The following is a 57,671-nucleotide window of genomic DNA, read 5'->3' on the forward strand; positions in this document are numbered from 1 at the left end:
CAGCAGCGCAGCAGCACGCCACAGCAGCGCGAACCCGATATCGGGGTTTAGCGTCGGGTCAGCACCTCGAGCGCTGCCGTGTTCAGAAACACCTTCGACCGCCCCGCCTTCTGTTCTTCGAGGATGCCGGCCTCGACCAGCTGCGACAGCCACATCGATGCTGTCTGCCGCTTCGCCAGTCCCGCATCGATCACGTCCGTGATGCGGACATACGGCTGAACGAACAGCAGCTCCGCCAGTTCGGCTGCTGGCGAGATGCCGGCTTCGCGGACACGGGCGGTGGTGGTGTCCTGGAGGGTGCGGAGGTCGTCGATAAGCAAGCTTGTGCTCCGGGCCGACTCAGTCACCGCGTTGACCATGAACAGGATCCACTGCTCCCACCCACCGTCCGCGGTGACCGCGCGCAGCAGCCGGTAATACTCCGCTTTCCTATCGACGATCGTCCCTGACAGATACAGCACCGGCAGTGACAACACCTTCTCTTGCAGCAACAACAAGATGTTGAGGATGCGGCCGATGCGGCCGTTGCCGTCGTAAAACGGGTGGATAGCTTCGAACTGGTAATGCGTCACCGCCATCAACACCAGCGGATCCAACCCGTGGTCCGAGTAGATGTAGCGTTCCCACGCCGAAAGGTGGCGTTGCAGCACGTCGAGGCCTTCGGGTGGGGTGTACGCGCGCGTGCCCGTGACCGGGTCGCCGATGTAGGTACCCGGTGTTGAGCGGAGCGTGGCCTGCCCACCCTGCAGGGTCGAGCACACCTCAACCGCAACCTTCTCCGACACCGGCCTATCCGCGATCAGGTCCACGCCGCGCCGCAGAGCATCGCGGTAGCGCAGCGCTTCCTTGGTTGCCGGCGTAGGCTCCGGATCGATGCTCCACTGAGCCCGGAACAGCTCATCGTTCGTGGTCACAATGTTTTCGATCTCTGTCGATGCCTGCGCCTCACGCAACGGGATAGTGGAGGTGATGATCTCCGGGTTCGGGATCAACCGGCATGCGGTGTTGAGGGCGGCCAGTTCGCTGCGGGCGTCGATAACAGCCTTGAGCACCTTTGCGGTCTCAAGCGTGTGCTGTGGTGGCAGCGGCGGCAGATCGTTGTACGGCTTCGCAGGGTCGAACGCCGCTGTGTTTCCGGTCATGTCGAAAGAATAAACATGTCCGCGCGACGTGTCGATTTTTTGTTGCAAAATCGACATGACGCACCCCGCGCGCGGTAGCGACAACCACAGCCCAAAAGGCGATATCGTCTTTTGCACCAATCACCGAGCTGCGACCTGGGGTTTTGCAGAGGCACCCCCTGCAAAAGGCGATATCGTCTTTTAGGCAGTCGCGTCTACACTTGCCCGGTTACCTACAGAAAGGGCACCCACGTGGATCTCATCCGCTTAACCGCGAGGTTTGGCAAACGATACGCGCCGACGATCGCGCTGGTGATCGTGCTGCAGCTGGTCACGACGCTGGCAACGCTGTACTTGCCGGATTTGAACGCGGACATCATCAATAACGGTGTCGCGCAGGCTGACGTGCCGTATATCTGGCGGGTTGGCCGCACGATGCTGGTGGTGGCGCTGGTGCAGGTCGTGGCGGCTATCGGGGCGACGTGGTTCGCATCCAAGGCCGCGATGAAAACGGGCCGCGACATCCGCGCGGCGGTGTACGAGCGCGTAACGGGCTTTGACCACGAGGACATGTCGCACTTCGGCACCGCCACCTTGGTCACGCGAGGCACGAACGACGTGCAGCAGGTGCAGATGACGTTCCTGCTGTTCATGAACTTCATGGTGGCGGCGCCGATCATGGCTATCGGCGGCATCATTATGGCGTTGCGGCAAGATGCGGGTATGTCGTGGCTGGTGGTCACGGCGGTGTTGGTGCTCACCGTGGTTGTCGGTATCACTGCGGCCCTGTTGATGCCGATGTTCCGCAAAATGCAGTCGAAGCTGGACAACATCAACGGTCTGCTGCGCGAACAGATCGCCGGCATCCGTGTGGTGCGTGCGTTCGGCCGCGAGGAGTTCGAGGCGCAGCGTTTCACGGAGGCGAACGAGGACATCTCCAGGCTGAGCCTGAACATCGGCCGGGTGTTTGTGACGATGTTCCCGGCGATCATGCTGATCCTGAACCTGGCCACGGCGGCGGTGTTGTGGTTCGGCGGGCATCGTGTCGACGACGGCCTGGTCGAAGTCGGTTCGCTTACCGCGTTTATGCAGTACCTGATGCAGATTCTCATGGCGGTGATGATGGGTGTATTCATGCTCATGATGCTGCCGCGCGCGATCGTGTGCGCCACCCGCATCGAAGAGGTGCTCCGGCATGAGGTGAAGGCGCCGGCGACGGTGGGGTCGTCGATAAGCAGTGGCGTCGTGCGCTTCGAGGATGTGTCGTACACCTACCCCGGCGCGGAAAAGCCGGTGCTGGAGGAGATTTCGTTTGAGGCGCGTCCGGGCACGACCACGGCAATCATCGGCGCGACCGGCAGCGGCAAAACCACGCTGGTGGGGCTGCTGCCGCGGTTGTATTCGCCCACGTCAGGGCGTGTGCTTATCGACGACACCCCGGTGACCACCATCCCCCGCCCCGATCTCGTGCGGGCGGTGGCGATGGTGCCGCAGAAACCGTGGCTGTTCTCGGGAACCGTGGCGTCGAACCTGCGCATGGGCAACCCTGAGGCGACCGATGAGGAGCTGTGGGCGGCGCTGCGGACCGCGCAGGCGTCGTTCGTGGAAGATCTGGACATGCCGATCTCCCAGGGAGGCACGAACGTTTCCGGTGGTCAGCGCCAGCGTCTGTGCATTGCGCGGATGCTGGTGGCGGATCCGAAGGTGTATGTGTTCGACGACTCGTTTAGCGCGCTGGATGCCACCACCGAGGCAAACCTGAACGCCGCGATGCGCGAGACGGTACAGGACCGGACGGTGATTGTGGTGGCGCAGAAGGTGGCGTCGATACGCAATGCGGATCAGATCCTGGTCATGGAGGCCGGGCGCATCGTCGCCCGCGGCACGCATGAAGAACTGCTGGCGCAGTCCGAGACCTACCGTCAGATCGAACGCAGCCAGGCGGAGGTGGACGCATGAGTGAGCACATGACCGAGTTGTCTGACGAGCAACTCGCCGAATACGAAGAGAAGATGGCCGGCGACGACTATTCCGGCAAGGCGCCGCGCAAGGCGAAGAACTTCTGGCCGTCCGCGAAACGCCTCCTTGGGCTGCTCGCCCCCTACAAGGCGGCGCTGACGGCGGTGTTTGTCATGAACGCCCTGTCCGTCGTGCTTGCCGTCTACGCCCCGCGTGTGATGGGTCGTGCCATGGACGTGATCTTCTCCGGCGTGGTGTCCAAGCAACTCCCGCCCGGCACCACCAAAGAACAAGCCGTCGAAGCGATGCGGGCGGCCGGCCAGGATCGGTTCGCGGACATGGCCGGCGCGATGGAACTGACCCCGGGCAGCGGCATCGACTTTGACCGTCTCCGCGACCTGATCGTGCTGGTCCTGGCGCTGTACTTGGCCTCTGCGGTGCTGATGTGGGCGCAGGGCGCGATCCTGAACAAACTATCCATCCGGGCGGTGTTCAGCCTGCGCGAACGGGTTGAAGCGAAGATCAACCGCCTGCCGTTGTCCTACTTTGATACCCGTCAGCGTGGCGACGTCATGTCGCGCACCACCAACGACGTAGACAACGTCCAGCAAGCCCTGCAGCAGTCGTTGTCCTCGCTGTTCAACGCGATGCTGAGCGTGGTGGGCATCCTGGTGATGATGTTCGCCATCTCCTGGCAACTGGCACTGGTCGCCCTGCTGGCGATCCCGCTGACCGGCCTGGCCATGGCGGTTGTAGGTACGCGCTCGCAGCAGCAGTTCACCACCCAGTGGAGGGCCACCGGCGACGTCAACGGACACGTGGAGGAATCCTTCTCCGGCCACGACGTGGCGGTCATCTTCGGCCGCACCGACCAACTGCGCGAACAGTTCGACGAACGCAACGAGGAACTCGCAGGTGCTGCCCAGAAGGCGCAGTTTTTGGCCAACTCGATGCACCCGATCATGCAGTTCGTCTCGTACCTGTCGTACGTGGCCATCGCGGTGCTCGGTGGTGTGAAGGTCGCCTCCGGCAGGCTCACGCTTGGCGATGCCACCGCGTTCATCCAGTACTCCCGCCAGTTCAACCAGCCGCTCGGCGAAATCGCCGGCATGATGCAGATGCTGCAATCCGGCGTCGCGTCCGCTGAGCGCGTCTTCGAACTGCTTGACGCGGAGGAGGAACCCGAAGACCAGGCCCCGGACCGCAAGGGCAAGCGCGTCGAAGGCCTGGTGGAGTTCGACGACGTCTCCTTTGGTTACGGGACGGATCGCAGCGACGCTCCCCCGCTCATCGAGCACCTGAACCTCCGCGTCGAGCCGGGCCAGACCGCCGCGATCGTCGGACCGACCGGCGCCGGCAAGACCACGCTGGTGAACCTGATCATGCGGTTCTACGACGTCGACGCGGGTGCGATCACCATCGACGGCACCGACATCCGCGACATGCCACGCGCCGAGCTGCGCAGCCAGATCGGCATGGTGCTGCAAGACGCCGTGCTGTTCAAGGGCACGATCATGGAAAACATCCGCTACGGCCGCCTCGACGCCACCGACGAGGAGGTCATCGCCGCTGCGAAGGCCACCTACGTGGACCGTTTCGTGCGCGCACTGCCAGAGGGGTACGCCACCATCGTCGACCAAGACGGCGGCTCCATCTCCGCAGGTGAGCGCCAACTGATCACCATCGCGCGCGCGTTCCTCTCCCAGCCCGCACTGCTGATTCTCGACGAAGCCACCTCCTCAGTGGACACCCGCACCGAGGTGCTGGTCCAGCAGGCGATGAACGCGCTGCGCTCCAACCGCACCTCGTTCGTCATCGCACACCGCTTGTCGACGATCCGCGGCGCCGACACCATCCTCGTCATGGAAAAGGGCGCCATTGTGGAGCAGGGCAGTCACGCTGAGCTCGTCGCAAAGCAAGGCGCGTATTGGAAACTGCACCAATCGCAATTCGGAGAGGACTAGGAAAGTTCTCCCAGCGTTCACCCAGACGTCACCTGGATTGAACCCCGCCCGTATACGGTCACTCGGGTGATCATGAACAGCAACGCAACGGGCGGGGGCATCGCGCTTAAGGAAGCAGCACCGGAAAACCCGGAGAACACCGCCACCCGGAAGGATGACGCTCCCAAGGATCCACTGGGCTTTTTGCCTCTCGACGGCGCCGCCAAGCAGGCCGCGAACTGGATCGCCGTAGCGCTCGGTGTTTGGCTGCTGCTCAACGGCGTGGGCATGATCGGCGACGGCTTCAAAATGGTTGCCGGCGACCAGGCCAAGGAACTGTTCTCGTTTGCCGAGAACCCGTTCGTCGGCCTTGCCATTGGTGTGGTGGCCACGGCGATTATTCAGTCGTCGTCGACCACTACCTCGATCGTGGTCGGCATGATCGCCGGCGGCCTGCCGCTGAGCATTGCGGTACCGATGCTCTTCGGCGCCAACATGGGTACCTCGGTGACCTCCACCCTGGTCGCGCTCGGCCTGGCGGGTAACAAGACCCAGTTCAAAAACGGTTTCTCCATGGCGACCGTGCACGACTTCTTCAACCTCATCGCCATCTTGATCTTCTTCCCGCTGGAGATCTTCACCGGGTTCCTGTCGCGCACCGCGTCGGCGATCGCGCCGTCGCTGAGTGGCCAGGGCGAAGGTGTCGTCGCCGGCGCCTTCGAGGCCATCGGCGACGGGCTGGACACCATCACCGAACCGCTCGTCGGCCTGGCCGGCAACCTGGTTGAACCGCTTGGGGATATGTGGGGCGGCATCGTCCTGTCCATCGTCGGCATCGCGCTGATTCTGTGGTCCATCCAGTTCATCGGCAACCTGCTCAACGCCCTGCTGGTGGGCAAGGCCCAAGAGATCCTCTACGCCGCGCTGGGCAAAAACTCGTTTGTTGGTCTGCTCTCCGGCGCCGTGATCACCACCCTGGTGCAGTCCTCCTCCACCACCACCGCGCTGACGGTGCCGCTGGCGGCCTCCGGCAAGTTCGAGGTCCGCACGCTGTTCCCGTTCGTGGTCGGCGCGAACATCGGCACCACCGTCACCGGCCTGATCGCCGCGTTCGCTGTCTCCGGCGCGGACGCCGAAGCCGCCATGGCAGGCGCGCTGGTGCACACCCTATTCAACGTGTGCGCCGCAGCCGTCATCCTTGGCGTCCCGTTCATGAGCAAACTGCCGCCGGCCGGTTCTGACTGGCTCGCCGGCCTCGCCGTAAAGAACAAGCTCTACGTCTTCCTCTGGATCGGCGGAGTGTTCTTCGCCATCCCGATCCTCGCCGTTTTCATCTCCAACGCGCTCACCTAAGGAGCAGCCACATGACCGACGCGAACCAGACACCAGACCTGTCGCCAATGGCACAGGAACTCATCCAGAACGAAGCCCCCGACAACGCCCTTGTGGCCCTGCTCAACGAGCTCGAGGAAACCGCCGCTGAACTTCGCGACGAGCTCGCCGCCCGCCACGCCACCAACCAAGCACTACTTAACGACGACACCGACGCCGACACCGACCACCACGCGTGCTACAAGAAGGTCAACCCGAACGTCACTCCGGAGCAGGAAGAAGAGTTGGAGAACTTCCCCGAGTACTGGGCCAACGCGAAGGGCTCCTGGTCGAGCTTGTTCAAACTGCTTCGCGAGTTCCGCGTCGAGATGCGAAAGGGCCACAACGATGCCAACGATGCGTAAAACCCTCACCGCCGCGCTCGCGGCCGCGACGGCGCTGACGCTGGGCGCTTGCGCCGGTTCCGGCTCTGGCACTGGCTCCGGTGCCGGCGAGGCGTTCACCATCACGGGCTCGTCGACAGTCGAGCCCATCACGCGCTACATGCTCAACCGCTACAACTTCGACGCCGAGCTTGAGGCGGTCGGTTCGACCGACGGCTTTGACAAGTTCTGCGCCGGTGACGCCGACATCAATGACGCCTCCGTCGCCATTCCCGGCAGCGAATCCTCCGTGGACTACCAGGCACAATGCGCCGAGGCCGGCGTGGACTTCTTCGAGTTGCCGATTGGTCTGGACGCGATCACCATCGTCAAACACGCCGACAACGACTGGGCCGCCGACCTCACCGTCGAGCAACTCCACGACATCTGGTCGAAAGAATCCACCGTCACCACCTGGTCCGACATCGACCCATCCTGGCCGAACGAGAAAATCAACCTCTACGGGCGCCCCACCGGCTCCGGCACCCTCGGCGTGTTCGAGGACATGGTGCTTGGCGACGACACCATCCGCGACGACTACCAATCCACCGACGACATCCAAGAACTGTCCACGTGGGTCTCCGAAGACGTCAACGGCCTGAGCTTCATGGGCATCGGCAACTACCTAGCCACCGAGGGCACGGTGCGCAACAAGATCGACAACGTACTCGTCGACGGCATCGCCCCCACCGCCGACGAAGCCAAGAGCGGCAACTACCCCCTGTCGCGCCCGCTGTTCATCTACGTCAACGCGGAATCGGCGAAGAAGGACAACGTCGGCGAGTTTGTCACCACCTACCTCGACAACGCCGAAGCCGTCATGCCGCGCGTGTACTTCTACCAACTGCCCGAGGAGGTCTACGACGCCACAAAGCAGCGCTTCGCCGACGGCACCACAGGTATCGACGAACAGTGGCACGCATTGAACTAACATCGCGTCCATGAGCACCCCCTACGGCAACTTCCGCATCGGCGACCAAGAGCGCATGGACGCCATGGACATCCTCGGCCGCGCGCTCGGCGAAGGCCGGTTGGACATGGCCGAGTTTGACAACCGGTGCCAAGCCGTCGCCGAGGCCCAAACGCAGCAGGACCTGCAGCCGATCTTGGGGGATTTGCCGACGGGCCGGGGGCGTGGGGTCGTCGATAAGCAAGTGTCCGACGATGCGGTCCTGTACAGCCAAGCCGAAATCATGCAGGCACGCCGCTCCGGGCGCCGCACCCGCGCCGGCGTGTTCTGGCTCGGCACCATCGGCTCCATCGGCCTGGTGAGCATCTTCGGAGCCGCGGGATCACCTGCGCTGTCGGGCCTGTCGATACTGCTCATCCCCACCCTGTTCATCCTGCTCTACGTAATGAAGGTTGGGCCCGACTCCTGGTACACCCCCAGCCTGCGCCAACTCGAACAACAGCGCCGCCAAGAAATCAAACGCCGACAACTCGAAATCGAAGCCGCCCAGGTCCACCAGCAGGCCCTCATGCGCGCGCAACGCAAAGACCAAATCAACCAAATGACCAACGACGCGCTCAACATCGCGCAAGACACCGTCAATCGCTTCCGCCGGAAGTAGACCCGGCCTACAGTGGTAACCCATGAGCGAGCCACTGAAACCGCACCGCCACTTCGACCAGGCGGAAAAACTCAAGAACGTCTTCTACGACATCCGCGGCCCCGTCACCGCCACCGCCGAGCAGATGGAACGTGACGGGCACACCATTTTGAAACTCAACACCGGCAACCCCGCCGTGTTCGGTTTCGAAGCGCCCGACGTGATCATGCGCGACATGATCGCCAACCTGCCCACCTCCCAGGGCTACACCACCTCCAAAGGCATCACCTCCGCCCGCCGCGCAGTGGTCACCCGCTACGAAATGATCGAAGACTTCCCGCACTTCGACATCGACGACGTCTACCTCGGCAACGGCGTGTCCGAACTGATCAGCATGGTCACCCAAGCCCTGCTCAACGACGGCGACGAAATCCTCATCCCCGCCCCCGACTACCCGCTGTGGACCGCCGCCTCCACGCTCGCCGGCGGCAACGTCGTCCACTACCGTTGCGACGAAGAGGACAACTGGAACCCATCCCTGGAAGACATTCGCTCGAAGATCACCGACCGCACCAAGGCGATCGTGGTCATCAACCCCAACAACCCCACCGGCGCCGTCTACTCCCGCGAGATCCTAGAAGGCATCGCCGACATCGCCCGCGAGCACGAGCTCATGGTCCTTGCCGACGAAATCTACGACCGCGTACTTTACGACGACGCCAAGCACATCTCCATGGCCGAAGTCGCCCCCGACCTCCTCTGCATCACCTTCAACGGCCTGTCCAAGGCGTACCGTGTCTGCGGGTACCGCGCCGGATGGATGGTCGTAACCGGCCCGCGCCGCCGCGCCAAGGGATTCATCGAAGGGCTTGATCTGTTGTCGGGTACCCGCCTGTGCGCCAACGTGCCCGGCCAACACGCCATCCAGGTCGCGTTGGGAGGCCGCCAGTCCATCTACGAACTCACCGGCGCCGGCGGCCGCCTACGCAAACAGCGCGACATCGCCGTCCGGAAATTGCGAGAGATCCCCGGCATCTCCGTCGTCGAACCCAAGGGTGCGTTGTACTGCTTCCCCAAAATCGACGCCGAAATGTACAACATCCACGACGACGAACGCTTCATGCTCGACCTCCTCAAATCCGAGAAGATCCTCATGGTCCAAGGCACCGGCTTCAACTACCCCACCCCCGACCACTTCCGCGTGGTCACCCTGCCGTGGGCGTCCCAGTTGGAAAACGCCATCGAGCGACTGGGCAACTTCCTGGCGGGCTACCACCAGCACTAGGGGTTGTTGGCGGTTGGCGGTTGGGCGCCGCTTTCCGAAAATAGTTCCCGGCCGGGGAACTATTTGGGGGCTTCGACCCTTTCTCGCCGGCATTCCCCCAGGTCGGCACGCCGTTGAGACAAAATAGTTCCCGGTTTCGCGCTGATGCCGGGAACTATTTTGCACGCCCGCCGGCTACGGGCGTTAAGGCGCGTTTCCTGACACATTCCACAAAATCTGTCAGGGCCAATTTCTGACCAGGCGCGATGCCGGTCGCTGACACATTCCGCCGCAATCTGTCAGCCGCGAGGGGTTGTGAGTGGCCGACACCTACCCCGACTTACAGCAGCACAAACCCCTTGACCCCAAACGGACGCTGCCATAGTATCGACGAGGAATTGTCCCCGAAGGAAGGAGTAGGCCGTGCTCATGTTCCGTGTTTCCGCCTAACACGAAACAGAAAGTTGAATGAGCATGCCTATTTCCCTAAATAACGTCTCCCTCGAGTGGCCTAACGGAACCTCCTGCTTCTCGGACTTGAATGCCATATTTTCAAGTCACTTGACCGGCTTGATCGGCGATAACGGTTCCGGAAAAACGACTCTGATCAGGATCATTCTCGGCGAGCTACAACCGAGCACTGGTTCGGTCGAACGCCCGTCGAAAGTCGCTTACCTACCTCAGGATCTTGGACTGCAACCGGACACTACGGTTTCGGACGTCTTTGGGGTTACCGAAATCATCGAGGCAATCAACGCCGTCGAAGGTGGCCAGTTCAATCCCGAATTGTTCGAGCTCATTGGTGACCGGTGGGATGCTGCTGAAGAGACTCAGGCTGTGTTGTCAGCTCACGGCCTCCCGCTCAACTTGGACAGGCCGCTGTCTACCATGTCCGGTGGAGAGGCTGTTCGTGTTGCACTAGCTGCGCTCATGTCTGACAACCCCGATTTCATCGTGATGGACGAGCCAACAAACAACCTCGATTCGGAAGCAAAAGCCCAGCTGATCCATTCTCTTTCCAAATCCACTGTTCCTGCAATTGTGGTGAGCCACGATCGCGACTTGTTGGATTCCGTGGACGAAATTGCAGAACTTCACGACGGGAAGCTACGTCTTTTCCCCGGCAACTACTCCGCCTACCGCGAAACTCTGGCCAGCGAACAGGACGCAGCGATGCGGGAGGTGCGGGACAAGAAGGCGGTTCACAGTAGGCAGGTTCGGGAGCGTGAGGCGATGCAAACTCGCATTGCCCGGGACGCTCGTCGCGGAAAGAAGTTCGCGGCTAACAAACGCAAACCTGGCATGGCGATGGGGCTGGACAAGGATCGGTCGGAGAAGACTGCTGCTCGGCGTGGTGCGGCTCATGCCGAGTCTGTGGAGTCGTCTCTCGCTGCGTATCGTCACGCACAAGACAAGGTTCGCGACGATCAACATGTGTTCATTGAGCTTCCCGGTACGGCGCTTCCGAACGGAACCCGTGTTATGGAAATCCCAGGGCTCACTGTTGTGGGCCCCGAGCGTGTCCGGATCACTGGGCCGAACGGCAGCGGAAAGACGACCCTGCTCAACTCTGTTGCAGACGGTAGCGCGGGGTATGTGATTAGGAATGTGGGGTACCTCCGGCAACGCATTGTTCTTGACCCCAACCGGTCAGTTTTGGAATTGGTCTCGGAGGCCAACGCGTCTGCTGACCCGCAGTATATTCGGGACCAACTCGCGCAACTGTTGTTTCAGAATGAGACTGTGCACGCGCCTATTGGAACGCTTTCGGGTGGTGAGCGTTTCCGCGTTGAGTTTGCCCGCGTTCTTCTTTCGTCGCCTGCTCCGCAGCTATTGCTTCTCGACGAGCCCACCAACAACATCGATATCTCAACCGTGAACTGGCTTGTCTCCGCTCTTGAGAGTTATGCAGGTGCGGTTCTTCTCGTCAGCCACGACGAAGACTTCTGTGAGCGTATGAACCTTGACAGGGAAGTTTCCATCGATGATCTGACCTGATGGCCCCTGCAGCTCCCGCAAAATAGTTCCCGGCCGGGGAACTTTTTGGGCGTTTGCACCCCACCGCGGCGGTGTTTCCCCAGGTCGGCATCCCGGCGGGGTAAGAAAGTTCCCGGTTTCGCACTGAACCCGGGAACTATTTTGCACGCCCGCCTGCTACGGGCGTTGAGGCCCCGTCCCTGACAGATTCCACAAAATCTGTCAGGGTCGATTTTTGACCAGGCACGATGCCGGTCACTGACACATTCCGCCGTACTTTGTCAGCCGCGAGAGGTTGTTAACGGCCCCGCCAGCAGACAGCAGCCGAACTACATCGGACGGAAGGTATCCGGCGAGGCGGCCTTCCAGTCGGCGGTCCAGGATGACGGCGGGTCTTCGAGCAGCTGGCCCGGCCGCAGCCATTCGTAGATGGAGGCGTAGGAGCGGGACTCGGTCGGGGAGATGTTGCGGCGCAGCATCTCGGGGGTGAGATCCGCCGGGTCGGTGACTCCCATGGAGGCCATGAGGCGCACGGCGGTGTTGACGGTGGTCTTGTGGTAGTTGTACACCGCCTGGGACTTGTCCTTGACCACAACGGCGCGGTTGCGGCGCGGGTCTTGGGTGGCGACGCCAGTGGGGCATTCGCCGGTGTGGCAGCGTTGTGCCTGGATGCAGCCGACGGCCATCATCATGGCGCGGGCGGAGTTGGTGTAGTCGGCGCCTTGGATCATGCGCATGACGATGTCGGAGCCGCCGGCGACTTTGCCGGACGCGCCGAGTTTGATTTGGTCGCGCAGGCCGGTGCCGACGAGTGCGTTGTGCACGGTCATCAAGCCGTGGGTCAGTGGCATGCCCATGTGGTCTTCGAAGTCGATGGGGGCGGCACCGGTGCCGCCTTCGGATCCGTCGACGACGATGAAGTCGGGTGCGGTGCCGACCTCGCGGATGGCCTTGCAAATGGCAAGTACTTCTCGACGACTCGACACGCACAACTTGAACCCCGCCGGTTTACCGCCGGACAGTTCGCGCATCTTCGCGATGAATTCGATGAGTTCGACAGGGGTGCTGAACACGCGGTGGGCTGCGGGGCTGATGCAGTCCTTGCCCATGGGCACGTCGCGGATTTCGGAGACTTCTTTGGTGATCTTGTCGGCTGGCAGCACGCCACCGATGCCCGGCTTGGCGCCCTGGCTGACTTTCAGTTCGACCATCTTGACCTGGTCGTCGGCGGCGCGGTCGCGGAACTTAGCGGGGTCGAAGTCGCCGTCGTGGGTGCGGGCGCCGAAGTAGCCGGTACCCATTTGCCAGACGAGGTCGCCGCCGAATTCCTTGTGGTAAGGGGAGACGCCGCCTTCGCCGGTGTTGTGGGCGAAGCCGCCCATGGCCGCACCCTTGTTCAGTGCGCGCACGGCGTTTTTGGACAGGGAGCCGAAGCTCATGGAGGACACGTTCAGCATGGAGATGGAGTACGGCTGGGTGCAGTCCTTGCCGCCGATGAGGGTGCGGGGCGGTTCGGAGGGTTCGTCGACAGGCGCGAGCGTATGTACGAGGTGTTCGTGGTTGGTGGCGTAGACGTCCTGGACGGTGCCGAAGGACGTTTCGCTTTGCATGCCCTTTGCGCGTTCGTAAATTGCGTTGCGCTGATCGCGGTTGAAGGGGCGGCCGTCCCAGTCGCGCTCGATGAAGTATTGGCGCAGTTCGGGGCCGATATCGGTGAGCAGGGTGCGCATGTGCCCGAGTACGGGGTAGTTGCGCAGGACCGGGTTTTTGGTCTGAGTGAGGTCGTGGATGGCCACGCCGCCCAACGCCGCTGCGACGCTGCCGAGGGCGACCTTGGCAAAGTTTCCTGACTTGTCCTTAGGCATGCGCCCCATCATGCCTTAATAATCTGTAGTTGTTGACAGGCACGCGGTTTCGTCGACTAGAGGGTGCGTCCGAGCGCCCGCATTTCCCATCCGGCATTGCGCCATTGTTGCACGTCCAGGACGTTTCGGGCGTCGATAAGCAATTGCTTTTCGACGACCCCAGCAACCCACTCCGGATCCATCTCCCTAAACTGCCCCCATTCGGTAGCCAGGATGGTCAGCTCCGCGCCGCGCAGCGCCTCTTCGAGCGTGTCGGCGTAGTCCAGGGTGGGGAAGACCTTGCGGGCGTTGTCCATCGCCTGCGGGTCGAAGACGGTGACGTTCGCGCCGGCCAGGGAGAGTTGGCCCGCCACGGCGAGGGCTGGCGAGTCGCGCACGTCGTCCGAGTTCGGCTTAAACGCTGCACCCAGCACCGTGATGTTGCGGCCGATCAGGCTGCCGAGCTCCTCGCGCGCCATGTCGACCACGCGCTGGCGGCGTCGCATGTTGATCGCATCCACCTCGCGCAGGAAGGTCAGCGCCTGGTCCGCGCCAACCTCGCCGGCGCGCGCCATGAACGCACGGATGTCCTTCGGCAGGCAACCCCCGCCGAAGCCGAGGCCGGCGCCGAGGAATTTGCGGCCGATGCGGTCGTCGTAACCAATCGCGTCTGCGAGTTGGGTCACGTCCGCGCCGACGATCTCGCAGACCTCGCTCACCGCGTTGATAAACGAGATCTTCGTGGCCAAAAACGCGTTCGCCGACACCTTCACCAACTCCGCCGTCTGCAAGTCGGTGACGATAAACGGGGTGCCGTTGGCCAGCGGCGTCGCATACACCTCGCGGGCGATTTCCTCCGCGTGGGAGTTCTCGCTGCGGTGTCCTAATACGATCCGGTCGGGCTCGATGGTGTCCTTGACGGCGTATCCCTCGCGCAGGAACTCCGGGTTCCAGGCGATCTCCACGGTCGCGCCGTCCTGGGTGAGGTTATCGGCGCGTTCCTGCAGCGCGGCTGCCGTGCCTACCGGGACCGTCGACTTGCCCAGGATCACGTGGTGGCCGTGCAGTTTGGGCACGAGGTCGTCTATAACCGCCTCGACATAGCGCGTATCCGCCGCATACGACCCGCGCTGCTGCGGCGTGCCCACCCCGATGAAGTGCACGTTGGCGAAGTTGGCGGCCTCGTCGTATTTCGTCGTAAAGCTGAGGCGACCTGCGTCGATGTTGCGCTCCAGCACTTCGGGAAGGCCCGGCTCGTAGAACGGCACCGTGGAGTTCTTCAGCGCCTCGATCTTGTGCTCGTCCACGTCGACGCCAAGCACCTCGTGGCCCAACTCCGCCATGCACGCCGCGTGCGTCGCGCCAAGATAACCAGTGCCGATCACAGTCAGTCGCATGGTGGCCATTATGCCGTGGCGGTGTTGGCACTGCAGGGTGAGCGCGGTGGTGGGGTTGATCGTCTAGTTCCCTCGGCAGGCTGCTAGACGATTCACACCTTATTGCAAACCATCTTCAACATGACCTGGGGAAACGCAGACAAGGCGGGCGGATCGTCTAGCAGTTCGGACCGTCTAGCTAGACGATGCACCACCAGCCCTACTGAAAGTTCAGGTACGCCTTCGACGGGGTCGGGCCGCGCTGGCCCTGGTACTTCGAGCCGAGCGCACCCGAGCCGTACGGAGTGTCAGCCGGGGAGGTCATCTTGAACAGCGCGAGCTGGCCGACCTTCATGCCAGGCCACAGCGTGATCGGCAGGTTGGCCACGTTAGACAGTTCCAGCGTGATGTGTCCGGAAAAGCCAGGGTCGATGAAGCCCGCGGTGGAGTGGGTCAGCAGACCCAGGCGGCCCAGCGAGGACTTGCCCTCGAGGCGACCGGCCAGATCCGCGGGCAGCGTGAAGCATTCCAGCGTGGAGGCGAGGACGAACTCGCCGGGGTGAAGGACGAAGGCGTCGTCGTCGGAAACCTCGACGAGCGTTGTCAGGTCCGGCATCTCCTGCTTCGGATCAATGTGCGTGTACTTCGAGTTATTAAAGACTCGGAAGAACTTATCCAGGCGCACGTCAACCGAACTCGGTTGGACCATCGACGGATCGAAGGGGTCGATGCCGAGGTGGCCGGAGTCAATGGATTCGCGAATGTCGTGATCTGAAAGCAGCACGACACAGAGTGTACTTCCCCACCCCTTGCCCGGTTTTTGGAGCCGGTTCCTGCAGTGCTAAAGTCGTAAAAGCTGCCGGCGTAGTTTAGTGGTAGAACATCAGCTTCCCAAGCTGAGAGTGCGGGTTCGATTCCCGTCGCCGGCTCCAAGGCACTGGTTATTTTTGGGGGCGAAATGGATCAGCGGACGGTCAAATTAGACTCGACGGATCACGGCGAGTTTGTCATCTACCAGACCGAGGACGGATTAACGGAAGTCCATCTGCGAGTTGTCGACAAATCAGTATGGATGACTCAAAGTGAAGTCGCAGATCTCTTTGATATATCTCCGGCAAGCGTGAGCATTCACCTCAAGAATATCTACGCCGAAAACGAGCTGAGCAGGGATCGAACTATTAAAGAAATTCAAATAGTTCGATCTGAAGGAGATCGCGATGTTTCGCGAACACTCAAACATTACAATCTGGATGCGATTGTTGCTGTCGGCTACCGAGTTAAAGGACCAAGAGGAAATCAGTTCCGACGCTGGGCCAGTGAAATACTCCAGGAGTATTTGAGAAAAGGTTTCGTCCTCAACGACGAAAAGCTCAAAGACCCCCGCGGAACCGATTATTTCGACGAGCTACTCGCGCGAATCCGGGATATTCGATCCTCCGAAGCTCGCCTCTACCTCAAACTACGAGACATTGTCGCGCTTGCTACGGACTACAACAAAGATAGTCCCAAAACACGCGGGATTTTCAGCTGGATTCAGGACAAACTCCATTACGCAGTTACCGGTCAAACTGCTTCAGAAATCATTGCGACACGTTGCGACCCCGGAGCCGACAACCTGGGGTTATCCACTTTCAAGGGGAAAGTGGTACGGAAAGGTGATGTAACCACCGCAAAAAACTATCTAACAAATTCCGAGCTCACCACACTCAACCTGCTAGTTTCCCAGTTTTTGGAATATGCAGACCTCCAGACTCGTATGAGAAGCCCTATCTACATGAAGGATTGGTTGGAGAAGACCGATTCGTTTATTGAATTCAATGGCTTCGAGCCGTTGAAGGATCGCGGAAGAATCTCGCGCGAAGAGGCCAACAGACTAGCCAAAGAACGCTACGAGCTATTTAATGCTGGTCGGGAATCCGACAATCTAGCCGAAGCTGACGCAAAACTGGTCGAGACCATGAAGCAGATTGACCGCCGGATTCTTGCAGACCGAGCCCGTTTAACACCCCGCGTAACAGACATCCCGGACGAGGAGTCTTAAACCCCTCACGCTTCCGTCGTGCACGCCGTGACGGGCTTATCCGACAGCAGGATGGCGCGGTAGCCGCCACCATCAACCGTGTAGCGCAGGATCTTCCAGTCTGGGTTGTATTCCTGCGCGAGCGCGAGGTCTTCGGGGTTGTGGTTGTGGGCGGTGATGATGTCGTCGCCAAGTGGTGTGCTCACGCGGAATGTGAGCGTGGTGCCGTCGTGGGCGAGGATGTCGATGGGGAACCAGCCGTATTTTTGGTTCATGGCGCGCAGCACTGGGATGTAGTGCTGGTTGTGGCCGCGGGTACGTTGGTCGCATTCGCGGTACGTGCAGGTTCGGCGGGTGGCGGGGCGTTTGGGGAGCGGCACGGCGTCGTCGCCGACGCGTATGGCGGCGGCGCTTGGCGAGTAGTCGAATGTCGCGCCGGTGTTTGCGACGAATTCGTGGCCCTGCGCAGCGCTATCAAACTTTGCGACGACCACCTCACCCGTCTCATCAAGCGTAAACGCAAAGGTCAGCCCGTCCATGCTGCTGAGGGTGGCTGGGGTCCAGTCGGTGGGCATGCCAAAAGACATGGTGCTCCTTGAAATATCGCTCTTCCGGCGCGGCGGTTGCGCGTGCCGGCGGATCTTCCCTCGGGAGCACCGTGCGCGATGAGCGCGGTTGCTAATCGACGAGCCGAGGGGCCTTATCCGTCAGATTTCTTGATCCAAAACGACACAATATAGACCAAGCGGTCTAGTGTCAAGTGGTGCGGCACCCGCTCCCCTACCCGCAGCGGACGATGGGCTGCGGGTCGTAGACGGTGGTCTGGGTTTCACGGGAGAGTTCGTTGCCGGCGAGGTCGTAGATAATGCGGGTATCCGAGGTGGTGAACCCGGGTGCGCCGCCGGACGGCGAGCAGTTCGGGCCGGACACGTTGACCGGCTGCGGGCTGGTCTGGGCCCAGCGGCCGCCGTTGATGGACTGCACGTTGACCGTATTCACTCCCATGAGGCTGACGGTGAGTTGGCCGCCGCCGACGTTGGTGGCGATGCGCACCGGGTAGGGGCTGTCGTTGCGGAACTGCAGGTCGATGGCGCCTTCGTACACGGTGGCTTCGCGGCCGGCCGGATAGCGGGAGATGTAGTAGGAGTGCGGGGTGTGGGCGACGTCGGTCATGCCGGCGAAGTAGGCCGCGTTGTACAGGGTGGTGGCGAACTGGGAAATGCCGCCGCCGACGGCGGTGTCGGCACGCCCGTTGAGGATGATGCCGGATTCGACGTAGCCCTGGGCGGTGCCGCGGGGGCCGGTGTAGCCGTTGAGGGAGAACGTCTCCCCCGGGTTCACAATCGCGCCGTTGACCGTGTTGGCCACCAGGGCGATGTTGGTGCCCGAAGCACCCGAGTAGCCGCCGGTGGTAAACGAGCCGACCACTTCGTTGAAGGTGGCGTTGTTCGCTTCTTCGGTGGTGAAGTCCGCGGGCACCGGCTTGTAGTCGGCGTCCCAGGAACGCCCCTTGGAACCGAGGACGCGGTCGTTGAAGCCGGCGAGGGTTTTTTCCCAGTCCACAGCGGTGCCATCCACGGAGGGTTCGACGCCGCCGCCGGTGAGCACGCGGGCGTTTTGCATCTCCACTTCGGTCTCGGCGAGCTGCTCGGCCAGGATGGCCTGCGCTGCCTCGACGTTCACCTTCGGGGCGATCTTGCCGTCGACGTTGGGGAAGCTGACCACCTCGCCAAGCCGCTCCTGCAGGATGGCTGCCTTGTGGTTGTCGGTGCCGGTGACGGTCAGCGGGCCGCCCAAAGCGGCTTTGACAGGTCCGTCCATGGCTGCGCTGATGGCGGTGTCGTCGATGGCGGGCGGCACGGAGGTCGGATCCACATCGATGCCGTCCGGGTTGAGCCAGCCGGTGGTGGTCTCCTCGCGCAGCAGGTCGCGCTCCACCTTCTGGCCGTTGATCGGCTTGGTGGTCTCGGCCTTGCCGGCTTCGACGCGGATGGTGCCGTCGGTGGGGTCGAAGTGCAGTTCGTCGCTGATGCGGTCGAGGGTGCGGTTCAGGGCGGTGTCGTCGATAAGCGGAACCGCGTCGACCTCGTGGGTGGTGAACAGGCCGCGCAGGCGCGTAATCGGGTTGGCGGTTTCGATGCCGGCGGCGTCCACGGTGGCCTGGTAGTCGATGTCCAGGCCGGACTTCGCGGGCACGAACGTGGACGTCTTGTCGCCGGCGCGGACCTCGACGGTTGTGTCAGCAGCGCTGCCGAGTTCACCCTCGAGCTTCGCGCGAGCCTCGTCCGGCTTCATCGCACCGATGTTCACGCCGCCGACGGTGGTGCCGCGCGGGACGTTGCCGCGGTGCATCGCCAGATCCGCCAGGTACACAGCAAGCGCGATGGCGAGGATGCCGAGCAGCACACCGAGCGCGATCTTGCCGCCGCGTCCCTTGCCACTCGCCTTGTGCGAGGTTGCCTTCACCGTAGTCACCCAAACAAGGGTAATGCAGATGTTTGAAAAAGCGGGTTAGAGGTTGTCGTCGATAAGCAATTGCTGCACGCGGGTGGCGGCCTCATTGATGCGCTCTTCCGCGATGTAGCCGTTGTGCACGCACCACACGACATGGTCGATGATGGCAGGCAAATCCTTACCGGTAGACCACAGCGCCTGGTCAGCGCCGGATGCGATGGCGCGGGCAACGGCGTCGCGGGTGGGCGCGTAGTCGAGGATGCCACGCATGCCGGATAAGTCATCGGTGACCACCACCCCGTTGAACGGCACGCCACCCGGGTAGTCGCCCTCGCGCAGCACGCGGTAGGCCTCGGGGTTCATGGAGCTGGGCACGCCGTCGGGGCCAAGGCCCGGCACGATCATGTGGCCCATCATGACGCTGCCACGCGGGAATTGCTTCAGCAGCGGACCGTAGGGGCGCATGTCCAGCTCGCGCATCTGGTCCACCGGCGGGGTGACGGCAAGTTGGTGGTGCGTATCGCCAGAGGCGCGGCCGTGGCCAGGGAAATGTTTGAAGGTGGGGGTGACGTGGGCGTCGGTGAGCCCCTGGGAGAACAGCGTGGCCACCCGCACGACTTCGGCCGGGTCGCCGTGGAAGGCGCGGTCGCCGACGATGTCCAGGTCGGTCACGTCGAGGTCCAACAGTGGCGCGTAGTCCACGTTGATGCCGTGCGCTCGCAGGGAGCGGCCAATGTCCCAACCGGTGCCGCGGATGACTTCCGGCGGGGTGCCGGCCAGTGCGCGCGGCGGCATGAACTCGCCGAGCACGTTGGTGTGGCGCTGCACCCGGCCGCCCTCGAAATCGATGGCGACGACAAACGGCCTGTCGTACTGTTCCCGCAGCGCATTGATGTTGCGGCCCGACTCGGTGAGCAGCCGCGGGTCCGCCCAACTCGGGATGATCAGCCCGCCGGCGCCCTGGTCGAGCGCAAATCGCGCCTGTTCGTAGTTGGTCACGCCGACCACCATCAGCGACGCCACCCGTGCCCGCAGGTCCTCGGGCACGCGTTGTTGCGCGGGGCTTAACAGCGCAGGAGCTTCTTGCTTATCGACGACCCCACCCTCCGACGCCGTCGACGGCTCCGTCACCGCTTCTGGGGTCGGGGTGGCTTCCTCCGCGGGCTCGGGGGCGCTACACGCGGCAAGCGCAACGCACGCCGCGAGCGCAACGGCGCGCGTGGCGTGCGCGGCGCGTGCGGCGAAGGCTCGATTCCGCATGTGACTGACCCCTTTGTGGCCCCTTTGTGGCGTGTAAAAACGCCCCTACTCTACTCGCTGCTGGTAGCCTTTTCCGACATGTCCCATACCGTTGACCTCCCCGAGCCGCTGAAGCGCCACGCCGCGTCCCCTGTCGTGGCGAGCGCCGTCGTTGGCATTGTGCTCGGTGTGGTTGGTGTGCTGGGTATCGCGGCGGCGTCGGGCCAGTCGACGGTGCCGGATAATACGGCTGTTTCCGCTGATGATGCGGTGCTTGGCGGGCCGGAGTACGGCTCGCGGAAGTAGGGCTGGGTGGGGTCGTCGAGAAGCGCCCATGCTCTTGGGTGGCTGGTCCTGACCCTGCTTGCGCTGGCGCAGCCGCCAGGGCAGGTGGCGGCCGACACCAAGTTTGATCTCGTTGCCAACCCGGCGCGGTTTTTGGCGCGGGCGACGCACGCGTACACGGATGAGTTTCCGCTGGGGCAGGTGCAGAACCAGGCGTACGGGTATCTGTTTCCGCAGGGCGCGTTTTTCTGGTTGTTTGGGTGGTTGCCGGATTGGTTGACGCAGCGTGCGTGGTGGGCGTTGCTGCTGGGTGTGGCGTATTCCGGCACGTTGGTGCTGGCGCGGCGCATCGGGATCACGGGTACGTGGCCGCCGGTGTGTGCGGCGTTGCTGTACGCGCTGAGCCCAAGGATTTTGACCACGCTGACGGCGATTTCTTCGGAGGCCTGGCCGGTGGCGCTGGTGCCGTGGACGTTGGTGCCGCTGGTGCAGCGTCGTCCCCAGGTGGCGCCGGCTGTGGTGGCGGTGGCGTGCATGGGTGCGGTCAACGCGACGGCGACCATCGCGGCGTGCCTGCCGGCGTTTGTGCTGCTGGTGGCGCTGCGCCGCTTCCGTGAGGCCGCCCGGTTCACGCTGGGTGCGGTGTTGGTGTCGGCGTGGTGGATCGGCCCGCTGTTGGTCCTGGGCATGTATTCCCCGCCGTTTACGGACTTCATCGAGTCCGCCCGTGTGACCACCGCGTGGCTCAACCCGGTGGAGATCCTGCGCGGCACCACCAGCTGGACCCCGTTCGTGGACACGGAGCGCACCGCCGGCCACCTGTTGGTTGCGGAGCCGGTGTTCATCATCGCCACCTGCCTCATCGCCGCGTTCGGCCTGGCCGGCCTGGCGCGGCGCGACATGCCGTGGCGCTTCCCGCTGCTTGCGGTGTTTGTGGTGGGGTTTGTGGTGTTGGGGTCGTCGCCAATGTTTGCATCGCTTTACGACGACACCCTCGCCCCACTGCGCAACCTCCACAAGTTCGACCCGCTGGTCCGGCTTCCGTTGGTGCTCGGGGTGGGGTTTGTGGCTTCGCACGTGCGTCGCCCGCAAGCGATTGGGGTGGCGTTGGCGGCTGCGGTGGCGCTCGCGCCCGCCTGGTCGTTGCGCCTGCTGCCGGAGGGCACCTGGTCGGAGGTCTCCGAGGACTGGGTGGCGGCAGGCGAGTGGTTGGAGGAGCACGCCGCAGGCACGCGCACATTGGTGGTGCCTGCCTCCTCCTTTGCGCGCCAGCATTGGGGGTGGACGCGCGACGAGCCGATCCAGGCCCTGACCAGCACGCGCTTTGCCTTCCGCGATGCGGTGCCGTTGGTGGATCCGGAGGCGATTCGTGGGCTGGACGGGCAGGTGGCGGTCGCAGATCAGCAGGCGCTGCGCTCTATCGGCGTGGGCGCGGTGGTGGTGCGCCGCGACCTCGAGCGCCAGCCCGTCACGCCGAACCTGGGCGAGCCGGACGCGAGCTTCGGGGAGGTGGATATCTTCCTGCTGGACCCGGATGCGGACATCATGGACACCGACCGTGCGCCGATTGCCGTCGACGGCGGCGGCGAGGTGCTCGCGCTGCTGTGGCGCGAACTCGGCTACTTCCCGGCGCGCCTGACCGGCGAGAACCCGGACATCGTCACCGATACCCCGGCGCTGGCGGTGCGCAACTACGGCACCATCCACGGGCAATCGGGCCACCTTGCCGACGAATCCGAGGACACCACCGTGCGCAACCGCGTGAAGGACTACCCGTCCGCCGGCACGCGTGTTGGGGTGGTGGCGGATGGGCAGGTGCGGGTGTCGTCGTCACGCGCGGACGCCGGTGCTTTCGGTGGCCCGGACCCTGCGAAGTCGATCACCGCCGCCTTCGATGGCCTGGACGAGACCGCCTGGTGGCCCGCGCCGGGCGACCGCAACGCGTGGATCGAATTCGAGCCGCGGCAGGACACTGTCACGGTCACCACCACCGCGAACACCACCGTGCGGCTGTGCAACGGCAACCGCGAATGCCGCAACGTCACCCTGGTCAAGGACCAGCCGCGCACCATCACGCGCGGGGATGCCACCCGCCTGGAACTGACCGAACCGGTGGGTATTCGCGAACTCGACGTCGGTATCAGCCGCATCGTGGAGGTCCCCGGCACCGCCGACCGCTACTTCTTCCAGCGCCGCTTCCCCGACACCGACGTGATCCAGCGCCGCTTCACCACCGCAGTGGACAGCGAGTGGGTGCTCTCTCAACCTGCGACGATCGACGGTGAGCGCCACGCCGGCCGCGTGTTCCTCGAGGCCGGCACGCACGAGATTGTCACCCGTGCCGAAACCGTCATGCTCTCGCGCGCGCCGCTGCCCAACCACACCGGCGAGCGCATGATCCTGACCACCCGCGCGTTCAACGAAGGCCTGCGCGCCACCCTCGGCGGCGTCCCGCTCGAGCCCATGCGTATCGACGCGGGCGCCCAAGCCTTCCGCGTCCCCTCCGACGCCGCCGACGTGTCCACCGCCGAGTTCGACATGTTCTTCACCGGCGACGGCGCCTACCGGTACTCGCTCGTCGCCGGCACCCTGCTCAGCCTGCTGGTCACCGCCCGGTGCCTGTGGGTGCCGTGGCGCCGCTTCGAACGCTTCACGCCCCCGCCCGGCGCGAACTGGCTGCCGGGTGTGGCCGTCATCGCCGTGGCACCCCTGCCCGGCGCGGCCGCCGTGGCGCTTGCGTGGCTGGTGCGCCGCTTCACCGTGATCCCGATGCCGCACCTGGCCGCCGCCACCATGACCGTGTGCGGCCTCGTGCTTGCACGTGCGCCATGGCCGGCGGCGAACTACGCCGGCTCGTCGACCTTCCTCGTTCTCGCCGCCTGCTTCGCCGTGGCCTGCCTGACCAGCCGCGCGCCGGGTACCTCCACCGATTCGTAAGAGATGTAGGCGACGGCGGTGCTCAGCAGGGTGGTCGCGGCAAAAATCAGCAGAAAGTGCCCCGAAAACATGGGCACGCCGAGCATGGGGAACACGAAGTACAGCACCGCCATGTGCCACAAAAACACCGAGTAGGACCAGTGGCCGAGTGTGCGCATACTTTTCGACGACAGCACCGTCCCCTCAAACCTCTGCCCCAGCGCAAAGGGCGCCACGAGCAGGGCGGCGAACACCGCGCCGAGGACTATCCGCACGTTGAACTCCAGCGGGCTCGGGTGCTCCAGGCCGCGCGGGCCGATCACGCCCGCCACCCACGCCACCGGCAGCGCCAGCACCACGAACGGCCAGCGCGGTCCCGCGTAGCGCACCCCGGCGCGCTCCAATTCGGCGAGCACCAACCCGACCGCAAACCACAGCGCATACGACGGCGGCCAGATCTGCAGGTTCAGCACCGCCGGGTCCGCAATGCCCGAGACCGCCCACGGCCACACGAACCCGAGTGCCACCGCGACCGCCAGCGCCACGTACCGGCCCCGCGCGCTCAGCCGCAGGTACAGCGGCAACACGAGGTAGAAGGCGACTTCGATGCATAGGGACCACATTTGGGTGAGGCCGTCGATAAGCGCGTGCGGCACGTAGACCTGCACCAACAGCACATTCGCCACCACCTGCGTTGCGCTGACCCCCGCGAGCGGCGGCAGCGCAAGCAGCACCACCGCCACGCACACCACGTACGCCGGCACCAGCCTTGCTACTCGTCGCGAGTAGTAGCCCGGCCGCATCCCACCGCGCGCCAGCAAAAACGCCGACAGCGCAAAGAACACCGCCACGAAGTAGTCGAAGCGCTCCAACACCGCCGAGCCGGTCCCCGTCTGAAACGCAACGTGCGTGGCCACAATGCCGTACGCGGCCACGGCGCGCAGGCCGTCGAGCTCGGGCAACACAGCGGGTCTTGGATTCACGATGGGGCAAAGTCTAGTCGCCCGGTAGGGTTAGGCGGGTGAACCTGCGTCGTCGATTAGCCATCTGCCTGGGCATCATTGTCGTCTGCGCCGCGCTGAACATCGCCTCCCCCATCGTGATTGCACAGCAGCGCACCCTGCAGCCCGGCGAGTACACCATGCTTTTCGACGACACCCGCTCCCGCACCGTCACCCTGACCAAACAGCCCAAATCCATGCTGGCTGAGGTAACCGTCGACGGCGATGTCGTAGACAGTTTTCTCATCGACCCCTCCACCGCCTTCCCCGCCAAAGGCCGCGCCGGGCTCGGCCCGCTGCTGCCCTACCAGCCGGAACGGCGCACCTACCCACTGTTCGACACCACCTCCGGCCAAGACGTCCCCATGGATTACTTAGGTCCCGGCAACGTGCGCGGCATGCAGACCTATAAGTACACCGCTGCCCTGTCCAACGATTGCGTGCGCACCGTCGACGCGGAACGCCGCACCGGCCGCATCCTCGACGAGATCTGGGACTGCCCGCCCGAGCAGTGGGTGCTTGCGGAGGAGACCAAGGCAGCAGCTGTCGACGCCGCGCGCCGCGACGTGGCCTGGCTGCGTGGCCTGCAAGTCATGGCGGTGCTCACCCGCTTCATCGCGGCCGCGGCGTTCATTGCTGGCCTGGTGGCCTATGCGCGCCGCCGCTAAAAGGTGGTGGGCGCCGGTCTATGGCGCCCTGCTGGTTCTGGCGCTGACCTGGCCGTTTCTTGTCCCCGGTGAAGCGTTCGCGCTGCGGGACATGCTGGTCTTCGACGCGATGGAACTCACCCGCGCCTCGTTGGGGTGGGGTGACCTGCCTGCCCGCAACGTCCCCCAAGACGCGTTGCTGGGCATCCTGCCCTATCCGGTGGTGTTCCTGCGCGTGGTTATGGTTTCCACGGCCGCGGCCGCCGCGTGGGCGGGGTGGAAACTCGGCCGCACTCCACTTGGCCAAGCGGCGGCGATGACGGTGGCGGTATGGAACCCGTTCGTCGTGGAACGGCTGCTGCAGGGCCAGTGGTCGCTCGCCGCCGCGGCCTGGCTGCTGCCGCTGGTGGCGTTGGGCGTGCACCCGCTGTCGGGGCTTGCGCACTGGTTGGCGTCGCTGACACCCACCGGTGCGATCGCCGCCGCGTGCGTGGCCCGCAGCCCCCTGACCACCGTGCTGACCTGCGCCCCCTGGGTGGTCGCGGGCATCTTCGCCGGGGCAGGTGGCACCTCATCAGCCATCTCCGCGGAGGTGTTCGCCCCGCGCGCCGAAGGGCACACTGGCACCCTCGGCGCGATGCTGGGCCTTGGCGGGATCTGGAACGCCCACGCCGTGCCCGCCTCCCGCGAGGCCGGCTTCGCCCTGTTCGGCATCGCGCTGTTCGTGCTGCTTGCGCTGGCGTGGCGCAAGGTCCCCCGCCGCCTACTCGTGCTCGCCGGGGTCGGCTTCTGCATCGCGCTGTTGTCCTGGGCGGGCCTGCTGGGGCCGGTGGTCGCGCACGTCCCCGGGGCCGGCCTGCTTCGCGACGGCCAAAAGTGGCTCATCCTCACCATCCCCGCCCTGGTCACCGCCGCCGGCGCATTAAGCGCCCGCCGCGCGCTCGCCGCCGCCACCTTCGCGCTCCTGCAGGTCCCCGACGCGCCCGTCGCCGTCGCCGCACTCACCCCCACCACCGTCGAGATCCCCGCCATCAACCACCACGGCCGCGACGTCCTCTTTGAATCCCGCCCGACGCTCACGCTTATCGACGACCACCCCACCGTCGACCCCGCCCCCAAAGCCATGAACGTGGTCGAATCCGGCGCGCTTACCGTCGACGGCGTCGTCGTAGACCCTCCGTCACCGCGCTGGATCGCGGCCCAAGCGGCCATCGACGACACCGATGCGCTGCACGAGATGGGTATCGGGGTGGTTGTGCGTTCGGATGGGCGGGTCGTCGATACGCAAGCGCCCGCGAACCCGCTGCCACCTGCGGGGATCGCACTGTTCGCGCTGTGGCTCGCGGTGCCAGCAACGCTGCGCCGCAACCGATAGTTGGAACCTCCCATGATTGAAAGCTTGCATGAATTGTGTTGTGCGGTTAAAGTGAACTCCAGATGAACAAAAGGTTACGCACCGCAGAATCAAGGAGGTATAGCCGTGGCCAACAACAACATCGATTTCAGCATCATCCGCGAGCGCGCCCTGCGTAACATCCGCGAGGACCTGCTCGCCGAGTTCGCCGGACAGTACGACGCACTCGAGATCAACGACGCCTTCGACGCCGTCGTCCGCGCACACAAGCGCACCGCAACCGTCGAAGACTTCATCCCCGTCCTCGTCGAAGCAGAAATGCGCGACCGACTCCGCGACGGCGAACTCTTCCCACAGGCCGCCGCATAACTCACAGCAAACCCCAACGCCCAACCCCTTTGCAGCGGTTGGGCATTTTGCTATGTTCGACACTTAACACTGTCGGTAGCGAAAGCACACCGGCACCCAGCGAACGTCAACCCCACGCGCCCGGGGAAAAGGGAGCACACACCGGCGCCTTGTGGCCGTATCAAGGCTGAAGCGGTTCGATTCCGCTCACACGCACAACGCATGCGGCCTGCACGACGCACACGGGCACAACCCCCACCACAGGGTTGCACCGAGCACGATTTACTACCGCGACGTTGGGGGTGACCCGGACACTTTCGTGAGGGTTGGGAACGGGGACAGAACTTTCAAGGAGGCACACATGCTGCTCGCAGAAGCACTCGCACGCCGCGCCGAGGCGCAGGACCGCCTAAACAAGCTGCAGGAACGTCTGATGCAGGGCGCGCTGATGCAGGAGGGTGACACCCCCGTCGAGGACCCGGCCGAACTGCTCAAGGAAGCCGCCGAGCTGCTCCAAGAGATTGAGACGCTAGTGCGCCGCATCAACCACACCAACGCGCAGACCGCCTTCGAAGGCGCCACGCTTACCGACGCCATCGCACGCCGCGACGCCCTCCTGCGCTCCCGCCGCCTCTACGCCGCGGTTGCCGACGCCGGCACCATGACCAACGCCCGCTACTCCCGCTCCGAGGTGCGCTTCGTGCCCACCATCGACGTGAAATCGCTCCGCGACATGGCCGACAACGCCTCCAAGGCCTACCGCGAACTGGACACCAAGATCCAGCAACTCAACTGGACGACGCAGCTCATCGAGGGGTAACGAGCTCCGCGAGCACCGCCGCGAACCTGCGGCCGGTCTCCTCCCACGAAAAGCGCTGCGCCCAACGCTTGGCATTCTCGGCCATGCTGGCGCGGCGCTCAAGTGTTTCGCGGGTGGCCTCGGCGAAGTCCTCCCCATCCCGGACGAGGCGGCCAGTTTCGCCGTCGCGGATCGAATCCGCCACCCCGCCCGCCGACGCGTACGCCACCGTGGGCACCCCATGCTGCGCTGCCTCAATCACTGCAATACCCCAGCCTTCCTTCCGCGACGGCAACAGGTGCACATCCGCGCGTTCCAGCAGCGCGTGCTTGTACGGCTCAGACACATGCCCGTGGAACACCACATCGCCACGGCCCTGCGCGTAGGCCCGCAGCTCGTCCTCCCACCAGCCCGAACCGACCACATCCAGCACCGCGCCCGGAATCCGCGCCGCGGCGTCGATCGCCTCCTCGATCCGCTTGTGCGGCACCAGCCGAGAGAGGGTGAGCAGGTGGGTGCGGTGGTCGTCGTAAAGCGAGGGCACATGCGCAGGCACCGGATCCACGCCATTCTCCACGATCTCGATGTCACCCTCGCGCACGCCAAGCGCCACCAAATCGCTTCTCGACGCCTCCGACACCGTCACATACCGCGCCCCCCGATACACCCGCGGCGCCACCTTCGACTCCAAAAACCACCCCAACCGGCCAATGATCGGACCCGCCACCGGCCACTGCTCCTTATGGCAATGGTGCGTCAGCAACACCACCGGCCTACGCGTAAACAGCCGGGCGAAAAACGGAATACCGTTCTGCGTATCCACCACCACATCCGGCCGGTTGCGCCAGATAGACAACGGCGCCGCCAGGTACACACTGAACTTCCCGCCGGCACGCTCGTAGCGCACCCCGTTTCGGCGTGACCGCCGCGGCGCATCCGTATGCTTCGCCGTCCGATACACCACCTCGTGGCCCTGCTCGGCCAAGTACTCCCCAACGCGCTCGAGATAGCGCTCCGAACCGCCGCCCTGCGGGTGGGTGGAGTCGCGCCAACACAACAACAACACCTTCACGGCGCAATGACCTCGAGCCCAACTTCACGGGCGGCCTCGGCGAGCCTGTCGTCGTACGTCAACACCGCATCCGCCTCCACATCCAACGCAGCCTGTAAGTGAATCGCATCCAACGTACGCAAATACGGCATCGGCAACATACTCGCCGCTCGTAGTGTCCCCCGGCCAAGTTCCGCGATCGAAATTCCCCGCAAGATCATCGTAGCCTCCCCCTGCGGCCGGCCGAGGCGCACCGCCAAGCGCCGCAGCTCAATCTCCAACAAGTCCGACGACACCACCTCGTATTCGCCTGCCTCGAGCCACAGCCGCATCGCGTGCGTGTGCGGCTCCAACTTGAGCAGACAGCCCATCGCCGACGTGTCGGCGTACACCCTGCGCATGTCAGTACCTGTCCGCGCGCATATCGTCGAGCGCATCCGCCAGAGACTCGCCCTCCACCTGCGGTACCGGAAGGTCGAGCCAACCACCCACCCGGGTCGCCGGACGGGTAATGGCCAGGCGTGGCTGCGGGTCGTCGAGAGGCATCAGGCGCCCGACCGGCTCGCCGTTGTTCGTCACCACGAAACTGCACCCTGAACGCACCTCACGCAGGATCTTCGCCGAATCATTGCGCAGCTCGCGCTGGGAGATCCTGCGCTCCACCAGCGATTCGTCCGATTCCGGATGTGCCATACGCCGGAGCGTAGCACGGTTGCTACAGTGCTAACATTGCGCGAATGCACCACACCCGCCGGATGGCCACGCTCCGCCGCTCACTGCGGCTGCTGCGCTCGTTCCCCTACGAGCAGTTCCGCCCGCGCGTGTTCTACTCCTCCCTGGCGCGCGACACGCGGATGCTTATCGACGCCCTCGCCAACGACCTTTCCCTACCCCCCATCACCAACCACTCCGTCCTCGACGTCGGCGGCGGACCCGGCTACTTCGCCGAAGCATTCGCAGACTGCTTCTACGTCGGCGTCGAACCCAGCGTGTCCGAGCTGTCCGCCGCCGGCCTATCCGGATTCGGCTCCGTACGCGGCGACGGCGCAGCGCTGCCATTTGCCGACGACACCTTCGACGTCGTGTACTCCTCCAACGTCGCCGAACACATCCCCAACTGGCAAACCATGGGTGCAGAAATGCTGCGCGTGGCCAAGCCCGGCGGGCTCGTCGTACTGAGCTACACCGTGTGGCTCGGGCCGTTCGGCGGGCACGAAACGGGGCTTTGGCAGCATTATGTGGGAGGTCGGTGGGCGCGTCGTCGATACGCAAAAGTGCACGGGCACGAACCGAAGAACCGCTTCGGCGAAACACTCTTCGCCGTCTCCGCACGCGAAGGCCTCGAATGGGCCGAAGCCACCGGACGCCTCGCCGCCGCCTTCCCCCGCTACCACCCAGCGTGGGCGTGGTGGGTCACCCGCGTGCCGGTGCTGCGCGAGTTCGCCGTCTCAAACCTCGTCCTCGTCCTGCGCGGCTAATACTGGGGCCTCAACAGCAGAGTGCGCTGTATTCGATCCATCTTCTTCATCACACCGAGTGTTTAGGGAGACATTGCATGCGCCAAGGCATACATGTCCGTCAACCGTTCCTGGTGGTCAACGTTAAGAATCTGTTCCTGGTGGCTTACACGGTTCCGGAGCCGACGCAACTGTTCTAAAGCAACCGCCACCGCATACCCATCCTCAACTTGGGCGGGAACTGGAGGTGAAATGCTCGAGCGGTGCCTTTCAACAAGCTTCGATGTCAACCCTGGGAAACCACTCACCAGTGCATGAATCCAAAGATTCTCTTTTGCTGAAAATCCTGTCGCGAAATCCGCACGATTAGCCGGTGGATGCAACGGGAAAAGAGCACTTAGATTCCCAAACGAGAGCTGCGAAACCCTGTCATCCAATGTCACCGGAGCCTTAAATCGGGGATGATTCCGAGGTCTGCGCCGAGCGCTACGTTCCGCTGCATTCCGTGCATCCGTTGCCATGCGCTCCACTACTTTTCTAAGTGGACGAGCCGGGTCCTCAAGCCAATCTTCAGTACTGCTTTGCGCTTGGTTCCACGACCTTAAAGATGCGTCAATACGATTCCTCAGCACAGGCTCGAAGATCGAAAGCGCCTCATACCAAGCCGAAGCAATTGCACTTTGCCACAGATACAAGGATTGAACTGAGCGATCAGAGATGCTGTCTGCGCTTCTCCCAGTCTCTCCCACAATAACCATGCGGTATGACCGAACACGAGCGTCACTCAATCCCCCAAGCATTTCACCCACCATGCCGTGAGCATAACAAAATGCCCGCCTCGCGGCGGGCATCCTGCAAAATTAACAACAGATCTTGTCTGAAGTTTTCCAGGGGCGATGTTACAGCATCACCCCGTGGGCGGGCAAGGGGTTACTTCGCGGCGTGGATGCGCTCGTCGAGCTTCTTCAACTGGTCGAAGATCTCCTGCGGGATGCGGGAGCCGAGGCTCTCGAGGTAACGGCGGGAATCCGCGACGTCTTCCTTCCACAGTTCCGGATCGGCGGTAAGCGCCTCGCGGACGTCCTCGATCGGGGTGTCCAGGCCGTCGAGGTCCAGGTCCTCGGCGCGGGCGGTGTAGCCAACGACGGACTCTTCGGCCTCGACGTTGCCCTCAATGCGGTCGATGACCCACTTGAGCACACGAGAGTTCTCGCCAAAGCCCGGCCACAGGAAGCGGCCGTCTTCGCCGCGGCGGAACCAGTTGACCAGGAAGATCGACGGCATGCGGTCGCCGCCCTTCTTACCCATGTCGAGCCAGTGCTGGAAGTAGTCGCCCACGTTGTAGCCCATGAACGGCAGCATCGCCATCGGGTCGTGGCGCAGGGAGCCGACGTTCGCCTCGACAGAGGCTGCGGTCTGGCCGGAGGAGAGCATCGCGCCGATCATGGTGCCATGCTCCCAGTCGTGCGCCTGGGTGACCAGCGGGACGGTGTCGGGGCGGCGGCCACCGAAGAGGATGGCATCGATCTTCACACCCTGCCAGTCCTCGAACTCCGGCGCTGCGGTCGGGCACTGCTCGATGGCCACGCAGTAGCGGGAGTTCGGGTGGGCGGCCTTGCTGGTGGAGTCCGGGTTCCAGTCTTCGCCACGCCAGTCGATCAGGTGTGCAGGCTTTTCACCGTCCATGTCTTCCCACCAGACGTCGCCGTCGTCGGTAAGAGCAACGTTGGTGAACAGCACATTGCCCGGCTCCATGCTCTTCATGGCGATCGGGTTAGAGGCGTAGTTGGTGCCCGGCGCGACGCCGAAGAAGCCGTTCTCCGGGTTGACGGCGTAGAGGCCGTCTTCGCGCAGCTTCATCCACGCAATGTCGTCGCCAACAACCTCTGCCTCCCAGCCCGGCAGGGTCGGGGTGAGCATGGCCAGGTTGGTCTTGCCGCAAGCGGACGGGAATGCAGCGGCAACGTGGTACTTCTTACCCTCCGGGTTGGTGAGCTTCAGGATGAGCATGTGCTCAGCCATCCAGCCCTCTTCCTTCCCCATCACAGAGGCGATGCGCAGGGCGTAGCACTTCTTGGCAAGGATGGCGTTGCCGCCGTAGCCGGAGCCGTAGGACCAGATTTCCTTGGTCTCTGGGAACTGGGAAATGTACTTAGTGTCGTTGCACGGCCAGGCCACGTCTTCCTGACCCGGCTCGAGCGGGGCGCCAACGGAGTGGAGGCAGTGGACGAAGTTGTCACCCTGGATCTTGTCCAGCGCCTGGGTGCCCATGCGGGTCATGATGCGCATGGACATAACCACGTAAGCGGAGTCGGTGAGCTGCACGCCGAGCTTCGGGTCCGGGTCGGAGATCGGGCCCATGCAGAACGGGACAACGTACATGGTGCGGCCACGCATGGATCCGGCGAAGTGCTCGAGCATTTCTTCCTTGAGCGCTTCGGGCTTCATCCAGTTGTTGGTCGGGCCGGCATCTTCTTCGTTTTCGGTGGCGATGAAGGTGCGGGACTCGACGCGTGCGACGTCGGAGGGGTTGGAGCGCGCCAGGTAGGAGTTGGGGCGCTTTTCCTCGTTGAGTTTGATGAGCGTGCCGGCGGCGACGAGTTCGTCGGCCAGGCGGTTCCATTCCTCGTCGGAGCCGTCTGCGAAGACCACCTTCTCCGGCTCGAACAGGTCGACGGCTTCGTTAATCCAGTCGATGAGGTGTTCGTTGTCTGTGGGCGCTTGGCCCTCCAGGCGCTTGACTTCGGCGGTCATGTGCACTCCTTGTGTAACTGGTTATTGCCAGTGCGTGGCGCACGGCAACCCCAATAATCGTTGTGTTTTGTCCCAAGAGTATCGAAATGTGTGTTCTTCAAGCCAAACCTTGGGCACTTCCACAGCATAGTGGATATAACCAGTACGCCCGAGCACTCATAACACTTTGGGCGGGGGTAACGCGCTACCCCCGACAGGGGTGCATGCGTATCGACGACGCGGGGGTGACAACCCGGCCCCTCACCCCTCGCCGGGACACTTGCGTTTGACCTGTTCATATGGACAATAAACACGATGAATAATTCTGAAAACACGCGGTCGGGCACGGGCGAGTTGCCCGCTGGCCGCCCATTGCAAACTGATTTTGAAACCGGCCTGGATTACCCGCGTTTGGGGTCCGTGACGTTTCGTCGCGGCACGCTGACCGATAACCAGGAGGCCTTGTTCAACGAGCATTGGCCGCGCCTGGGCAAGGTGCTGGCGGAGGGCTCGGACGAGCGCATTGATATCGACGGCTGGTTTGGCCGCGCCGGCCACCCCACCATCGTGGAGATCGGCTCCGGCACCGGCACGTCCACCGCGGCGATGGCCCCGCTCGAGGCGGACACCAACGTGGTTGCCGTGGAGCTGTACAAGCCGGGGTTGGCGAAGTTGCTGGGCGCGGTGGTGCGCGGTGGCATCGACAACATTCGTATGGTGCGCGGCGACGGCGTGGAGGTGCTGGCCCGCATGTTCGGCGAGGAATCCCTCGACGGCGTGCGCATCTTCTTCCCGGACCCGTGGCCGAAGGCGCGCCACCACAAGCGCCGCATCATCCAGTCCGGCACGCTCAACCTCATTGCCACGCGCCTGAAGCCGGGCGGCGTGCTGCACGTGGCCACCGACCACGCAGACTACGCCGAGTGGATCGACGAACTCGTGAACGTGGAGCCGATGCTGGAGTACAAGGGCTGGCCGTGGGACGAGGCGCCGATGCTGACGGACCGCCAGGTGATCACCAAGTTCGAAGGCAAGGGTCTGGACAAGGATCACGTGATCCGCGAGTACCTGTGGGAGAAGAAGTAATGGACCTGCAGGCAATGACCCACCCCTACACCCCGGGCGCGCCGGCCGGTCCGGAGAGCTACCTGCTGGTGTGGGACGCCCCGAACCTGGACATGGGCCTCGGCGCGATCCTGGGTGGCCGCCCGACTGCGGCGCACCGTCCGCGTTTCGACGCCATCGGCCGCTGGCTCATCGACCTTGCCGCCGACCGCTCCGACGAACTCGGCTACGACGTCGAGCCGGAAGCCACCGTGTTCACCAACGTCTCCCCCGCCGGCGCAGACTCGATCCGCCCGTGGGTGGAGGCGCTGCGCAACGTCGGTTTCGCCGTCTTTGCTAAGCCGAAGAGCGAGGAAGACTCGGATGTGGACGGTGACATGATCGACCACATAGAGCGTCGTCGTAAAGAAGGCGTGCTCCAAGGCGTTGTCGTCGCATCCGCAGACGGGCAGAACTTCCAAGAACTCCTGCAAGAACTTGTCGACGACAACGTCCCCGTCACCGTCTTAGGCTTCCACGAACACGCCTCCTGGGCGGTGAACTCCCCGGACGTCACCTTCGTGGACCTCGAAGACATCCCGGGCGTGTTCCAAAACCCGCTGCCGCGCGTCCACCTGGACAAACTGCCCGACGAGGGCGCCTGGCTGCAACCGTTCCGCCCGCTCAAGGCGCTTCTGCACAACCCGAAAGACTAGGAGCCCGCCGTGTTTTACAAGTGGGGCCACTTCGCCTACCGCCACCGCCGCATCATCCCGGTCATCGTCATCGCGTTGATCCTGCTGATGCAAGTGCTGTTCGGATCCAAACTTGCCGACCGCCTCTCCCAAGAAGGCTGGGAAGACCCGGGCGCGGATTCGACGACGGCGGCGCAGATCGAATACGACACGTTCGGTCGCGACAACTCCGGCGATGTGATCCTGCTGGTGACGGCGCCGGATGGGGTGGACAGGCCGGAGGTCGTCGATAAGGTGAATGCGCAGTTGGGGGAGCTGAAGGCGCAGCACCCTGACCAGATCGCGCACATCACCAGTTACTTCGAGCGTCCCAACCCGCAACTGGTCAACGCCGATCACACCAAGGCGTTCGCCGCGATCGGGCTCAAGGGCGACGGCGAGCAGACGCTGAAGGACTTCCGCACCATCCAGCCCGCGCTCGAGGCGCTGGAGGTCCCTGGCGGCACCGCCCAGATCGCCGGCGCCACCGCCGTGGCCGACGCGTTGGACACCGGCATGGCCGACGACATCGCGCGCGCCGAAAAGATCGGCCTGGTGTTCGTTGCCATCATCCTGCTGTTTGTGTTCGGCGGCGTGGTGGCCGCTGCGATGCCACTGATCGTGGGCATCCTGTCCATCATCGGCTCACTGTCGCTGCTGGCGGTGCTGGCGCAGTTCCAGCAGGTCAATATTTTCTCCCAGTCGATCATTACGCTGCTCGGCCTGGGCCTGGCCATCGACTACGGGCTGTTCATGGTGTCGCGCTTCCGCGAGGAACTCGACCGCGGCCTGGACACCGAAGAGGCCGTCGCCGTGACCACCAACACGGCCGGCAAGACGGTGTTCTTCTCCGCCCTCATGGTCGGCGTCGCGCTGTCGGGCCTGCTCATGTTCCCGCAGGCGTTCCTCAAGTCGGTTGCCTACGGCGCGATGAGCGCGGTCGTGCTCGCGGCGGTGATTTCGGTGGCGGTGCTGCCGGCGCTGTTTGGCATGCTGGGGCCCAAGATCGATTTCCTGTCCGTGCGTCGTCGCAAAGAGCGCAGCATGGAAGATACGGTCTGGTACAAGATCCCCGCCTGGGCGATGCGCCACGCCCGCCCCGTTGTCGTCGGGGTGGCGGCGCTACTCATCGCCCTAACCGTGCCGATTGTCGGCATCGCGTTCGGCGGCATCAACGAAACCTACCTGCCGCCCAACCAGGTCACCCGCCAAGCGCAGGACGAGTTCAACGAAGAGTTCCCCGCCTTCCGCACCGACCCGGTGAAACTCGTGGTCCAGGGTGCCGACAACGCGCAGCTCGGCCAGATCGTCATGCAGACCCGCGAGATCGACGGCTTCACCCGCCCGCTCAAGCCCGACTACCCCACCGAAGGCGACATCACGGTGCTGTCGGCGCCGTTGGAGAACAGGGACGGTGGGGCGGACGTCGTCAAGCAATTGCGTCAGATTGACGTGCCGGAGGGCGTAACCACCTACGTCGGCGGCACCCCCGCCATGGAAGTCGAATCCATCGAAGCGCTGCTGGAGCGCCTGCCGTGGATGGGCGTTTACATGGTGCTCGCGACGTTCCTGCTCATGGCGCTCGTGTTCGGGTCGTTGATCCTGCCGGCGAAGGCCGTGATCATGAACATCCTCGGCATCGGCGCCACCCTCGGCTTCCTCACCGCCGTGTTCGTCGACGGGCTCGGCGCAGGGGTGCTCAACTTCACGCCTGGCCCGCTGATGAGCCCGATCCTGGTGCTCATCGTCGCCATCCTCTATGGCCTATCCACCGACTACGAGGTGTTCCTGGTCTCCCGCATGGTGGAGGCCCGCCAGGACGGTGCACGTACCGACGACGCCATCAAGGACGGCACCGCCCATACCGGTGGGATTATCACCGCCGCGGCCGCCATCATGATCGTGGTCGCCGCCGCGTTCGCCCTGTCGGACATCGTGATGATGAAGTACATCGCCTACGGCATGATCTTCTCGCTCGCCCTCGACGCGACAATCATCCGCCTGCTGCTCGTGCCCGGCGTGATGCACCTGCTGCGCGAGGACAACTGGTGGGCGCCACGCTGGGTCAAACGTGCCGCGGGTGCACTCGGCGAGGGCTCTGACGTATCGACGACACCACCCACCGAAACCCCCATCGAGCACATGGTCGTTGACACCCTGCCCGGCCGCGCCGGCGTCTCCGTCGAAGAGGACGCGACGCTGGTGCCGTTTAGCGAACTCATGCGCGATATCGAGCAGCGCCGCGCCCTCGAGCAGCTGAAGAAGAAAGAACTTGAACGCTAGGACCTGGCTGCGCTGGCTCGCCCCGGTCGTTCTGGTTGTGGTGGTGCTGGTAGTACTCCGCGACCAGATGCCGTTCTTCGGCGACGCCTGGCGCGCCGTCCGGTCTGCTTCGCCGCCGCCGCTGTTGGGCACGGTGGTCACAGCCTTGCTGGCGTTAGTGGCGATGGCCGGGGTGATGCAGATCCTGCTCAACGTCGAAGGCCGCATCACGGGGGTGGCGCGCACGAACGCGATCGTGTTCGCCTCCAACGCGTGGTCCACCACCGTGCCGGGCGGTCCGGCATTATCGGCGTGGCTGACGTACCGGGTGCAGCGCACCTGGGGTGCGTCGACGGGCCTGTGCGGGTGGTTCTTCGTCGTCTCCGGTGCGCTGTCCACGGTATGGCTGGTGCTCATCGGCATCGTCGCCGTGGTGCTGCTGGGTGCCGACCTGTCGGTGACGTCTCTCGTGTTGTCGCTCGTGGCGGCCGCGCTGACCATCGCCGCAGTGTTCTGGGCGACGCTCAACCCCGCGGTGCTCAAGCGCTGGGTGCGGTTTCTGCCCTCGCGCGTGCACGAGCGCGCTGTGTCCGTGATCGACCAGGTCTCCGCCATCCGCATCTCCGCCCCCGCCTTCGCGGGTGCGGCCGGGTTGTCGCTGTGTAACCGGCTGCTGGACCTTGCGACGATGGTGTGTTCGGTGTGGGCGGTGTCGTCGTCAAGCATTTCGCTATCAGGTATTTGCTTGGCGTTCATCATGACCAAACTCGCGGGATCCGCCCAGGTCACGCCCGGCGGCCTGGGGACCGTGGAGCCGGTGGCGGTGGGCATGCTGGTCGCCGGGGGCCTCTCGCTTGCCGACGCCACCGCCGCCACCGTCATCTACCGCGCCATCTCGTTTGCGCTCGTGACCGCCATCGGCTGGATCGTCTATTCCGCCTTCTACCTGGGACGTGTGGATAAACCAACGGCATAATCGCGAGTTATCCACAGGGCCGTTGCGCAAGTTTGGCCGGCGCTTTAGGTTGAAATGCATGACTTCATTTACTGCTCTCGTGGACACGCTGGCCAGCGCCGTTGATGCGCTCGCCGGTTTCGACGAGCAGTACGCTCTCCAGGCAGGCCTCGACCCGGCGCAGGTGTCCGCGTGGGCGGGGCTGCGCGAGGTGTACTTCGGCCGCACCGCCTACACCCGCAAGCAGGCCGTGGCGCTGGAGCGGGCGCGGGGGTTCTCGCTGCACCAGTTGGTGGCCATCGAGCGCCGCCTGAAGCGCCTGCCAGTCAACGAGCGTTGGGCGCCGCGGCTTGCGCTGCTGGAGGTGCGCGGCGACTACCGGGCGGTGCAGAAAGCCGCGCGCGAACTGCTTCCCGACGACGACCACACGCCCGAAGACGCCTTCCGCTTCTCTGCCTCACGCGGCGGGAAGCGGAAGTTCTCCGGCTGCGGCGACGAACACGTGCTGGCAGCACTGGAAAAGCAGTTGCGCTCCGGGCTGGACGCGTCGAAGCCGGCGGGCCCGCAAATGTTCGCCCGGTTCGCCGACATGCTCGCCGGGGGTGGCGGGGTGCAGGTGCAGGCACCGCGCCCGATCGTGGCGGTGCCGGCGGACCAGCACGTGACAATCCTCGCCGACCACGGCGACGACGTCCTGCTCGCACTTTCCGACGGCACCACCATCACCGGCGCCGAATACGTCGCGGCGTTGTTGGGCGAGATGTTCCCGACCGAGGTCGCGCTCGTGCACCCCGAGGCCGGGCCGGTGAACCTGTACCGCACCCAGCGCGTGGCCAACGCGAAGCAGCGCGACTTAGCCCGCATGGCCACCCCGATGTGCCCCGTACCCGGATGTCGGGTGGCGGCGGATATGTGCGAGTTCCACCACATCACGGCGTGGTCGCAAGGCGGGCAGACCAACCTGGCCAACCTGGTGCCGCTGTGCAGGTACCACAACCGGGTCAACCACGACGACCCCCGCCACACCAACCGGCGCGGAAGGATCGAACGGATCCGGGGCCGGCCGGTGTGGGTTTCACCGCGCGGGTACCCGGTGTTTAGGCCCGGCGGAATCATGGACGCGCTGTTCGGGCGCTACCATCTGCGAGTATGACGAAACGAATCACACGCCCCACCGCGATCGCGGCCGACTACGTCGCCATCGCGGTATTCGCGCTGCTCGCACGCGCCGCCCACCAATCCGAAACCATGCCGTTCAACTTCACCGGCTGGCTATCCACCCTGTGGCCGTTCGCCCTGGGCGTGACGCTGGGATGGCTGATCGCCCGTGACAACAAGGGCGGCATCATCTGGCCGGTCACCGTGATCACCGGCCTGGTCATCTGGGGCATCCGCAACGGCTCGATCCCCCACTGGTCGTTCATCATCGTGGCGACGACCATGTCCGCGCTGCTCATGCTCGGCTGGCGCGGAATCGCAAAACTCGTGCGCAAATAACAAAACGCACCCGCCAACCAAACGGGTGCGTTTTCGGCGTCCAGGCCTAGAAGCTAGAGCCGAAGTTCCAGAGCGGATCACCCGTCTGGATGCCGTTGATGAACCAGATGATCATGCTGACAAGGTCGCCGAACAGGTCGAGGGTGGAGGAAAGCATAGAAGAAGGGCCTTTCTTACAGGGGGCTGATGGTGTGCTTCTTAGGAAGGTCGAATTCTTGTTTGGTGGCCAATTGGCGAAGGGCTCGTCGTAAAGCAATGCGTGTTTGATTGGGCTCGATCATCTGGTCGATGTACCCACGCTCCGCAGCCACGTACGGGGAAGTCATCTCCTGGTCATAGAAGTCCATGAACATCTTCTTCATGGCCTCGCGCTGATCAGGGTCCTCGATGGCGGCGAGCTGCTTGCCCTGCAGCATTACCACCGCCGCCGCCGAACCCATCACGGCGATCTGGGCGGTGGGCCAGGCGAGGTTGATGTCGCCGTTGAGGTTCTTCGACCCCATCACCGCATACGCGCCGCCGTAGGCTTTGCGCACGACCAGCGTCACCTTAGGCACGGTGGCTTCCACGCCGGCGAAGGCGAACTTCGCGCCACGGTGGATCAGGCCTTCGCGCTCCTGCTCCACGCCCGGCAGGTAGCCGGGGGTGTCCACGACATAGACGATGGGGATGTTGTAGGCGTCGCAGGTGCGGATGAAGCGCGCGCCCTTGTCGGCGGCGTCCGCGTCGATGCAGCCAGCGGCGTACATCGGGTTATTGGCGACGAAGCCGACCGCCTTACCGTCGATGCGGCCGAAGGCACAGATGAGGTTTTCGGCGTAGCCGGCTTGGATTTCGACGAGGTCTTCGTCGTCGCCAAGTTGCACGAGCAAGTCCATCATGTCGTAGCCGGCGTTGGTGTCGTCGGGCATGAAGGAATCGAGTGCGGAGTCGTCCAACTCCTCGTCCGCGGGGGCCGTCACGACGGGGGCCGCGTCGAAGGTGGAGGTGGGCAGGTGGGCCAGCAGGTCCTTGACGTAGTCGAAGGCGTCCTCCTCCGTGGCCACCACGGCCTGGATGTTGCCGGCGGCCTCCTGCCCGCGCGCACCGCCGAGTTCGGCGGACGTGATGTCTTCGCCGGTGACCTCGCGGATCACGTTCGGGCCGGTGACGTACATCTCGGACTCGCCGTCGACGGCGATGACAAAGTCGGTGGTCACAGGCGCGTACACGGCGCCGCCGGCGGACTTGCCCAGCATGATCGAGATCTGCGGGACGCGACCCGACAGCGGCAGTTGGCGTTTGGCAATCTCGGAGTACATCGCCAGCGACGTCACCGCGTCCTGGATACGTGCGCCGCCGGAATCCTGAATGCCGATCACGGGACACGAGATCTTGATGGCGAACTCCATGACCTCGGTGACCTTGCGGCCGAACGTCACGCCGACGGAGCCGCCGTAGACGGTTTTGTCGTGGGCGTACACGGCGACGGGGCGACCGTCGATGCGCCCGTAGCCGGTGACCACACCGTCGGAGTAGACGGCGTCAGGGTCGCCGGGGGTGCGGGCGAGCGCGCCGATTTCGACGAAGGAGCCCTCGTCGAGCAGGGCGTCGATGCGTTGGCGCGGGGTGGTACGGCCGGCGTCGTCGCGACGCTTGCGCGAGCGTTCCGAGCCCGGGTCCTGCGCTTTTTCTAGTCGTTCGCGCAGGTCGGCGAGTTTGTCGGCGGTACTCATCGCTTCCCTTCGATCCATGCGTTCATATGCTTACCGACGATGCCCACCGCCGGCTCATCCACAACCGCCAAGTGGTCACCGGGCAGGTGGACGATGGTCAAGTCGCTCACGATAGCGCCCCAGCCGCCGTCCTCGTCAATGTGGGCGTAGTTCGGCTCGAGCTGGATGGCGCCGTCGTGCATGCGTTCGGCGCGGAACAGCAATACCGGCACATCGACATCGGCCCAGCGGGTGAAGTCGAGGTGGTTGAGGATCTGGTTGTCCACAAACGACGCGCGCTGGTGCTCCAGGACGCCGGCGGCCAAGCCGTGTTCGGAGGCGTCGGTGCTGGCCAGGAACTCGGTGAGCATGGTCAGCAGCGCGTCTTCACCGGCGGTTTCGAGCAGCTCGTAGGGCACCTCGAAGTCCAGGCCGTAGGTTTCCTTGGCAAAGGCGGCGTAGCGGCCCCAACGCGCCTTGGTTTCCTCGAGCGTGTCGGGGATCGGCTCGGACGGCTGGGTGGTGTCCAGCAGTGCGATGTAGTCGATTTTGTCGTTGCCCAACTGGGATGCGACCTCGTAGGCCAGGGCGCCGCCGAAGGACCAGCCGGCGAGGATGACCTTGCGCTCGCCTGCGATGCGCTCGATGTCCTTGACGTACTCGGCAGCACGCTCCTGGAGGGAGCCCTCCAGGCGTTCGACGCCGTAGACCGGGACGTCCTTATTCAGGCGGCGGGCCAGCGGCGCGTACACCGACGACGACCCGCCCGCCGGGTGGAAAATAAAGACAGGGTTCTTGGCGGCGTCGCCATCTCGGAAGACGCGGATGTTGCCGTCGACCGGGGTCTCCAGACCCTCGCGGACCTTGTTCGCAAGCGGTTCGAGCGTCTCGGCGCCCAGCACATCCTCGGCGGTGACCTCGATGCCGGAGCGCTCGGTCAGGTGCGCGGCGATCTCTCCCGCCTGCTCGTTGCTAATCTGCGGCAACTCCGACGTCACACCAGCAGCCGCCGCACCGGCGTACTTCGCCCAGGCGCCAAACACCATGCGTTCGGACGCGTCGCGCGGGGCAACGCCGACACCCTGGGTCTTTTCGGTGGCGGCGGCCGGGTCGCGCGCCTCGTCGTTGACAGCCATCGGTTGAGGCGCATCGGTGCGGCCGGCGACGGCGTCTTCGACGATGCGGATGACATCGGCGACGGAGGCGTCGCGAAGCGTTTGCACCTGCAGCGGCGGGATCTGGAAGTCGTTTTCCACGCGGTTCTTAATGCGCATGCCCATCAGGGAGTCGAGGCCCAAGTCGATGAGCGGCAGTTCGTCGGGCAGGTCCTCGGGGTCGTAGCCCATGGATTCGGACACGATGCCACGCAGGCGCTCGGCAACGGTCTCGCCGGAGGTGGGGTCCCAGCGCACGGCGTCGATGTCGTCGTCCTGGTCCTCGTCAGAGGCGGCGGACGGGGTGGTGTCGTCGATACGCGTGGGCTCCATGACGCCCTGAACCGGGGCGCGGTCGATGGTGGAGGCGAAACCCTCCGCAACCAGCGCGGAACCGTCGTACACCTTGACGGACACGCCGCCGAGCGAGGACGCCACCACCGTGGTCACCTCGCCGTCGGCGGGCAGGTAGCCGTGCTCTTCCGTAGCGACGACACGCGCGCCCTCGGCCACCTCAGCCGCGGCGGCCTCGATGAGCTGGTGCGGGCTGAAGACCTGGTCGGCGGCGGTCGCGAACGCAACCTCGCCGCTCGGCAGCGTCACACGGGAGCCCAAAAGCGACGTGCTTGCCGACGACGGCCTCGCCGGCGTCCAGTGATCCACCTGCTTAAACGCCATCTTCGGCGCGTCGATGACCTTGCCTGCGCCGTAGAAGGCGCCGAAGTCCACCGGCACGCCGCCGGCGTAGAGCTTCGCGGCGAGGTCCAAAAGCGACTCGAGCTCGTCGACCTTGCGCTTGGTGGTGAACAGCAGCTGCGCATCCGGCTGGCCGGCGGCGAACGCGGTGTTCATCATGCCCATCAGTGCAACCGGGTTCGGGGTGATCTCCACAAGCGTGGTGTGGCCGGCGGCAAACGCGGCTTCGGTGGCGTCCTGGAAGTAGACCGGCTGGCGGGTCATGCGCAGGAAGTAGGCGTCGTCGTGGATGGTCTGGCCGGGCTGGTAGACCTCGCCGCGGTCGACGGAGGTAAACAGTGGCACCGTGAGCGAGCGCGGGGTGATGCCTGCGATTTCGCCGGCGAGCTCGCCCATGATCGGGTCAAGCGCGCTGGTGTGGCCGGCGCCGCGCACGTTGAGTTTGCGGGCGAACTTCTCCTCAGCGGTGAGTGCCTCGACGATGTAGTCGACGGCCTTCGACGGCCCGCCGACGGTGGTCATGCCGGGGCCCGCGTAGACGGCTGGCTCAACGCCTGCAGCCTGCTCATGCTTATCGACGAACTCCGCCAGCGCCTCGCGCGACAACTCCACAACCGCCATCGCGCCTTCTTGGTCGGTGCCGGCAATCATTTCTTCGCCTTCGCCCATGAGGCGGGCGCGGGCGGTGGCGATGAGGATGCAGTCCTCGTCGCTCAGCCCGCCGGCACCGTAGGCTGCGGCAATCTCACCCATGGACATGCCCATGGTGGCGGCCGGGGTGATGCCGGCGGAGGCCAGCAGGTCGGTCTGGGCGATCTGGATGGCGGTGATGGTGACCTGGCCGGTTTCGGTGTCGTAGGTCAGCTCGTCGTTTTCAATGATCTCGAGCATCGACCAGCCGGCCTGGAACTTGACCATCTCGTCGAGTTCGCGCATACGGCGGGCGAACAGCGGCGAGCGGGCGATGAGTTCCTTGGCCATCTTGCGGTGCTGGGAGCCGAAGCCGGAGTAGACGAAGACGGGGCCCATCGGGGTCGGCGCGTCGGCGGAGGCGATGCCGGGGCCGATCTTGCCGGCAGCGACCTGGCGCAGGCGCTTGACGGCGTCTTCGGTGGTGGTGGCCTGGACGACGGCGGCGGAGCGGCCGTGGTTGCGCTTGGCCAGGGAGCGCGCCACCGGGATGAGGTCGGTGTCGGGGCGGCCTTCGAGGAAGTCAGCGAGTGCGCCTGCTGCTTCCTTGCGACGAGAGGGCAACAGGCCCGACACCGGCAACGCCGCCGCAGCCACGCCCTCGAAGGACGGCTCGGTTTCGGGTGCCTGGGTGTCGTATTCGGCCGGGTCGAAGTCGGCGACGACCACGTGCGCGTTCGTGCCGCCGAAGCCGAAGCCGGACACGCCGGCGATGCGGCGGCCGGAGTAGCGCGGCCACTCGCGCGGGTCCTGGACGACCTCGATGCGCTCGGTGTCGAAGTCGACGTAGCGGTTTGGGGCGGTGAAGTTAATGGACTCCGGAATCGTGTCGTGCTTGAGCGCCTCGATCACCTTGATCAGCGCGACGACGCCGGCGGCGGATTCGGAGTGGCCGATGTTGGACTTCGCCGACCCCAGCAGCAGCGGCGAGCCAGCGTCGCGGCCACGGCCGAGGACCTCGCCGAGTGCGGTGGCCTCGATCGGGTCGCCGAGGATGGTGCCGGTGCCGTGGGCTTCGACCACGTCGACCTGCAGCGGATCCACGCCGGCGTCGTCGTAGGCGCGGCGCAGCACGTCTACCTGGGCGTCCGGGTTGGGGGCGGTCAGGCCGTTGGAGTGGCCGTCGGAGTTGGTGGCCGAGCCCTTGATCACGGCGATGATGTTGTCGCCGTCGGCGATGGCGTCGTCGACACGCTTGAGCACGATGAAGCCTGCGGCGTCGGCGCGGACGATGCCGTCGGCGTCGTCGGAAAACGCGTGGATGCGCCCGGTCGGCGAGATCACGCCCAACTCCGAAAACGCAAGCGAGGCGAACGGGTTGGCCAGGATGTTCACGCCGCCGGCTAGGGCGACGTCGGCTTCGCCGTCGCGAAGCGCGCGCACCGCGTGGTGCACCGACACCAGCGACGAGGAGCAGGCGGTGTCCACGTTCATGGACGGGCCGCGGAAGTCGTAGGCATAAGAGATGCGGTTCGGGATGACCGCGGAGGATGCGCCGGTCAGCGCGTACGGGTGCGCCTCGGCTGGGTCGGCGACGATGAGCATGCCGTAGTCGTTGTTGGACGAGCCAACGAACACGCCGACGGGTTCGCCGCGCAGCTTGCTGGGTGCGAGGCCTGCGTCTTCGAGGGCTTCCCACGCAACTTCGAGCATGATGCGTTGCTGCGGGTCCATGTTTTGGGCCTCGAGTGGGGAGACGCCGAAGAATTCGTGGTCGAAGGAGGCGATGCCGTCCATGTAGCCGCCGTCGGTGCTTTCTTCCGACATTTTGGTGCGGACGACGGGGTCGCCGAGGTATTCGTTCCAGCGTGGTGCGGGAAGTGGGCCGGTGGCGGAGCGGCCTTCGATGAGCATTTGCCAGAATTCGGCGTTGTTTTTGGCGCCTGGGAAGCGGCCGGCGGAGCCGATGATGGCAATGTCGTGGGTGCCAGGGGTCGCAGTTGCTTGACGACGACGCCTTACCGGCCCCTCCGCCTTCACCGCCGTCAGCGCCGCGGCGATCGCGGCGACGGTCGGGTACTGGTAGGCGATGGTCGGGTCTACGCGGCGGCCGAGGAGCGTTTCCAGTTCGCCGGAGAGGATCACGGCGTCGCGGGATGCGAGGCCGTAGGTCTCCAGCGGCGTGGTCGGGTCGACGTTATCTACGCCGGTGGCGCGCTCAACCCAGCTGGTGAGCCACTGAATCAGATCATGCTCGTTCATAACAGCTCAGACTATCGCCCACCGGCGGGGTTTTGTTACTGCGTTGCAGCGTGTTCGCGATCGGTGAATCGTTTCGCGTTGACGCGGCGGGCGATCTTGCCTGCCGAGGAGCGTGCGATCTCGCCCGGACCGTAGAACTCGACGACCTCCGGGGCGATGCCGTGCTTGGCGGTGACGGCGGAGCGGATGGCGTCGATGGCGGCTGCGTCGCCGTCGGCGGAGGCGTTGTCGGCGCGTTCGACCATGATGATGAGGCGCTCGACGTCGTCGCCAGGCACTGCGAATGCGGCGACGGAGTCCTTGCGCACGTGGTCGGTGGACTCCATGACGGTGGCTTCGATGTCCTGCGGGTAGTGGTTGCGTCCCGCCACGACCACGAGGTCCTTGACGCGGCCGGTGATGTACAGGTGGCCGTCGAGCATGGTGCCCAGGTCGCCGGTGGCGCACCAGTTGTCCTTCGGCATGCCGTCCTGGATGGTTTCGCCGATGGTGTTGTGGAACGTCGCGGCGGTCTCTTCCGGGCGGTCGAGGTAGCCGGCGGCGACGTTTTTGCCGTGGACCCAGATTTCGCCGATGGTGCCGTCTTCGACCTCGTTGCGGGTCTCCGGGTCGACGATGGCGAAGTGCATCCAGTTCACCGGCTGGCCGTTCGACGCGGTAGCCACGCCGCCTTCGGCCGGGACGGCCTTGCCTTCGGCGAGGGCGTCGCGGTCGAACTCGATGAACTTCGGGCGCTCATCGGTGCGGTCGGTGGACACCAGCAGGGTGGTCTCGGCCAGGCCGTAGGACGGGCGCAGCACGGAGCGGTCGAGCCCGGAGGCGCTGAACGCGTCGATAAACGCGGTCACGCCCGCGCGGGTAACCGGCTCGGAGCCAATGATGATGCACTCCACGGCGGAGAAGTCGTACTGGTCCGCAGATTCCGGCGCGGCGTAGCGGGCGGCGAGGTCCAGCGCGAAGTTGGGGATCACGGTGTAGACGTGGATGTCGGCGAGGTCGTCGTCGCGACGCGACAGGCGCTCCACCCAACGCTTCGGCTGCTGGATGAAGTCGCGCGGGGCGAAGATCTCAATCTCCTGGCCCAGCACGACGCCGATCATGGCCACGATCATGCCCATGTCGTGGTGCAGCGGCAGCCAGGTCGGGATGCGCATCGGTGTTTCGAACTTCACCGCGTCGTTGATCTGCAGAACGTCGGTGACCAGCGCCTCGTTGGTGATCATCACGCCTGCCGGGTTGCGGGTGGAGCCGGAGGTGTACTGCAGGAAGCAGATCTGGTTCGCGGTGTCCTCGCCCGGCACCGGCGGGATTGGCTGGTAGGACTCGGCGAGCGTGTCCGGCAGGGAGTCCACGGCGATGACGCGGGGACGCTCGGTGCCGGGCAGGTCGGCGAAGTAGCGGCGCACAGCGGGGGCGGCGGCGGAGTTGGTGAGCACGATCTGGACGCCGGCGTCGCCAAGCACTGCGCGCAGGTGGCCCTCGTGGCCCGGCTCGGTCGGGTCGTACAGCGGCACCGGCACCTGGCCCGCGTAGAGCGCACCCATGAAGCCGAAGACGTACTCGGCGGAGTTCGGCGCCATCAGCGCGACGCGTGCGCCCGGCTCGCCGACCTGGGCGAGGCGTGCTGCGACGGCCTTGATGCGGGTGTTGACCTCGGAGCGGGTGAACGTTGTTTCCACACCAGCTGGGTCGGTGGAAAAGTCCCACGCGCGGACGTTGATCGCGTCGCCGCCGCCGGCCTGCAGGTGGGCCTGGTGGATCATTTCGGCGAGTCGGGGCAGGGTGAAGTGTTCTGGCAGGGCGATGTCGCCGTCGGGGCCGATGAATTGGGCGGTCAGTTGCTGAAGATCCATCGAAAAACTCCTTGTTTTACACCTGTATTCGAGTTACAAACTCTCTACCACGTCACGGACCCAATTGACAGCCCACTCGGGCACTGTCGAGCCCGGAATCACGTCCGGATTTGTGGCATATAGTGCATGATTGCCGTTTGCCGAAATGAGTGCGTTTGCGCGTTCGATCGCGTTGCCTACACCCAGTGGGGCGTCGCAAACGGTGTCGTTCGGCGCGCAGATTTCGTAGGCACGGTCCTCCACGAGACCGAAGCCGCCGGGGCGTGGTCCGGTCATGGTGGCGCCGGGGGTGACGGCGTCGGCGACGCGCTGCAGCGGCTGCAGGACGATCTCCGCGCCGGTGCCGTGCACTTCGGCGCCGGGGTTGATGCCCACGCCGTTTTCTCGGCGTCCGTCGGCGATCATCATCGCGCCGAGCAGACGGTCCGGGTTGATCGGACCCTCGCTATTGCCTATCGACGACGCCACGTCCCCCACAATCACCGCACCCTGCGAAAAGCCCGCAATTATGAACTTTGTCGACGAGCAGGTGCGCGCCACGAAGTCCAGTTCGCCTCGCAGTTTCGCGGTGCCCTCGGCGCGGGAGTCGTCGTAGGTCATCTCGGCGCGGCCGTGCGCGGTTTGGATGTTGCGGAACTGCGCGGTGTACGGGACGGTGAACACGCGCACGTGGTTGATGTCGTACATCTCCTGCAGCGGGCGCGTGATGGACAGCATGAAGCTGGCCGGGTTGGCCTGGGGGTTGAACGGGTCGTCGTCTGCCGCGGATTCCCAGGTGCCCGGTACGGAGATGACTTCGACGGCGGGGCACCAGTCGGGCTCGTCGACACGCTCGGGCGCGCTCGACTCTGGTGGCTTGCTCGCCGACGGCAGGTCGCTGTCGGTGGTGGTGCGCCACTGGTAGATACCTAGGCCGATAAGCGCAAGCACCACAATCACGGCAGCGACGACGACAACGTTGCGCGATCGGCGCATGAAAACTCCTTACACGTGCGGGGTTAGCCGCACAGGTTGGCGCGAGCGGTGTCGCTGAGCAGGGTCGCTACGGTGCCTGCGTCCATGTCGGTGCGGCGTTGTTCGACCAGTTGCCCGGCGACGGCGTCGCGGGTGATCGTATCGTCGTCGCACACGGTAAACCCGGTTGCTGTGAGTTGGTCTTCAAGACCGTCGACGTTCACCCCGTTTTGCCTGAGGTGATCCAGAAACGCCTGCTCCTCCGGCGCGTATGAAGGCACCTGGGTGGGCACGGTTTCCACTTCCCGTGCGGGTTGGTCGCCGGCGCCATTGCGTGACGACGACCGCGGCGCCCCACCCGCCGACGACGCCGTCGCGGATTCCGTCGCGGACGCGGTACCCGACTCAGTGGCCGAGGTGGCCGTTTCCGTGGCTGAGGTGGCCGCAGTTTCGGTGACGTCCTCGGAGTCCACGGTGGCTCCACCGCAGGCGGTGAGGGCGGCGGTGCAGGTGATCGTCGTCAAGCAAAGGGCGAATTTGCGCATTACTTCTTCCTTACGTTGACCACGCCGTTGACCTGCTCAACCGTGCCGTGCTGGAAGTCGATGGTCAGACCGCCAGCCGGGATCTTCGCCATGTCCTTCACCGGCCAGCCGAGTTCGCCCTGCTCGTAGCCACGCTTGCCCCACTCGTTGAAGATGTCGCCCTTGAGAATCGTGTGGGCGCCGGTGGCAGCGGACCAGTAGATGTTGCCGTGCTCGAACTCCTGGAAGAAGCCGCCCTTGATGGCGATCTCGTTGGACTTCGGGTAGCCGAGCTCGGAGGTGGCGGTGCCGATCTCGCCGTACTTCTCGCCGATCGCACCGTGGACGATGTAGTGCTTGCCGTCCGGGTTGCGGGTGAGGTAGCCGCCCTGGAACTTCTGCACGTAGCCGTCGCCAACCTTGTTGGCCTCGGCAACCGGGTACTTCAGGTCGCCAGTCTCGTAGCCGTTGGCGCCCCATGCCTTGAACATGTCGCCCGGGATGGCGTAGGCGCCGGTGTTCGCGGTCCAGTAGACGGAGCCGTTTTCGAAGTGGACGAAGCGGCCCTGTCCGTCTGGTGCCTGGAGCTCGCCGGTGGTGGGGAAGCCGAGCCAGCCAGCGGCGCCGCCGAGCGCGTTGTACTTGGCCAGGATTGCGCCGTACAGGGCGTGCGCGCCGGTGTTCGGGGACCAGAACGCAGTACCGCCGCGGAAGTCCTGGGCCTTGCCCTTGCCGTCCTTGCCCGCGTTGTACTCGTCGTTGACACAGGTGCCGATGACGCCGGACTTGGTCTCTTCTGCGATCGCACCGATCGGGTTGCACTTGGAGCCACGGTCAGCCTCCGGCACGTCGAGGGCGTTAGCGATGTACGGCCATGCCTGTGCCATCTCGAACTGCCAGTACTCCCACGAGTGCACGCCAGAGGGGCGGAAGCGCACGATCGGCTTGACGGAGGTGCGCGAGGCGTAGTCCACGAACGTCTGGGTGGACAGGCGCGAGATGACCTCCAAGCCCATGCCGGCAGCGTTCGCGCGGCCCTTGGCCACGGATTCGGCGTTGCCGTAGTCGTCGCGGCCCGAACCGGAGGAGACGTACACCGTCATGTCCTTCAGGTTCTCAATGCCCAGCTTCGGGTCGTGGTCGATCCAGTCCTGGGAGCCCAGCGGGCCCCACATGGCCTCAGCGCTGTAGCCGCCGGCATCCAGCTGCGCGGCCTTGATCGCGGACGGCATGCCGGTGGTCGTGGTGTCCAGGTAGCCGGAGAACGAGCCGACAAAGTTAAACAGGTGCGGGTTGCGCTCAGCCAGGTTGACTGCGGCGGTGCCACCCATGGACAGGCCGACAACGGCGCGCTTGCCGTTGGAGCGGAACTCGTTGTTCAGCACCGGGACGAGCTCCTTGGTCAGGAACGTCTCCCACTTGTAGTGCTTGCCGTTGTTCTCCCGCTGCCAGTCGGAGTAGAAGGAGGACTCGCCGCCGACCGGGAGGATGACGTTGACGTTCTTGTCGGCGTAGAACTGCTCGATGTTGGTTTCGATGGTCCAGCCGTTTTCGTCGTCACGCGCGCGCAGGCCGTCGAGCGCCCACACTTCCGGGAACTTCGCGGTCGGGTTGGAGTGCCAGTCACGTGCCAGCAGGATCTGCACCTGGATGAGTTCCTTCGGCATGGCCGCGGACTTGATGAATACGGCTACGCGACGGCTGGTGATCCACTCGATGCGGTCCACCTTCACGCCCTCCGGCAGGCCGGGGATCTCGGGGTTCTTCTCCACCTCGATCGGAGTGCGCTTTGGCGGGTCGGACGGGCGCAGACCGTCGGAGATGCCGCGGTTCGACGACAGCGACGACAGGTCCGAGGACTGTGCTTGGGCGGTGACTGCGGCCGACGGCGCCAGCGTGAGAGCCAGCGCGGCAGGCAGCAGGGCTGCGGTGAGCCTGGTGGGGGTGATCCGGTTGTCTCGCATGAGTCTCCTACCTCGTCGGGCTACTTGTGTCACAAGAGTATCGCCCTATATCTTAAGTTTCACTTGAGGGTTTAATCGAGCGCGACACGCGGGGCGTTACTGCAAACACTTCCACAAACAACAAAAGGCGCGTGCGGATCACATCCGCACGCGCCCTTACCTGGCCGGAAACCCGGGAACTACCAGGCGTTCATCACATTCAGGATGCGCGGCTTGGTGGCCTCGAGCTGGCTGCCAAACTGATCCCAGTTGTGCAGGCCGGTCGGGGTGAACACGGCGGTGTGCTTCACGCCGGTCACGGTGGCCTTAGCGGACCAGGCGCGCGTCGTCGCGTTGGCCACGCCCTCGAGCGCGATGCCGGCGGCTTGGTGCTGCGGCAGGTACTTCGCGTCGGCCGGGCCCGGCACGGCGGAGCCTGCGGAGACGTACACGTCCTTGCCGCGCAGGTTGCCCATGTTCAGGAACGGATCGTTTTCAAAGCGGCGCGGGTTCAGCGAGGAGCCCCACATGGCGTTGACGTTGTACATGCCGCCGTCGAGAAGCGCGGCGCGCAGCGCGGTCTGACCACCCGGGATGGTGGTGGCCAGGTAGCCCGAGTAGGACAGCACCTGACGGAACTGGTTCGGGTGCAGCGCAGCCAGGTTGACCGCGGCGGTGCCACCCATGGACAGGCCAAGGATGGAGTTGTTCGTCGGCGACACACCGAAGTGCTGCTGCAGGTACGGCGGCAGCTCCTTGGTCAGGAACGTGTCCCACTTGTAGGTCACCGGGTTGTTGAAGTCGTAGGTCGCCGGGGCGTTCCAGTCGGTGTAGAACGACGACTGTCCACCCACCGGCAGCACGAGGGTGATGTTGTGGTTAACAAAGGTGCGTGCCGCGTTGACGTCGTTGAGCCACGCGTTGGTGCGCTCCGTCGCACGCAGGCCATCCAGCATGTACAGGCCCGCGTTGCCGCCGCGCTGTGCGGGCTGGATCTGTACCGGGATGTGGCGGTTCATTGCGGCCGACCACACGTTGCAGCGCTGGACCCAGTAGCCGACCCGGTCCCAGGTGCAGCCGGGGCGCAGCCAGTCACGGTTGGCCGCGGCGGCCTGTGGCGCGCTCACGATGGAGATCGCGCTGAGGATCGCGACCAGCACCGCGGTGAGTTTGCGGCGCACGGAGGTTCGAGTGTTCATGCATTCCCCTCGAGACGTGTTTTCAGGCAAAAGACACGTTCACGTTACCAACCCGAAACATAGTCCGCTATTCACTCGGTCGGCCAGGCGATTTGTCGGGTGGGGCTGGTGTGACTGAGGTAGTGCGTGGGGTCGTCGTCAAGCGTGAGCGTGCGGCCCGGTCCAACTGAGTAGCGGACGTTGGCCCAGAAGCGGTCCCAGCTCATGGGTTCGCGGGAGGTGGCCAGCAGGTCGGCGATGTCGTCGCTACGCAATGCTTCGCGCGCGTCCTGCGCTTTTTGCTTATCGACGAACTGCGGCAACTTGTCCAAATCCGCATCCGTATCCGCCACCTGCCACTCCAGGCCCAGTTCCTTGTCGTGGCCGATGCGCCCGTCCGGCACGCGTGGCATACGAGCGGCGATTGGAGTGGCCAGGCCGACCGTGTCCAGGATGCGGGTGTTCAGCGGCGAGTTCATGCTGGTCATGCCAAGGTTGACCATGTAGGCGGTCAGCTCCAGATCGCGCTGGTCGGTTGCGTCGGGCTGGCGCTCGCGCACGAACCACTTGTAGCGCTCCGGCTCGGCGGTGACGATAGCGAGGCTGATCTGTGCGGCGTCCTCGTCGAGGCCTTGCTCGATCGCGTCTGTCCAGTCCCTCATGAGTTTGGAGCCAAGGAAGTCTTCGGCGTACAGGGGTGGGTCGCCGGCGTCGCGGCCGACGGCCATGGTCCAGAAGTCGCGCTCGTCGACAATGCCGAGTTCTTTTTCGCCGTTGTTGTATGGCTCCCAGTCGATGGGATGCGCGCGCAGGACGATCACGCTGGCCCACACGACAAGCGCGGTGCCCACTGATGCGGTCACCTTGGTGTACGGCACCGCCATCACTGGCAGCAGCAGCGCGAACAGGGGCAGCAGCCACATGCGGCCGTGCATGAAGTCGCCGCCGACGCGCAGTACGTACAGCATGTGCGCGAGTGCAACGCCGGTGGTCAAACACACAATTGCTAATCGACGCCCCCTCGCACCCCACAACAACCACACCCCCACCGCGGCAGCGCCGAGGAGAGGCAGGGCCAGCCAGTAGTAGCCGAAGAAGTCCGCAAAGTACTCCCAGCCGCGGGCCCATTCAGAGCCGCTGGCGGACTTGGCCACCGCGGTGTGCGGGGTGATCAGGCCGTAGTAGCCCATGCGGAACAGTTGGTAGCCGGCGGGAACCGGCAGCGCTACGGCGAGGATGCCTAGCGTTTTGCGGGGGCTAAACGCGATGAGCATGATGCCTGCCACCCCGCCGTAGAGCGCGAGTTCGGGGCGGACCAGCCAGGACAGGCCGGACCAGAACGCGAGGAAGTAGCCGGCGTAGGGCGCGCGGCGCTTGACCGGGTCCTCGGCCCAGGCGACGAGTGCCGCCCACCAGATGGCGATCCACAGCAGCGACATGCCCCACTCGAGCCCGGAGGTGGCAAAGTCGCGCGCGGGCGGCAGCGCAACATAAATGATGATGCCGAACGGGATGACGGGGCCGACCCTGCCCCAGAACTTGCCGGAGGCGTACGCGGCGGTAGCGGCGGCTGCGGCGGTGCACAGCAGCGCCAGCCACATGGCGATGCTTTCCAGGCGCGCATCCGTGAGCCACCCGAACAGCGTGATCAGGTACTGCCACAGGGTGGAGGTGTTGGCCTCGACGCGCTCGCCGGCGTTGAACACGGGACCGTTGCCGGCCAGCAGGTTGCGCACGGTGCGCAGGACGATCAGGCCGTCGTCGGACATCCAGCGGCGGGTCCAACCGCCCCAGAATGCGGCAACGCCCGCCACCACGGCTGCGGCGAGCGCGGAGATACGGGCGTTTTTGGTCATTGCGCAGATGTTACTGCGTTTCTGCCTACCAACCTAAGTTTGGTACGACATAGACGGCCATGACGATGCAGAAGATCCAAGCTGCGGCGAGAAGCTGCAGCACTCGGTCCTCGAGGGCGATCTCGTCGGGTGCACCACCCTGACCACCGTCGACGACGGAGGCGTAGCGCAGGATCGCGATCACGAACGGCACCATGGATACCTGGTACCAGATGGCGGCGGTGCCCTCGACGGAGTTGGAAAGCTGGAAGCCCCACAGTGCGTAGGACATGACCACGGCGGTGGCGGACAGGGTCCAGACGAAGCGCAGGTAGGTTTCGGTGTAGCCCTGCAGCGAGCGGCGGATCTCCGCGCCGGTTTCCTTGACCAGCAGCAGTTCTGCATAGCGCTTGCCGGAAGCCATGAACAAGGAACCGAACGCGGCGACCAGCAGGAACCACTGCGACAGCTCGATGTCGGCAGCGACACCGCCGGCCATGGTGCGCAGCATGAAGCCGGAGGACACCAGGGCGATGTCGATGACCGGGATGTGCTTCCAGCCGAAGCAGTAGCCGAGTTGCAGCGCAATATAAATGCCAATGACCCACGCCAACGCGGCACCATCAGTGGCCAGCAGCGACAGGCCGAGTGCCGCGGCGATGAGCACCGCCGCCATGATGTATGCCAGGTTGATCGGCAGCATGCCGGAGGCGATCGGGCGGAAGCGCTTCGTCGGGTGGCGGCGGTCCGATTCGACGTCGCGGGCGTCGTTGATCAGGTAGATCGAGGACGCACCGAAGCAGAACACGATGAACGCCAGCAGGATGTCCACCACGGTGTGGCGGGTGAACGCTTCCGCGCCGGCAGCCAACGGTGCCGCCAGCACGAGGACGTTTTTCACCCACTGCTTGGGGCGCAGCCCCTTGATCATCGCGTCGACGAGGTTCTTCGGTGGGGTTTTCTTCATCACCTGGTCCACACCTGAGGTGTGGGGTTCAGACTTCAGCAGCGGCTCGTCGATAGGTTCTTGCGTGTGTGCCACTTAAATCCTCTTCTCCGCTTCAATCACGGCCTTCGCCGTCCCTGCGCCGAGCAGTGCGCCGGCGAGGGTGTCGGTCGGGTAATGGACGCCGAGCACGTTACGCGACAGCATCATTACGGGCACCAGCAGCCACGGCCACTTCTTTCCGGTGATGTTGGCCAGGTGCGCGGCGGCGGCACCCGTGTTCGCAGCGTGCGAGGACGGGAACGACAGTTGGGAGGGCGTTCCCACTCCGATCTTCACCCGCGGGTCGTTCGGGCGTGGGCGTCGCACGATGCGTTTGAGCACCACGGTTGCGGCGTGCGCGGCGAAGGTGCCAACGCCCAGTGCGAGCCACTTTGAGCGCCGTTGCTTATCGACGTCCCCGATGCTCGTTGCGATGGCGCCAGCCATCGCAACGCCTAGCCAGCCCAGGTCGTGCTCACCGAAGTATGAGAGCACACGGGCGCCTTTGGCGGTGGCGGGAGAATACAGCGCGTCCTGGATGGCGACGAGCAGGTCTGTTTCCTTACTGGGCATCGAACACCTTCCCCCAGTTGTCGTGGCTGGTCAGGTCTTCGCGCGCGTCGCGGTAGATGCGCTTGAGTTCCGGCCAGCGCTGCTTGATGTCGGCGCGCAGCTGCTTTTGTTCCTCGACGAGTTTGTCGGCGAGGGCCTTGTCGCGCTTGCGGAAGGCCACGCCGGTGCCGCCGGCGGTAGACACGGTTGCCGAGTCCACGCGTGCCAGGGTGTACCAGCGGGCTTCCTCCGCGGTGAGGTTCAGCTGCGGGGCATCCCAGTGGGCGCGGTCTTCGTCCTTACGCAGGTGCAGCAGCGCCTTGACGGCCCACGGGATCTTCTTCACCTTGGCCAGGCGGCCGCCCATTTTGTTGGTCGGCACACCCGGCGCGCCGGTGGGTGTGGGCAGTTCGGTCGCGGACGGCAGGACCTGCGCGTCGGAGTACTCGCTGCGGATCTTCTGGATGCGCGGCAACGAGGATTCGAGGATGTCGAAGAGTTGGTCCGGGCCTGCCAGGAAGTCACGCATTGCCTCGTTTTGGATGGCGATGGTGGAGTACTCCATGCAGAAGTAGTGCTTCGCCGTGGACTTCTGCATGTTCTTCAGCATCGCCTCGGGGTTGTCCGGCCCGTAGATGGAGGCGACGATGAGGCGGTTGCGCATGTGGAAGTAGGCCTGCCAGTCGATGGCGTCGTCCTTGTCGGCCCAGGCCATGTGCCAGATGGCAACGCCCGGCCAGGTGACGGTTGGGAAGCCCGCTTCCTTGGCGCGCAGGGCGTACTCGTTGTCGTCCCACTTAATAAATAGCGGCAGCGGCAGGCCCATCTTCTCTGCGACGACGCGCGGGAACAGGTTCATCCACCAGCCGTTGTAGTCCACGTCGATGCGGCGGTGCAGCGGGCGCGAGGTGGTCTTACGCGGATCCAGATCCTCTTCCTCAGTGCCCACGTAGCCGAGTGGGTACTTGGCAAAGTCGTGGTCGTACACGGCGTGCTTGGCTGCAGAGAACATGAAGATGTTCGGGTCGACGGTCTCGCCGGTTGTGCGCAGCTGGGAGCGGTCCTGCAGGTTCAGCATCTGGCCGCCGACCAGGATCGGCTGCTTGGCGTAGCGCGCAGCCTGCACGGAGCGCACGATGGAGTCCGGCTCGATGGCGATGTCGTCGTCCATGTACAGGATGAACGGCGCGTCGGTGCTGTTGAGCGCCTCGTACATGATGCGCGAGTAGCCGCCGGAGCCGCCCAGGTTGCCCTGGTGGAAAATCTGTAGTTTGCCATTGAGGTTGCGCTCGGCCTCGGCGAAGTCCGGCTCGTCCGCCGGATGCTGGTTGCCCTGGTCGGGCATGAGCACATTGCTAATCGACGCCTCCACGTACGGATCCTCAGCCAACGCATGCAACGCGTTGACCGCATCCCGGGGACGGTTAAACGTGGGGATGCCAACGGCGACTTGTTTGGGTTGGGGTGGGACCACGGTGCCGTCGTCAAGCACTTGCTCTTGCGGCTCCTGCGGGGAGCACCACGCCGCATCGCTGATGCGCGTGTCCTCCTCGGCGGTGATGTCGAACCACAGCCAGCCGCCGTCCTCGAAATTGCCCAGCTTCAACGGGATCTCCGTGTAGCCGGTCGCGTCCACGTTGGTCACGCTGATGCGGGTGCCGTCGTACTTCGAGCGGTACACCGAAATCGTCGCGCGGCCCTGAACCGTCATCGCCAGGACGACGGTGTCCAGCTGCGACCAGCGGCGCCAATAGCTCGCCGGGAACGCATTGAAGTAGGTCTCGAAGGAAACCTCGTTGCCCGCAGGAACCTCAAAACTCGTCC

Annotated in this window: 45 protein-coding genes, 1 tRNA gene and 1 riboswitch (1 of these 47 cut by a window edge); of the genes, 23 read left to right on the forward strand and 23 right to left on the reverse strand. The window is 64.6% G+C overall.

Features of this window, described 5'->3' with window-relative positions; all coding sequences use genetic code 11:
* Positions 1-47 precede the first annotated feature (47 nt).
* Entirely contained in the window at positions 48-1,142 is a 1,095-nt protein-coding gene (locus HMPREF3145_RS11055) for a Fic family protein (RefSeq protein ID WP_246817590.1), read from the reverse strand.
* Between the two features lie 231 nt (positions 1,143-1,373).
* On the opposite strand from HMPREF3145_RS11055, the gene HMPREF3145_RS11060 reads away from it, so the two are divergent.
* The 8 genes from HMPREF3145_RS11060 (at position 1,374) to HMPREF3145_RS11095 (ending at position 11,589) form a co-directional block, all read left to right on the forward strand.
* A complete protein-coding gene (locus tag HMPREF3145_RS11060; RefSeq protein WP_070423292.1) occupies positions 1,374-3,080 on the forward strand; it encodes an ABC transporter ATP-binding protein in 1,707 nt (568 codons plus the stop codon).
* Complete coding sequence (locus HMPREF3145_RS11065; protein WP_305764340.1) at positions 3,077-5,044, forward strand: ABC transporter ATP-binding protein; 1,968 nt, start codon at positions 3,077-3,079, stop codon at positions 5,042-5,044. Before HMPREF3145_RS11060 ends, HMPREF3145_RS11065 begins: the two co-directional genes overlap by 4 nt.
* A gap of 72 nt (positions 5,045-5,116) precedes the next feature.
* Positions 5,117-6,376, forward strand: coding sequence for a Na/Pi symporter (locus tag HMPREF3145_RS11070; protein ID WP_070423347.1), 1,260 nt, complete (start codon positions 5,117-5,119; stop codon positions 6,374-6,376).
* An 11-nt stretch (positions 6,377-6,387) separates the two neighbouring features.
* Entirely contained in the window at positions 6,388-6,759 is a 372-nt protein-coding gene (locus tag HMPREF3145_RS11075) for a hypothetical protein (RefSeq protein WP_070423293.1), read from the forward strand.
* Positions 6,752-7,708 carry a substrate-binding domain-containing protein gene (locus tag HMPREF3145_RS11080; RefSeq protein WP_070423294.1) on the forward strand — a complete coding sequence of 319 codons (957 nt, stop codon included), beginning with the start codon at positions 6,752-6,754 and terminating at the stop codon, positions 7,706-7,708. The genes HMPREF3145_RS11075 and HMPREF3145_RS11080 overlap by 8 nt, the downstream gene beginning before the upstream one ends.
* A gap of 10 nt (positions 7,709-7,718) precedes the next feature.
* A complete protein-coding gene (locus HMPREF3145_RS11085; protein ID WP_070423295.1) occupies positions 7,719-8,348 on the forward strand; it encodes a DUF1707 SHOCT-like domain-containing protein in 630 nt (209 codons plus the stop codon).
* Positions 8,349-8,370: 22 nt separating this feature from the next.
* On the forward strand, positions 8,371-9,612 hold the full coding sequence (locus HMPREF3145_RS11090) for a pyridoxal phosphate-dependent aminotransferase (RefSeq protein WP_070423296.1): 1,242 nt from the start codon (positions 8,371-8,373) through the stop codon (positions 9,610-9,612).
* 540 nt (positions 9,613-10,152) lie between these two features.
* Positions 10,153-11,589, forward strand: coding sequence for an ABC-F family ATP-binding cassette domain-containing protein (locus HMPREF3145_RS11095; protein ID WP_371325717.1), 1,437 nt, complete (start codon positions 10,153-10,155; stop codon positions 11,587-11,589).
* 308 nt (positions 11,590-11,897) lie between these two features.
* Here the strand turns inward: HMPREF3145_RS11095 and HMPREF3145_RS11100 are convergent, their stop codons facing one another.
* The 3 genes from HMPREF3145_RS11100 to dcd all read right to left on the reverse strand — a co-directional run bounded on the left by HMPREF3145_RS11100 (position 11,898) and on the right by dcd (position 15,572).
* Complete coding sequence (locus HMPREF3145_RS11100) at positions 11,898-13,433, reverse strand: FMN-binding glutamate synthase family protein (RefSeq protein ID WP_246817591.1); 1,536 nt, start codon at positions 13,431-13,433, stop codon at positions 11,898-11,900.
* A gap of 56 nt (positions 13,434-13,489) precedes the next feature.
* Positions 13,490-14,809: a UDP-glucose dehydrogenase family protein gene (locus tag HMPREF3145_RS11105; protein ID WP_070423349.1), complete on the reverse strand. Its 1,320-nt coding sequence runs from the start codon at positions 14,807-14,809 to the stop codon at positions 13,490-13,492.
* A gap of 199 nt (positions 14,810-15,008) precedes the next feature.
* Complete coding sequence (gene dcd / locus HMPREF3145_RS11110) at positions 15,009-15,572, reverse strand: dCTP deaminase (RefSeq protein WP_070423298.1); 564 nt, start codon at positions 15,570-15,572, stop codon at positions 15,009-15,011.
* Between the two features lie 74 nt (positions 15,573-15,646).
* Here dcd and HMPREF3145_RS11115 point away from each other — a divergent pair.
* Both HMPREF3145_RS11115 and rhuM read left to right on the forward strand, forming a co-directional pair.
* Positions 15,647-15,720, forward strand: a tRNA-Gly gene (locus tag HMPREF3145_RS11115).
* A 26-nt stretch (positions 15,721-15,746) separates the two neighbouring features.
* Positions 15,747-16,829 (forward strand): RhuM family protein, encoded by a 1,083-nt coding sequence (gene rhuM, locus HMPREF3145_RS11120; protein ID WP_070423299.1) that lies wholly within the window; start codon positions 15,747-15,749, stop codon positions 16,827-16,829.
* A 5-nt stretch (positions 16,830-16,834) separates the two neighbouring features.
* On the opposite strand, the gene HMPREF3145_RS11125 is transcribed toward rhuM, so the two are convergent.
* From HMPREF3145_RS11125 to HMPREF3145_RS11135, 3 genes are all read right to left on the reverse strand, one after another.
* Positions 16,835-17,395: a hypothetical protein gene (locus tag HMPREF3145_RS11125; protein WP_070423300.1), complete on the reverse strand. Its 561-nt coding sequence runs from the start codon at positions 17,393-17,395 to the stop codon at positions 16,835-16,837.
* A gap of 13 nt (positions 17,396-17,408) precedes the next feature.
* Positions 17,409-17,530: riboswitch (SAM riboswitch) on the reverse strand.
* Between the two features lie 58 nt (positions 17,531-17,588).
* Complete coding sequence (locus HMPREF3145_RS11130; RefSeq protein ID WP_083279549.1) at positions 17,589-19,160, reverse strand: VanW family protein; 1,572 nt, start codon at positions 19,158-19,160, stop codon at positions 17,589-17,591.
* 159 nt (positions 19,161-19,319) lie between these two features.
* Entirely contained in the window at positions 19,320-20,522 is a 1,203-nt protein-coding gene (locus HMPREF3145_RS11135) for a glycoside hydrolase family 3 N-terminal domain-containing protein (RefSeq protein ID WP_070423301.1), read from the reverse strand.
* Between the two features lie 78 nt (positions 20,523-20,600).
* Here HMPREF3145_RS11135 and HMPREF3145_RS11140 point away from each other — a divergent pair, with 78 nt between their 5' ends.
* Both HMPREF3145_RS11140 and HMPREF3145_RS11145 read left to right on the forward strand, forming a co-directional pair.
* Complete coding sequence (locus HMPREF3145_RS11140) at positions 20,601-20,807, forward strand: DUF2613 domain-containing protein (RefSeq protein ID WP_070423351.1); 207 nt, start codon at positions 20,601-20,603, stop codon at positions 20,805-20,807.
* 6 nt (positions 20,808-20,813) lie between these two features.
* On the forward strand, positions 20,814-23,723 hold the full coding sequence (locus tag HMPREF3145_RS11145) for an alpha-(1->3)-arabinofuranosyltransferase domain-containing protein (RefSeq protein ID WP_070423302.1): 2,910 nt from the start codon (positions 20,814-20,816) through the stop codon (positions 23,721-23,723).
* Here the strand turns inward: HMPREF3145_RS11145 and HMPREF3145_RS11560 are convergent.
* Positions 23,630-24,685 carry an acyltransferase family protein gene (locus HMPREF3145_RS11560; RefSeq protein WP_246817592.1) on the reverse strand — a complete coding sequence of 352 codons (1,056 nt, stop codon included), beginning with the start codon at positions 24,683-24,685 and terminating at the stop codon, positions 23,630-23,632. The two genes, HMPREF3145_RS11145 and HMPREF3145_RS11560, sit on opposite strands and share 94 nt — an antisense overlap.
* Before the next feature lie 38 nt (positions 24,686-24,723).
* On the opposite strand from HMPREF3145_RS11560, the gene HMPREF3145_RS11150 reads away from it, so the two are divergent.
* From HMPREF3145_RS11150 to HMPREF3145_RS11165, 4 genes are all read left to right on the forward strand, one after another.
* Complete coding sequence (locus tag HMPREF3145_RS11150; RefSeq protein ID WP_070423303.1) at positions 24,724-25,371, forward strand: porin PorA family protein; 648 nt, start codon at positions 24,724-24,726, stop codon at positions 25,369-25,371.
* On the forward strand, positions 25,355-26,725 hold the full coding sequence (locus HMPREF3145_RS11155; RefSeq protein WP_070423304.1) for an MmpA family trehalose lipid delivery protein: 1,371 nt from the start codon (positions 25,355-25,357) through the stop codon (positions 26,723-26,725). Before HMPREF3145_RS11150 ends, HMPREF3145_RS11155 begins: the two co-directional genes overlap by 17 nt.
* A gap of 105 nt (positions 26,726-26,830) precedes the next feature.
* Positions 26,831-27,073: a three-helix bundle dimerization domain-containing protein gene (locus HMPREF3145_RS11160; RefSeq protein ID WP_246817593.1), complete on the forward strand. Its 243-nt coding sequence runs from the start codon at positions 26,831-26,833 to the stop codon at positions 27,071-27,073.
* 340 nt (positions 27,074-27,413) lie between these two features.
* Positions 27,414-27,872, forward strand: coding sequence for a DIP1984 family protein (locus HMPREF3145_RS11165; RefSeq protein ID WP_070423306.1), 459 nt, complete (start codon positions 27,414-27,416; stop codon positions 27,870-27,872).
* On the opposite strand, the gene HMPREF3145_RS11170 is transcribed toward HMPREF3145_RS11165, so the two are convergent.
* From HMPREF3145_RS11170 to HMPREF3145_RS11180, 3 genes are read right to left on the reverse strand one after another with little or no spacing between them, the layout of a single operon-like run.
* Positions 27,859-28,923, reverse strand: coding sequence for a glycosyltransferase family 4 protein (locus tag HMPREF3145_RS11170; RefSeq protein WP_070423307.1), 1,065 nt, complete (start codon positions 28,921-28,923; stop codon positions 27,859-27,861). The genes HMPREF3145_RS11165 and HMPREF3145_RS11170 overlap by 14 nt on opposite strands.
* Entirely contained in the window at positions 28,920-29,303 is a 384-nt protein-coding gene (locus HMPREF3145_RS11175; protein ID WP_070423308.1) for a type II toxin-antitoxin system VapC family toxin, read from the reverse strand. The genes HMPREF3145_RS11170 and HMPREF3145_RS11175 overlap by 4 nt, the downstream gene beginning before the upstream one ends.
* A 1-nt stretch (position 29,304) precedes the next feature.
* Positions 29,305-29,595: a type II toxin-antitoxin system Phd/YefM family antitoxin gene (locus HMPREF3145_RS11180; protein ID WP_070423309.1), complete on the reverse strand. Its 291-nt coding sequence runs from the start codon at positions 29,593-29,595 to the stop codon at positions 29,305-29,307.
* Positions 29,596-29,639: 44 nt separating this feature from the next.
* On the opposite strand from HMPREF3145_RS11180, the gene HMPREF3145_RS11185 reads away from it, so the two are divergent.
* On the forward strand, positions 29,640-30,380 hold the full coding sequence (locus HMPREF3145_RS11185) for a class I SAM-dependent methyltransferase (RefSeq protein WP_070423310.1): 741 nt from the start codon (positions 29,640-29,642) through the stop codon (positions 30,378-30,380).
* A gap of 909 nt (positions 30,381-31,289) precedes the next feature.
* Here the strand turns inward: HMPREF3145_RS11185 and HMPREF3145_RS11190 are convergent.
* Complete coding sequence (locus HMPREF3145_RS11190; protein ID WP_070423311.1) at positions 31,290-33,113, reverse strand: phosphoenolpyruvate carboxykinase (GTP); 1,824 nt, start codon at positions 33,111-33,113, stop codon at positions 31,290-31,292.
* A 294-nt stretch (positions 33,114-33,407) separates the two neighbouring features.
* Here HMPREF3145_RS11190 and trmB point away from each other — a divergent pair, with 294 nt between their 5' ends.
* The 6 genes from trmB to HMPREF3145_RS11220 are packed head-to-tail and all read left to right on the forward strand — an operon-like array spanning position 33,408 to position 39,584.
* Positions 33,408-34,178 (forward strand): tRNA (guanosine(46)-N7)-methyltransferase TrmB, encoded by a 771-nt coding sequence (gene trmB / locus HMPREF3145_RS11195; protein ID WP_070423312.1) that lies wholly within the window; start codon positions 33,408-33,410, stop codon positions 34,176-34,178.
* Complete coding sequence (locus HMPREF3145_RS11200; RefSeq protein WP_070423313.1) at positions 34,178-34,852, forward strand: NYN domain-containing protein; 675 nt, start codon at positions 34,178-34,180, stop codon at positions 34,850-34,852. The genes trmB and HMPREF3145_RS11200 overlap by 1 nt, the downstream gene beginning before the upstream one ends.
* A 9-nt stretch (positions 34,853-34,861) precedes the next feature.
* On the forward strand, positions 34,862-37,153 hold the full coding sequence (locus tag HMPREF3145_RS11205) for an MMPL family transporter (RefSeq protein ID WP_070423314.1): 2,292 nt from the start codon (positions 34,862-34,864) through the stop codon (positions 37,151-37,153).
* Positions 37,143-38,108 (forward strand): lysylphosphatidylglycerol synthase transmembrane domain-containing protein, encoded by a 966-nt coding sequence (locus HMPREF3145_RS11210; protein WP_070423315.1) that lies wholly within the window; start codon positions 37,143-37,145, stop codon positions 38,106-38,108. The genes HMPREF3145_RS11205 and HMPREF3145_RS11210 overlap by 11 nt, the downstream gene beginning before the upstream one ends.
* 58 nt (positions 38,109-38,166) lie before the next feature.
* Entirely contained in the window at positions 38,167-39,240 is a 1,074-nt protein-coding gene (locus tag HMPREF3145_RS11215; protein WP_141740877.1) for an HNH endonuclease signature motif containing protein, read from the forward strand.
* A complete protein-coding gene (locus HMPREF3145_RS11220; protein ID WP_246815477.1) occupies positions 39,237-39,584 on the forward strand; it encodes a DUF3054 domain-containing protein in 348 nt (115 codons plus the stop codon). The genes HMPREF3145_RS11215 and HMPREF3145_RS11220 overlap by 4 nt, the downstream gene beginning before the upstream one ends.
* A 173-nt stretch (positions 39,585-39,757) precedes the next feature.
* On the opposite strand, the gene HMPREF3145_RS11225 is transcribed toward HMPREF3145_RS11220, so the two are convergent.
* The 11 genes from HMPREF3145_RS11225 to HMPREF3145_RS11275 form a co-directional block, all read right to left on the reverse strand.
* On the reverse strand, positions 39,758-41,299 hold the full coding sequence (locus tag HMPREF3145_RS11225; RefSeq protein ID WP_070423317.1) for an acyl-CoA carboxylase subunit beta: 1,542 nt from the start codon (positions 41,297-41,299) through the stop codon (positions 39,758-39,760).
* Positions 41,296-46,020 carry a polyketide synthase Pks13 gene (gene pks13 / locus HMPREF3145_RS11230; RefSeq protein ID WP_070423318.1) on the reverse strand — a complete coding sequence of 1,575 codons (4,725 nt, stop codon included), beginning with the start codon at positions 46,018-46,020 and terminating at the stop codon, positions 41,296-41,298. Before pks13 ends, HMPREF3145_RS11225 begins: the two co-directional genes overlap by 4 nt.
* A gap of 35 nt (positions 46,021-46,055) precedes the next feature.
* Positions 46,056-47,873 carry a FadD32-like long-chain-fatty-acid--AMP ligase gene (locus HMPREF3145_RS11235; RefSeq protein ID WP_070423319.1) on the reverse strand — a complete coding sequence of 606 codons (1,818 nt, stop codon included), beginning with the start codon at positions 47,871-47,873 and terminating at the stop codon, positions 46,056-46,058.
* A gap of 33 nt (positions 47,874-47,906) precedes the next feature.
* Positions 47,907-48,848 (reverse strand): cutinase family protein, encoded by a 942-nt coding sequence (locus tag HMPREF3145_RS11240; protein ID WP_070423320.1) that lies wholly within the window; start codon positions 48,846-48,848, stop codon positions 47,907-47,909.
* A 23-nt stretch (positions 48,849-48,871) separates the two neighbouring features.
* On the reverse strand, positions 48,872-49,372 hold the full coding sequence (locus HMPREF3145_RS11245; RefSeq protein ID WP_070423321.1) for a hypothetical protein: 501 nt from the start codon (positions 49,370-49,372) through the stop codon (positions 48,872-48,874).
* Positions 49,372-51,315, reverse strand: a complete 1,944-nt coding sequence (locus HMPREF3145_RS11250) for an alpha/beta hydrolase-fold protein (RefSeq protein ID WP_070423322.1) — start codon at positions 51,313-51,315, stop codon at positions 49,372-49,374. Before HMPREF3145_RS11250 ends, HMPREF3145_RS11245 begins: the two co-directional genes overlap by 1 nt.
* A gap of 179 nt (positions 51,316-51,494) precedes the next feature.
* Complete coding sequence (locus HMPREF3145_RS11255; protein ID WP_070423323.1) at positions 51,495-52,493, reverse strand: alpha/beta hydrolase; 999 nt, start codon at positions 52,491-52,493, stop codon at positions 51,495-51,497.
* A gap of 71 nt (positions 52,494-52,564) precedes the next feature.
* Entirely contained in the window at positions 52,565-54,328 is a 1,764-nt protein-coding gene (locus tag HMPREF3145_RS11260) for an arabinofuranosyltransferase AftB family protein (protein WP_070423324.1), read from the reverse strand.
* A 25-nt stretch (positions 54,329-54,353) separates the two neighbouring features.
* Complete coding sequence (locus HMPREF3145_RS11265) at positions 54,354-55,349, reverse strand: decaprenyl-phosphate phosphoribosyltransferase (protein ID WP_070423325.1); 996 nt, start codon at positions 55,347-55,349, stop codon at positions 54,354-54,356.
* Positions 55,350-55,868, reverse strand: coding sequence for a phosphatase PAP2 family protein (locus HMPREF3145_RS11270; RefSeq protein ID WP_070423326.1), 519 nt, complete (start codon positions 55,866-55,868; stop codon positions 55,350-55,352).
* Positions 55,858-57,671, reverse strand: the 3' portion of a protein-coding gene (locus HMPREF3145_RS11275) for a glycosyltransferase (RefSeq protein WP_141740878.1). 136 nt of this gene lie beyond the right edge of the window; the window shows 1,814 of its 1,950 coding nt (coding positions 137-1,950); its start codon lies beyond the right edge, outside the window; its stop codon occupies positions 55,858-55,860. The genes HMPREF3145_RS11270 and HMPREF3145_RS11275 overlap by 11 nt, the downstream gene beginning before the upstream one ends.

The sequence above is a fragment of the Corynebacterium sp. HMSC05C01 genome, from assembly GCF_001807155.1.
In the GTDB taxonomy this organism is placed as follows: domain Bacteria; phylum Actinomycetota; class Actinomycetes; order Mycobacteriales; family Mycobacteriaceae; genus Corynebacterium; species Corynebacterium coyleae.

Excerpts from the sequence above, each read along its gene's own strand:
- HMPREF3145_RS11225 (WP_070423317.1), bottom strand. The coding sequence starts at position 41,299 with ATGAGTACCGCCGACAAACTCGCCGACCTGCGCGAACGACTAGAAAAA.
- HMPREF3145_RS11200 (WP_070423313.1), top strand. The coding sequence starts at position 34,178 with ATGGACCTGCAGGCAATGACCCACCCCTACACCCCGGGCGCGCCGGCC.
- HMPREF3145_RS11090 (WP_070423296.1), top strand. The coding sequence starts at position 8,371 with ATGAGCGAGCCACTGAAACCGCACCGCCACTTCGACCAGGCGGAAAAA.
- HMPREF3145_RS11070 (WP_070423347.1), top strand. The coding sequence starts at position 5,117 with ATGAACAGCAACGCAACGGGCGGGGGCATCGCGCTTAAGGAAGCAGCA.
- HMPREF3145_RS11175 (WP_070423308.1), bottom strand. The coding sequence starts at position 29,303 with ATGCGCAGGGTGTACGCCGACACGTCGGCGATGGGCTGTCTGCTCAAG.
- HMPREF3145_RS11245 (WP_070423321.1), bottom strand. The coding sequence starts at position 49,372 with ATGCGCAAATTCGCCCTTTGCTTGACGACGATCACCTGCACCGCCGCC.
- HMPREF3145_RS11260 (WP_070423324.1), bottom strand. The coding sequence starts at position 54,328 with ATGACCAAAAACGCCCGTATCTCCGCGCTCGCCGCAGCCGTGGTGGCG.
- HMPREF3145_RS11125 (WP_070423300.1), bottom strand. The coding sequence starts at position 17,395 with ATGTCTTTTGGCATGCCCACCGACTGGACCCCAGCCACCCTCAGCAGC.
- HMPREF3145_RS11270 (WP_070423326.1), bottom strand. The coding sequence starts at position 55,868 with ATGCCCAGTAAGGAAACAGACCTGCTCGTCGCCATCCAGGACGCGCTG.
- HMPREF3145_RS11235 (WP_070423319.1), bottom strand. The coding sequence starts at position 47,873 with ATGGATCTTCAGCAACTGACCGCCCAATTCATCGGCCCCGACGGCGAC.
- HMPREF3145_RS11055 (WP_246817590.1), bottom strand. The coding sequence starts at position 1,142 with ATGACCGGAAACACAGCGGCGTTCGACCCTGCGAAGCCGTACAACGAT.
- HMPREF3145_RS11190 (WP_070423311.1), bottom strand. The coding sequence starts at position 33,113 with ATGACCGCCGAAGTCAAGCGCCTGGAGGGCCAAGCGCCCACAGACAAC.
- HMPREF3145_RS11240 (WP_070423320.1), bottom strand. The coding sequence starts at position 48,848 with ATGCGCCGATCGCGCAACGTTGTCGTCGTCGCTGCCGTGATTGTGGTG.
- HMPREF3145_RS11250 (WP_070423322.1), bottom strand. The coding sequence starts at position 51,315 with ATGCGAGACAACCGGATCACCCCCACCAGGCTCACCGCAGCCCTGCTG.
- rhuM (WP_070423299.1), top strand. The coding sequence starts at position 15,747 with ATGGATCAGCGGACGGTCAAATTAGACTCGACGGATCACGGCGAGTTT.
- HMPREF3145_RS11075 (WP_070423293.1), top strand. The coding sequence starts at position 6,388 with ATGACCGACGCGAACCAGACACCAGACCTGTCGCCAATGGCACAGGAA.
- HMPREF3145_RS11100 (WP_246817591.1), bottom strand. The coding sequence starts at position 13,433 with ATGCCTAAGGACAAGTCAGGAAACTTTGCCAAGGTCGCCCTCGGCAGC.
- trmB (WP_070423312.1), top strand. The coding sequence starts at position 33,408 with ATGAATAATTCTGAAAACACGCGGTCGGGCACGGGCGAGTTGCCCGCT.
- HMPREF3145_RS11165 (WP_070423306.1), top strand. The coding sequence starts at position 27,414 with ATGCTGCTCGCAGAAGCACTCGCACGCCGCGCCGAGGCGCAGGACCGC.
- HMPREF3145_RS11080 (WP_070423294.1), top strand. The coding sequence starts at position 6,752 with ATGCGTAAAACCCTCACCGCCGCGCTCGCGGCCGCGACGGCGCTGACG.
- HMPREF3145_RS11155 (WP_070423304.1), top strand. The coding sequence starts at position 25,355 with ATGCGCGCCGCCGCTAAAAGGTGGTGGGCGCCGGTCTATGGCGCCCTG.
- HMPREF3145_RS11180 (WP_070423309.1), bottom strand. The coding sequence starts at position 29,595 with ATGGCACATCCGGAATCGGACGAATCGCTGGTGGAGCGCAGGATCTCC.
- HMPREF3145_RS11185 (WP_070423310.1), top strand. The coding sequence starts at position 29,640 with ATGCACCACACCCGCCGGATGGCCACGCTCCGCCGCTCACTGCGGCTG.
- HMPREF3145_RS11065 (WP_305764340.1), top strand. The coding sequence starts at position 3,077 with ATGAGTGAGCACATGACCGAGTTGTCTGACGAGCAACTCGCCGAATAC.
- HMPREF3145_RS11140 (WP_070423351.1), top strand. The coding sequence starts at position 20,601 with ATGTCCCATACCGTTGACCTCCCCGAGCCGCTGAAGCGCCACGCCGCG.
- HMPREF3145_RS11130 (WP_083279549.1), bottom strand. The coding sequence starts at position 19,160 with ATGCACCGCGGCAACGTCCCGCGCGGCACCACCGTCGGCGGCGTGAAC.
- HMPREF3145_RS11220 (WP_246815477.1), top strand. The coding sequence starts at position 39,237 with ATGACGAAACGAATCACACGCCCCACCGCGATCGCGGCCGACTACGTC.
- HMPREF3145_RS11085 (WP_070423295.1), top strand. The coding sequence starts at position 7,719 with ATGAGCACCCCCTACGGCAACTTCCGCATCGGCGACCAAGAGCGCATG.
- HMPREF3145_RS11215 (WP_141740877.1), top strand. The coding sequence starts at position 38,167 with ATGACTTCATTTACTGCTCTCGTGGACACGCTGGCCAGCGCCGTTGAT.
- HMPREF3145_RS11135 (WP_070423301.1), bottom strand. The coding sequence starts at position 20,522 with ATGCGGAATCGAGCCTTCGCCGCACGCGCCGCGCACGCCACGCGCGCC.
- HMPREF3145_RS11105 (WP_070423349.1), bottom strand. The coding sequence starts at position 14,809 with ATGCGACTGACTGTGATCGGCACTGGTTATCTTGGCGCGACGCACGCG.
- HMPREF3145_RS11255 (WP_070423323.1), bottom strand. The coding sequence starts at position 52,493 with ATGAACACTCGAACCTCCGTGCGCCGCAAACTCACCGCGGTGCTGGTC.
- pks13 (WP_070423318.1), bottom strand. The coding sequence starts at position 46,020 with ATGAACGAGCATGATCTGATTCAGTGGCTCACCAGCTGGGTTGAGCGC.